Source organism: Rhodococcus sp. KBS0724 (assembly GCF_005938745.2).
GTDB lineage: Bacteria > Actinomycetota > Actinomycetes > Mycobacteriales > Mycobacteriaceae > Rhodococcus_F.
On sequence record NZ_VCBX02000001.1, the window covers coordinates 1,952,672 to 2,007,436 of the forward strand.

A 54,765-nucleotide genomic window follows, 5' to 3' on the forward strand; every position below is an offset into this window, starting at 1 on the left:
TGCCCGGCCATCACTCAATCTGACCACTGCGGTCACTGACGTCTTGATGCTCGACGGAGGCCAGTCTGACAAGCGGATGGCTAGGGTTACCGAACGAGGGCTCCCACAGATAGCCGAATCCGATGTCAACGAGGCGTTGGTTTCCGGTGTGGTTCCGGAGCACATGAAGCTTGAATCACGTTTGTCTGCACCTATTTTGATTCGTGGCGAGGCTATCGATCTTCCCGCAGCTCGGTCGGCGTGGTCGGTCAATGTTGCGTGGCGGACGGAGAACGTCGGCGGAGAATTCGATGTAGACGTGGTCGCCTTCCTTCTTGATGACACGGACAAGGTCGACTCCGATCAAGACTTCATTTTCTACAACAACGTCGCGGACGAAGATGGCGCAGTTGAGCTTTCCGTTGACGGGGACAGCGAGCAGAGTATCCGGACAGATCTCGATGCGTTACCTGCTGAATGTCGGCGTGTTGTGATCGCAGCTGCTGTCGACGGCGAACGGACTTTCGGTGACCTGGGAGCAGTCACTGTCAGTATTGACGGGTCTGACGGAACATTTGCAACGTTTGTACTTGATCTCGGGACAGTTGAACGAACGATGGTGCTCACGGAGATCTATCGGCGCGGAGATGTCTGGCGTCTCCGCGCCGTTGGTCAGGGCTACGATCACGATCTTGGTGCGATGGCAGTCGGCTACGGCGTTGAGGTAGATGAAGACTGAACGTACTCGCGTGATCGCACACTGCCAGGAGAGGCCTTGGGCCATTTCCACTCCGGCAGGATGGTAAAGGTATGGAACTACGTTTAGCGGGCCAATCGGTCACGCGCATCCTCGTAGATGTCGATATTTATATTGAATTCGAAGGTAGCGCTACTCTGGAGTTCGCAGAATTCGAACTTGTCGATGAGTCGCGGTACGGGCGTTTAGCAGTTACGCAGTCGAATCTTGGAGTGGGTGTGAACGCGGCGTTGCGGCTGCGAACCGACGGTGTTTGAGCGCGCATAGTAACGACGTTGGTTCGCTGTTCGTGGCGTTTGAGGGGGTACTCGCCTAGAGGCTCCATACGGCGAGAATGAAGCCTGGGAATTCAGTGCGGCGGAGGGCAGGCGCGTGATCTCGGGGCCTGACGGAAAAATGACGACGTGGTCGGGAAGCGGAGAAGAATTGTGAGACAGATGAAGTCGGTTTCGGCTTCGGAGATCTCGGCTGTCCGTCCGCGGCGGCACTGTCATACGCCAAGGATTCGATAGAAATGTGACGCTGTATCTGTCGGACCATGGAAGCCTGGTATTGAATACGACCTTCAGGTTGACTGCACCTGACGGCGTGTTGGTCGAAATAGCTCCCGGTGCAGAAAATGGTTACTTCTCGACTGGCATTGTTCTGGAGGTTGCTGCAGGGACTGTTAATCCTGGGTGGTGTTGGCTTCGTTGGAGCGGGCGTGGCTAAGTGACCGGCCTCGTCGCTGGCGACGGTGTAGATGCGGTCGATGTGTTATGTGGCTTGGACTTCAGAACAGCGTGGGCATTGCACGTTCGCCGTGACGAGCCTCGGTAACCCGGGCAGTCCACCGCTTTACCAGCCATATCTCGATCAGCTCGGGGTTTGTCCGGGCCTTGGTAGCCCATGAGGTGACCAACTGGTTGTAGCGGTGATAACGACGCAACGTGAAACTGCTGACGGATGGATCTTCCAGCCAACCTTCGTGTATCAGTGTTGAGACACCGAACTGGTCGATCAACTGTGCGCGGCCGCCTTCTACTGTTACGTCAGCAGCCCACATGAATGCCGATAGCAGTGAGACTCCAACGCCCGGGGTCACTGGCCACCCCGACCATGTGTCACGGTGGACATTCGGCAAGGTTCGAGACTTCATGCAGTAATCGAGGACCGACTTGATCGACTTCATCGGATCATCGCCTTCGTTGACCTGCGTGTCGAAGACATCGGGGAATCTGCGATTGAATCGGCGACTGCGCTGAGCGCTCTGCCACGCCGCGCATAGAAATAGCAGGCCGAGGCCAGCATGGTCGGCTTCGATGAGTTCGCTGCGAGGGTGAAGGTCGTTGCGCTGCACCGTTCCCACTCCGGCAGTGACAATCTTTCCGTCGTCGTCTCTTCCACGCAATCGGATCTCGTGTTTGGCCATTAGTAAATGCGAATTCCACCAGTCCAGATCTACTCGGGTTCCGTCATCGAGTACGTGCAGATCGTAAGCCCGTGCCTGACACCATTGAACGCACGCCTCTGGCGGCTCGAATCCTTCATCCTCGATTTGCATGTGCCGATCCTGGCACGGCTCACCGACATATGGCTGCGGTCGCCGGCGTGGTGCCGGGATTGAGTTAGTCGGCTCCGATAGCGTGACTACCTGTGCGTGTGCACAAAACATGTGGGGATAGGACGTTTGGGTGACTGACATTGTGAGCATCGCGCACGGCGCTGAGGATTTCGATACGCGACTGCGACGCGAAGCAATGCAGTTTCTTACGGTGCGAACCAACGACGGTCTCGACTCGATCAGTAAGCAAGAGTTGCTCGATTTCACCATTGACGGCGAAATGTTCAGACTGATGGATCCCCAACGGGGTATCCGCAAGCCACGCCAACTATCGTCAGCTCTTTCGATCAGCACGGTCTATCGCCGTGAAGGCGCTGACCGACCATACGAGGATGCGGTCGGAGCCGACGGATTTCTTCGGTACAAGTGGAGCGGTGTGGACCCGGATCACCAGGACAACCGCGGGCTGCGGGCTGCGATGGAGCAGAAAGTGCCGTTGATCTGGTTCTTCGGCGTGGGACCTGGGCAGTTTCAGCCGGTTTTTCCCGTCTACCTCGTTGGCGAAGAGGTGGGACTCCATCAGTTTGTCGTTGCCACTGAATTTGCTCGTGATCTCCACGTGACGGATTCTCCGATCGAATCTCATCTTCGCCGTTACCTGATCGCAGAAACTAAGCGCCGACTCCACCAGCCGGTATTCCGAGCGACAGTGATGAGGGCCTACGAAACGCGTTGCGCTGTCTGCTCTTTAGGTCACAGCTCATTGCTTGACGCGGCACATATTGTGCCCGATTCCGATGAGGCTGGAGTCGCTTCGGTACGAAATGGGTTGGCAATGTGCAAGATTCACCATGCTGCATTTGATGTGAATATTCTGGGTATCAGTCCAGATCTTGTCGTTGAGATCAGACAGGATCTTCTCGAAGAGATCGATGGTCCGATGTTGGAGCACGGGCTGAAGGAGCGGCACGGTCAGAAGCTGATGGTGATTCCAGCCATAAGATCTGAGCGTCCCGACCCGGAGTTGCTTGCATTGAGCTACAAGAAGTTTCAGTCCGCTGGCTGACATTGCTGACGATGTGAATTCCAGGACTTGTCGTCGAGTCCGTACAATGTGTCAGCGAACTACTCGTGTCAATCCTTGGCTGGACCGAAATATCACTGTAGGAATCGGTCGACGGCTGGCCGTTGCGCATACCAAGGATGAATGTGGGCCGCGTTTTTAATCACGGACGGCAAGTCATTTTCAAAGGTCTGAGCCGTTGGATTCTTCGGTTCAGCCCCGGCCGACGGGGATAGCGAGCCGTACGCGCGCGTGCATCGCTGTAGTTAAAGAGATGCACGCGCGCAACGCAAAACGAGGAAGCCGTCTTCGGATCTAGTGATCCGTGGGTTGTTGCCTACTTGCTGGGCGTCGACGCGACTGCTTTGATATCGATCTCGCTCTCGGCTGCGTCATCGCCGCAATCACAGTCACAATCGTCGCCGCAGCCGCCGGTGTTGCATTCGCCGGCGTAGCTGTCGTCGTCCTCATCGCAGTCGAGAGTGCCGCCGAAGGACTCAGCAAAATCGTCGTCGAGTTCGTGAGTAAAGGCGTGCACCTCGTCAACCAGGTTGAGGAGATGCTGCGGAGCGAAGGGGTCCGCATCAAGCATTGTCGAGACCAGCAGGTGGTCGCCGCTGAAGGCGAAGCGCAGGCGCGGCCATTCCTGCGCGAGTTCGATCAGCTGCGTTGCGGCATGGGCAGGATTGCCGAGGCCGGTGAGAACCGACGACCAGACGTTGATCTGCGGGCCGTCATCCGCGACCGTCACGTAGACTACAAACCCGTGAACGGGCACGACAATATCGCCGTCGTCATCGGTGTCAGGCTCGCTGCCGAGAAGTTCAGCGAGAGTCTGAGTGCACAGGCGAACCAATTCGTCGCGCTCGTCCGTCACCAGGGCAATGGCGCCGTTGATGTGGAGGGGCTGGTCGGCGGTCGTGTCGTGGTCGCTCATGGATCCTCATGTTCTGTGCCAGTCCGAGCAGGCGCTTGGCACTGTTTTCGTGCGGTGGGTGTCAGGTCTACGGTAGTCGGCGCTCACTATTGTCTGCTTAGTGGATGATCAAGAATGTTCGCGTCGGCTCGTGATGAGCGGGACCTAACTGCCGCAGAGCGATGTAGCTCGAGTCCCGGAAAATCCGACAGCGTTGTGGCAGTGAGTATCTCGGCCTGTCGGTGGGAAGATCGAGTCTCCACAATCGGCGAGGCAGTTATAAAGGTTGGGGAGTGCGTCCGATACGAGTACAACGTCCGCGCCCGGTGGAGCCACACGTTGGTCCTCGAGGAGATTGTCGAAGACCAGACGACTGAGGCGCCGTCCTGTCTCAGCGGCGAGAGCGCTTTGTTCTCATAGAGCCCGATGCGGCAGTCGCAACGACAGTAGCGCTCGATGTCGGTTCATTGCCCACCGAAAATATTTGCAGCAGTTGCCAAAGCGGAGATTTCTAGTAGATATGACAACTACTTCGAGGTGATGCGTCTGACCGAGCCGAACTTGGTTGAAACAGTGAATGGATCGCCACCATTGCCGGGAGTGATTCGCGAACACAGTGCTCTTCGACGTTGCAAAGACGCTCAAGTTGGTCCGCAACAGACGGAGCACGGCTCGACGACGACGATTGGACCTGGATTGTGCGCGACACCCTCCGGTACCTGCGAATGATCGCGAAATGGTCCTGTCGAAGTAGTGGACAGATCAGATCGAGCGTCGATTTCAATTGATGCCGAGTTGTTATATGCGCTGGAAGCGCGTGATTTTTCGGCGTCCGTCTCCTGAATCTTTTCTGGCGGGAAAATATCTGAGTTTTTGTTCGAAATTGCCGTCATGCTAGGGTCGATTCTCAGTTGTTGAATTGCGTGGTCGAGCCAAAAGCTTGCGCAGAAGATTTATTTTGTGGAGGTTGGGTTTCGGAAAAAACGAAGTGCGTGTTGCTAGTCAATTGAATATGTGACCGGTGTGGGTATGACGGTCGCTCCTAGGGCGTGCAGAATCGAAGCGCAAAGATCCTGAACAGGGGTTTTTGCGCGTTTGTTCTGCCGATTATGTGCGAAGGATGTGGCGTGTGACGGGGTCCGACATGGTCCAGTTCAGTACATTGGTAATTGTTTCACTGCTTGTTGCTTTTTATGGTGGAACTTTTCTGATTTCTCTTCGTATCGGTAAGAAGCAGGAAAATGCCGACGGTTTTATGACTGCCGGAAATAAATTAGGATTTGGTGTTTCGGCTGCGAGTATGACGGCCACCTGGATTTGGGCGTCGTCGATGTATGCGTCCGCCACTTCCGGCTACACCTACGGAATCTCCGGCCCTATCCACTACGGTTTGTGGGGCGCGTTGATGATTCTCTTCATTTATCCGTTTGGCCAGCGAATTCGCAAAGTGGCGCCGAAAGCCCACACGCTGGCCGAGGTCATGTACGCCCGGCATGGACGCTCGAGTCAGCTGATGCTCGCGGGCTCCAATATCGTCGGCAGTCTCATCAGTTTGATGTCGAACTTCCTCGCTGGTGGTCTGCTGATCGCGCTGCTTTCCCCGTTCAATTTCATTCAGGGTGTCTTCATCGTTGCGCTGGGCGTTTTGCTGTACACGCTGTGGTCGGGTTTCCGCGCTTCGGTGTTGACCGACTTTGTGCAGTTGATCGGAATGCTTGGTGCGGTAGCGGTTTTGGTGCCGTTCATCTTCTTTGCCGCAGGGTTCCCCGCGGCCTTCGAATCCGGTGCAGGCAACCTCACAGCGGAGCAGAGCAACTTCTTCTCGAGTGTTGCCTTCTTCGAACAGGGCGCGCCGTACATCGCGGCCGTTCTCGCTTACGCGATTGGCAACCAGACCATCGCTCAACGTCTGTTCGCGGTTCGCGAAGACCTGATCAAGCCCACCTTCATCACCGCCACCGTGGGATATGGCGCAACGGTCATCGGTGTCGGAATGCTGGGCGTTCTCGCGCTGTACCTCGGAATCGAGCCGATGGATGGCGACGTCAACAACCTGATTCCGCAGATGGCCGCGTCGTACCTGCCGGGGATTTTGCTGGCTGTCTTCTTCGTCATGATCGTCGGCGCGTTATCGTCGACCGCGGACTCGGATCTTGCGGCACTCTCATCGATCGTGATGACCGATGTTTACGGTCAGGCGGTCGCCGGCAAGGCTAATGCCAACCCACGGCGGATGCTGCTCATCGGCCGTGTGACGATGATCGTTGCGACGGCCGCGGCTATCTCCTTGGCAAGTCTGCAATTGAGCATTCTGGATCTGCTGGTGTTCGTCGGCGCGCTGTGGGGCGCTTTGGTGTTCCCGGTTATCGCGAGCTTCTATTGGGGGAAGGTCACCAATAAGGCGTTCACGGTGTCGGTGCTCGTTGCTCTTGCCGCGTTCCTGCCTGTCCGATTCAGTTGGGTGCCGATGGACGGGATGTTCGGGATTCTCTCCGACATCGTTTCCGTGATCGGCATCGGAGTGGTTCTGGGGCTCATGGCCTTTGGATTCTTCGGGCTCAAGGTTGCGCAGATTGTCGGCGGCCTGGCGATAGTGCTGTCCGCGCCGTTTGCGATCGGGTTCTTGCACGACTACCCAACGCTCAGTGGATCTTTGGTGGCTTATGCCGTGAGTACCGTCGTGTGCTTTGCGATGTCTGTCAATCAGCGCGAGACGTTCGACTTCGAACTGATCAAACAACGGACAGGGGACTTCGACGACGACGAGTTGCCGCACGACGACGCTTCTGCGCTGGGCGCGACCGGAAAGTAATCGTCGAGACAATTGGAAGGGGCTCGAATGAGCACAGCTCTACTGACCATTTACGTTCTGATCTGGCCGGCGTTGGTCCTGGTTGTCTTGGGAGTCATCAGCAAGGGATTCTTCAAGGATTGGGCGGAGGCTCGCCGCAGCGGTGAAGATCTGGTGTAACTGTTGACCGCCGCCACCGACGCTCTTGGTGCCGGTGGCGGCGGTCATATTGCGTCGGACACAGGGGTCGGCGTTATAGTTGCTCAGTGCAACACAACGGGGCAATGTCGCTCACCGGTCCACCAGCCGTCCATGACGAGCTGGTGCACTTGACGCGGCAGCTGATGACAGGCGATCGCCAATCCGACGATCAGCCGTCCATCGCGCAGCATTCGTTCCTCTCTTTCATCGGCCGCCACGACGGCTGCCGGGCTACGGAGATCTCCGACGTCTTCGGCGTCAACCGCTCGACTATCTCGCGCCAAGTGCGCGGATGCATCGACGCAGGCTGGGTGTATGCCGATCCGGGACCCGTTCGCCTGGGTAATCCGCTCCACCTCACTGACGAGGGTCGCAAATACCTCGACGCCGCCGACGCGCGTCGACTCGACCAAGTTGTCAGCAGGCTGCACGATTGGAGTGAGTCCGAGATCGAGGAATTCGCCCGTGCACTTCACCGCTTCAGAATCAGCACAGAATCGCAGACCGACGGAGATGACACCCTGTGAGTGAGTACAGCGCCAAAGCCCAGTTCACCATCTCCGACAACGAGTCGGTGGTGCACACCGTCTTCACTCACGCCGAGCGCACCCCGAACCTCACGGTGTTCTCGAGGCCGATGGGCGACGGGTGGGTCGACGTATCGGCGAAGGAATTTGCCGAGCAGGTCATGGGCGTGGCAAACGGGTTGATTGCCGCCGGTGTCCAGCCAGGCGATCGCGTCGCACTTCTGTCTGCCACCCGCTACGAGTGGACGCTGTTCGACTTCGCCATCTGGGCGGCCGGCGCTGCCACGGTTCCGATCTACGACTCGTCATCGAAGGGCCAGGTTGCCTGGATCCTCGAGGATTCCGAATCTGTCATGGCCATCGTGGAGACGGGGACGCACGAGCAGCTGTTCCAGGATGCGCCGCCTAGCCTCCGCGCTGTCATGCAGATTGACGCCGGCGCAGTTGCGGAGCTGACAAAGCAGGGCATCGACGTCGATGAAACCGAGCTGAAGAAGCGGCTCGACGGTATTCGCGCCGACGACCTTGCCTCCCTTGTCTACACATCCGGTACGACGGGACGGCCGAAGGGCTGCATCCTCACTCATCGGAATTTCTTGTCCGAGGTGCGGGGCATTCTCACTGCGTCGATCGGTAAGGTCGCGGTTCCGGGAAACCGGGTTCTGACCTTCCTTCCCCTCGCCCATGTACTTGCTCGTGCAGTGTCCTTGGCTACGTTCGAAGCTGGTGCTGCGCAGGCGCACTGGTCTGATTTCTCAAACATCACAACTCAATTCGAGCGCTACAAGCCCAATACGATCCTCGGCGTCCCGCGGGTCTTCGAGAAGGTTCGCGACGGAGCCGCGCGGAAGGCGGAGTCCGGCGGCAAGATTCCCGGCGCCATCTTTGCCTTCGCAGAAGCAACGGCCAAGGAGTACAGCCAGTCCCTCGACCAGGGCGGCCCGTCCCTGGTGCTCAAGGCGAAGCATGCCGTCGCCGACAAGCTTGTGTACTCGAAGCTGCGCGCAGCGCTTGGCGGAGAATGCTGGTTCGCCATTTCCGGCGGCGGAGCACTCACACCGGAACTCGGCCACTTCTTCCGTGGTCTCGGCGTTCCGATCTACGAAGGCTACGGACTCACCGAAACCACCGCAGCGCACTGCGTCAACATTCCCGGGGCTCAGAAGATCGGAACCGTCGGACAGCCAATGGGCGGCAACGGCGTTCGTATCGCGGAAGACGGCGAGATCGAACTCAACGGGGGAGTGGTCTTCAAGGGTTACTGGAAGAATGAGAAAGCCACCGAAGAGTCCTTCGACAATGGTTGGCTGCGCACCGGCGACCTTGGTGAACTCGACAGTGACGGTTACCTTTCCATCACCGGTCGCAAGAAGGACCTCTTGGTGACGGCTGGCGGCAAGAACGTTTCACCCGGCCCGATGGAAGACCGGATCCGCTCTCATTCCATCATCTCGCAGGCGGTGGTCGTTGGCGACGGAAAGTCTTACGTCACGGCGCTTCTGACAGTCGATCCCGAGGTGTTCGAGAAGTGGAAGGCAGACAACGGCAAGCCCGCCGAGGCAACCGTCGCAGAACTGCGTGACGACAAGGATCTTCGAGCAGAGGTGCAGAAGGCGATCGATGACGCTAATTCGGCTGTCTCACATGCCGAGTCGATCAAGAAGTTCGTCATTCTCGATCGGGATCTCACCGAGGAAGACGGCGAAATGACGGCGACGCTCAAGATCAAGCGAAACGTAGTCGTCGACCGTTTCTCCAAGGAGATCGAAGGCATGTACACCAAGAGCTAGGCGCGCTTGGGGAATTGCTCGCGGTAGGCCATGACGTCGTCGAGCCGGAATCGGCGGTGGGTTCCGCGTAGCTCGATCGGAAGCTTGCCGGCGTCGGCAAGCTTGCGGACATACGTGTCGGAGACGCCGAGAATTTCGGCGGCCTGCGACGTTGTGAGCAGTTCGGCCACGGCGCCGAGCGCAACGCTGTCACCGTTGGCGAGGTAAGTCAGCAGCGCCACGACGGCATCGCCCACTGAAGGTGGGACGTCTATTTTCACGCCGTCGATCACGAGCGTCGTCGTGCTGGTTGAGGTTTGAGCGAGCGCGGACAGTGCGGTCTTGATCTTTGCCGCGTCGGTGCTACCGACCGCTGAAATTACGTGGTCAATGCTCATGCCGAGCTCCGATCGAAGTAGTTGTCACATCAGTGCTGTCAGGTGATGGCGAAGTAAGCCGGTGAGAAGTGCTGATGTAGACGTCTGCATTGATAATTTCCGTCAACGTCGTGCCGCGAGGGCCGCTCATCGAGGCGACTCAACTTCGGCGATCGTGATTGGCTGCAGGCGAAGTCCGAGGGCGTCGGCAATTTCGACGATTGATGCCAACTTCACGGATCCGGTGCCATATTCGAGTGCTTGAACGCTGGATCGGGACACCCCGGCTAGGTTGGCGAGTGTTTGCTGGGTGAGTCGGAGTTGGACCCTGCGTTCGGCAAACAGGTCACCGATGCGTGCAGTTTCAGGCATAGGACTGCTGCGCGTCGGTGAACTTCGACGTGGCTGACTCATTGCCGCTCCTATGCCTTATTTTGCAAGCATAAGTCCGGGTGGCGTTGCAGAGCAATCTCAAATGCTCGTTAATGCATGTAGTTTCATGCATTAACCTTCGATCGGCGGGGGAGTCGAGGAGGGTCAACCCACCGAGAGAGTAGGCGTGCGCCGGCTTTCAGAGCAGCCTGATCGGAATTCAATTCGTTTGGAGAGAAGCGTTTTCGAGTGTCGCTCGAACCTAACTCCCAATATTGGTGTGACTCGACGTAGCATCCTGTGTGTGGCTAGACGATCGGTAACAGTGAGATTTGATTCAGAGGAACTGGAGGCTCTCGAGGCTCTCCGGGAGCTTACGGGCGCGGACATATCCAGCGTTGTGCGCGAGGCAGTCATCGAGCACGCAAAGCGATGTGTCAGGCAGGCGCCGCCGCGCGATATCGGCGACAAGCGCAAGTCTCTGACCTTGAACGATGCCTTCGCGCGATACTCGGCGATGTGTGTTGAGCAGGAGCGGGAAGCCTCCTAAACCAAGGAGCGGTGGAGACATGACGTCCCCACCGCATTTCCCAGTTGTTGAATTATGAACGAACTAGAATCTTGACCGCTGTGTCGTTGTGTTCGATCAAGGTCGTGAAGCCTTCGGTAATCAACTCTTCGAGTTGAATGCGTCCGGTGATGAACGGCGCCAGATCGACAACTCCGTCCTGAACCATTTTGATGACGGCTTCATGATCACGCACGTACGCGATTGTTCCGCGTAGATCGATTTCTTTGAGGACCAGCTTCTGCATGTCGATGGTCGCCGGCTTGCCCCAAATTGACACGTTGACAACCACTCCCGCGGGTCGAACGGTGTCGAGCATAGTGTCGAGCACCGCGTTGACCCCGGCACACTCGAATCCGAGATCCGCACCGATGCCGTCGCTGATCTCGAGAACGCGCGCCTTCACGTCTTCGGAGCTCGGATCGATGACAAAGTCGGCGACACCGCTGGACAGTGCTTTTTCCTTGCGGGCACCGCTGAGTTCCGTGACGATCGTGGTTACGCCAAGGCCCTTGAGTACTGCGGCTACAAGCAGTCCGATAGGTCCGGCACCTCCGACAATCGCGATGTCGCCACTTTGGGCGCCGCTACGAACTACGGCATGATGGGCAACGCTCAACGGTTCGATCAGCGCAGCTTCGTCCAGCGGGATGTTTCCGATTTTGTGAATCCAACGACGGTCAACCACAACCTTTTCGCTGAGCCCGCCACCGCCGCCGGCCAATCCGATGAACCCCATCTGAGTACAGAGGTGGTAGTTCCCGGCCTTACACGGCGCACATTCGTTGCAGACGAAATACGGCTCGACGACGACGTTTTCGCCTACCTCGACGTCGGTCACGCCTTCGCCGACTTCTTCGACTGTGCCCGAAAATTCGTGCCCCATCGTGACAGGCGCGTTCTCATGAGAGAGGGGGTGCGGGTGACCGGGCGCCGAGATGAAGATGGGGCCTTCGAGGTACTCATGGAGATCGGTGCCACAAATTCCGCACCACGCGACCTTCAATTTGACGGTACCGGGCCGCACCTCGGGCTCGGGAATGTCTTCGATTCGGATGTCTTTCTGACCGTGGAACCGTGCTGCCTTCATAGATCCGCACCTCACTTCGTTGTGAATCCGCTGGTAGATCAACGTTAGGACTCCAGTGAGAGGGTGTGAAGGGTTGCAATGGATTGCAATGTGTGAGAGCCGGGAGAGCTCCCGTGCGTTCAACGGTGTCGTCGCGGATCTGAGCGTGCGGAATGAAATTCGATGTGCGCACTCGCCACATAGACTGCAGTCATGTTTTCGAACGAAGTTAGCCGGCGAACTTTTGTCGTGGGAGCTGCCGCTGCGGCGGCCTCAACCCTTGTGGTGACCCAGGCGTCGGCCTCCGTTCCCGCGTCGGTGAGTCCGACTATCGCTGCGCGCCAACGGTTCTTCGGCTCCGAGAATGTTGATCCATCGACTGGCGAAGTGGACCCGTCCAAGACGATTCTCTCCTGGTTTGGTGTCACGAATTTTGCGATGGCCATCGCAGGCAACGTTCTTCTGCTGGACGCGTGGGTTCCTCGAGGAGAGTTCTCGAACTACGTGCCGACTAGCCCGGAAGAGTTGGCCGCGCTTGCGCCGAGTCACATTCTGATTGGGCACGGGCATTTCGACCACGCGGCAGACGCTGCCGAAATAGCATCGCTCTGTGGAGCAACCATCGTCGGCACCGACGAGCACTGCAGCCAGATCGTCGGGCAGGCCACAACAGAACTCCGCACGTACCCGCTGGGTTCTGATCGAACTGACTTCTCGTTGTCTAACGGTGTTGCAGTACATACCGTTCGGCACCTGCATTCCGCGCTACGGGCACCACGAGGAGAGCAGCCGCCACTCGTTCTTGTGCCCGATTTCAGTCCGGCCATCGAACACCCGCCGACACCTCACGACGCTGCGCACCTGGCGTCGCATTTCAACGACGCCGAGGGCGGATCGTTGCTGTACCAGTTTGTGGTCGGTGACTTCGTACTGACGTGGCACGACAGCACGGGTCCGCTGTTCACCGACGCACCGGAGATCCTGGACGCCTTGCGTGCCTTGCCGGCCTCCACGGTGCAGATCGGCTCTATCCAGGGCTACAACCAGTACACGAACGGGCTCAGCGATCCGCTCGACTACATCCGGGCACTGCGGCCCTCTCTCTTCGTGCCGGCGCACCACGACAATTGGCTCGCACCGCTCTCCGCACCGGCCGTCGCATACGAAGAGAGACTGCGCCTGGCGCTTGCAGGCTTGCCGACGTCCCCTGAACTGCGACTACTTGTCGATCCGGCAGACTATGTTCAGCCTTCTCGGCTCACGTTCGACATTACGGTGAAATGACCGACGTCGTCTCGGAGTCAGTGGATGTGTTGCTGCCAATCGGCTGGCACTCGGCCCTCCGGACCTGGAGTGGGCTGGCTGGTGGGATGAGAAGTGGGCGGGGCTAATTCAGGTCCGTCGTAGGCTTCCTGGGTTTCGAAGCTCCAGAACCAATCCTCGCCAGGTTCGAAACTCTGCATGAAGGGATGCTTGGTGGCAGCTGCGTGAGCGCTGGCGTGTTGTGACGGGGATGAGTCGCAACATCCGATGTGACCGCACTGAGCACATCGACGCAAATGCACCCACCAACCGCCAGTTGCGTCGCATTCCATGCACCCGGCACCACTCGGCGGCACGCTCGGATCAATTCCAGCTGGAAGTCCGTCTGTCATGGTCAGTCCCTTCGTTGAAGTGGCTCTGCTTCATTCATCGTGCGCGCCGAGTGGGGTGTGCGCTACTCGGCGTCGTCGACGTGGTTGCGTTCTGGTCCGGATATGGGCAGAAGGACGCGGAAGCGGGTGTCTCCGGGCTCGGATGTGACCCGGAGTTCACCATGGTGTTTACCGACAACGATGCGCCACGAAATATCCAAGCCCAAGCCCGTTCCTTCTCCGACAGGCTTGGTGGTGAAGAAGGGCTGGAAGATTCTGTCGATGACGTCGTCGGGGATTCCTGGTCCGGTGTCGCAGATCTCGACGCAGACTCGATCACCATCCCGGCTGGTGCGAACAGTCAAGGTTCCAGTGCCATCCATGGCGGCGACAGCGTTGTCGATCAGGTTGGTCCACACTTGATTGAGTTCGCCGGCGTAAGCATCGATGGGAGGCAGAGTCCGGTCGTATTCCTTGACGACGGTGATGTCACCGATCTTCTGTCCCAACATGATCAGAGTGCTGTCAAGCAATTCGTGAACGTCGATAGTCTGAAAGGGAGCGCGGTCCATCTGCGAATACTGTTTGGCCGCACCGACAAGCGTGGAGATTCGCGTGGTGGAATCTGCGATCTCGTTCATCAGCAACTCGGATTCGATGGTGTAGTTCAACCAACGAATTGCACCCTCGAGCACAGACTCGTCCACGGCTGCGGCAACAGTCTCGAGCCAGTCGGTATCGAGGCCTGCTTGTACGAAGGTTGGTGCTAGGTCCCAACCGTCGCGGATGGAATGGTCCTCGAACCATTCGCCCAGCGAGTCCTCCCGATCGGACGCTTCAAGTGGAGTGAGCGTGGGAGCCTTGGCAACAACTTCGGCGACTTCCTCTTGCATACGCATAAGGGCGACAAGCGCATCGCGGTCGTAGAAGCCTGTGGCAATCATCCCCAGTTTGTGGCGCATTCCGGCAACCCGTTCACGCAGAGACGCAGTGGCTCGTACTGCAGCGGCGGCAGGATTGTTCAGTTCGTGGGTCAATCCGGCAGAGAGGGATCCGAGGGCAAGGAGACGCTCACGTTGATCCATGATCTGGCGGGTGTTCTGGTTACCGAAAAACACTCCTTCGAGAAGATGAACCGCCATCGGGAACCATTCGCGCACTACCTCACCGAACTTGTCGGCATCGAGAACAAAGAACGTCGACGGCTTGGTTACCCGCAGCGACGCCGAATAGATTTGCGGTACGCGGTCACCCAAGTACGACGTCCAGCCGCCGGAGTAGACGCCTCTCTGGGAGGTGCGCACCATCTCGATGTCTTCGCCGCCCGAGAGTTTCGACATGATCAGTTCGCCCTCGATCAGGACGTAGAAGCACGAAGCCGGGTCGCCTTCGAGGTAGACCTGGCCACGGTCGATTTCAGTGATGTGGCCACTCTGGCAGAGTGTTTCGAGTTGATCATCGCTGAGCTTCTCGAACAGAAAAAGTGTGCGAAGAAGTTCTGGACTGCATTCTGGAACAGACATCAAATCTCCCTATGGTTGAGCGAGATAGCGGTGGACGAACATCACGGCCATCGCTCCTTCGCCGACAGCCGACGCGACCCGCTTGGCTGATTCGGCGTGTACGTCGCCGGCGACAAAGACTCCGGGAACGCTGGTTTCGAGGTGGTGGGGTGCTCGATCGAGGGGCCACCCTTGCGGTGTGATGCCGTCGGCGGTGAGGTCGGGTCCTGCGAGGATAAATCCATGGCGATCTCGAACGACCACGTCGCCCAGCCAATCCGTCAGCGGAGCGGCGCCGATGAAGATGAACAGCCACTGCGCGTCGACGGTCTCTTCTTCGCCAGTTGCTCTGTTCAGCAGCGTTATTCGCTCGAGATGATCGTCGCCGTCAGCCGCGATTACTTCTGTGCACGCGCGGACCGAGATCTTCGGGTTCTTCTCGATCTGCTGAATCAGGTAGTAGGACATGGATGCTTCGAGTGAAGCGCCACGGATGAGTATGGTGACGGATCGCGCTCCGCGTGAAAGATAAACGGCTGCTTGGCCTGCGGAGTTCGCCCCGCCCACAATGTAGACGTCCTGCTCGCTACAACGCGCGGCTTCGGTGACGGCAGACCCGTAGTACACGCCTCGGCCGGTGAAGGTGTCGAGACCGGGGGCCGAAAGCTGGCGGTACGAAACACCGGTAGCCAAGATGACCGAGTGCGCGTCGACGGACGTGCCGTCGTCGAAACGAACTGTGCGAGCAGACCCGTTGATCTCGAGGCCCGTCACATCGCGGGCTGTGATGACCTCGGCGCCGAACTTTGATGCCTGCCTTCGTGCGCGATCGGCCAACTGTGATCCGGAAACGCCGTCGGGGAAGCCGAGATAGTTTTCGATACGAGAGCTTTGACCCGCTTGCCCGCCGGTGGCGCGTCGTTCGATAAGGACTGTCCTCAGGCCCTCGGAGGCTCCATAGAGCGCCGCACCTAACCCCGCGGGCCCACCGCCGACGACAACCAAATCGTAGAAATCCTCCGACAGGGTGGTGCTGAGGCCGAGCTTGTCCGCGAGTTCGGTATCCGTCGGCTCAACCAGTACGTCACCGTTCGGAGCAATGACGACGGGAAGGTTAAGTTCGTCGGCTCCTGCGGCGGCAAGGAGTCGTTGTCCCTCAGGCTCGTCCGACATGTACCAGCGGTAAGCAAGTTGATTGCGCGCCAGGAACTCTCGAACATCCGAGGATCGACCAGACCAACGATGGCCGACGACTTTGGTCTCCTCCGTGGGGTGGTGGCTGGAGCCGGCCCAGGCGTCAAGGAGGGCGTCGATGACCGGGTAGAGCTTTTCTTCCGGAGGATCCCAAGGTTTGAGTAGGTAGTGATCGAGGTCGACGACGTTGATGGCGTCGATCGCGGCATCAGTATCTGCATACGCCGTCAGAAGGACGCGTCGAGCTATGGGGTAGAGATCCATTGCCTGTTCGAGGAATTCGATTCCGCTCAAACCGGGCATGCGGTAGTCGGCGACGATAACGGCGACAGCGTCCCCGCGAAGCTTCATTTCGCGCAGAGTTTCGAGCGCCTGATCGCCCGATTCGGCGCGGATGATTCGATATTTCTCGCCGTAGCGTTCACGAAGGTCACGGACCACGGCCCGGGAAACCCCGGGGTCGTCGTCGACGCTGAGGATAGCTGGTTTGGCAGGTGCTTTCGGCGTGCTCACTCGGTGCCCTCCCGGCGTTGTAGTCAACCCCTCCAGTATGCGACTGCTGCGCAAACCGTCAATCGCTACAGATGCGCTGGAAGCGAACAGCGCTATGTGAACTTGGAATTTATCGGTAACGGGAACCGATCCGGCTTCTGGCGCATCAAACAGAGTGAGTTCATACCGAAGGGGGCCGATGAGAATGTCGATGGGGGGTCGGCTTCTCATGGCAGGGATGTTGGTATGGGCTTTGGCCGGATGCGGCTCAGCCGTGGAGGGGGAGGCTGAGCCGCTATCCGGTCAAGAGGGGTTATTCGATCCGTGTACGGACATTCCGGATTCCGCGATTCGGGGCGTCGGTCTTGATCCGCTGACTAAGGAAAGAGATCTGGTTGGCGTCGAAGAACTCGGGTGGAAGATCTGTTCGTGGACGGGGCCGTGGTATTTCGTTGTCGTTATGTCGAACGTGTACTCATTGCAAGATGTTCGGTCCAACACCGATTTCACCGGATTTCGAGATGTTGAAATTGGACAAAGGCAAGGTGTTCAGTACTCCCGTGCTCAGGATCAAGTTGGTGCGTCCTGCTATGTCGCGACGCCAGTTGAGCAGGGCACGATCTGGCTTCGAGTCTCCCGGATGGGCCTACATCCGATCGAAGAGTCCACATGCACGCTCGCGACGCGATACGGAGCAGAACTTGAAACCTATTGGCCACATTGAAGATCCGATGAACGAGGGGGGTTGTTGTGACCAATCCTGATGGGTCCGCTGATGGCTCACAACTGTCACAATGGGCAACCTGGAGAGGCGAAGTTGAAGGCGGCGCGATCGCAGTGGACTTTGAAGTGGCCCGCAAACTCCGTGACATTTGTAGGGCGTACCGGGCAGAGTTGGATGTTGCGCTTCGGAAGGTTGAGTCGGCGTCAAATGTGAGGGGAATGGGCACACTTCAATCGGGAATCGACCTGGCGCGTAAATTCTCGCTGAAAGCGTCTGGGGGCGAGGACTCGCTTGAGAAGTCACTCCTTAGCCACATCGATGTGCTAAACGAGATGGAAGCATACTTTCAGGCATGCGTGACACGCTATTTCGCTGCGGAAGCGGAGAACGCGGATCGTCTGGCCCGGCATGAAGTATCGGGATCTTAGAATGGCGCAAATTCGACTTATGTTGGCGGCGGTGACCATTGGGTTGCTTACAGTGAGTTGTGGTTCAACCGTTGTGGGTGAGCCTGAGCGCGCATCTGGACAAGAGGGATTGTTCAACCCGTGTACGGACATTCCGGACTCGGTGATTGAGGGAGTGGGTTTGGATCCGGCGACGGAGAGCGTTGATATTTTTGGCGTCGAACAGCCAGGGTGGAAGATTTGTAAATGGTCAAGTGACTGGTACTTCTTCACAATATTCTCGAACGAATACACAGTTGAACAGCTTCAGGCCAATGCGCGGTATGTCGATGTCGAGTCGATACCTATCGGGAACCGGATGGGCGTCCAATTTCACGAAGCAGATGACCCTACGCTTGCTCGCTGTTTCGTAGCGCTTGCAGTGGACCAAGGAGCGGTGTGGCTAAGCGTGAGTACGAAGGCAACATACGTGCAAACCGAACCGACTTGTTCGCTGACGCGAAGATATGCGGATGCACTTGAACGCAACCTACCTCGGTGACTTTTTGGGCGATTGAACATCGGAAATGGAGGGGCAATGCCACCGCTGGTTGAAGGTTCAGAATCTCAAGACGCTCGTTCGATGTGGTCAGCCTGGACCGCTGACCTTCAGGATGGGGGATTGAGTGTTGACCGTGACGTTGCCAACAAATTGGTGGCTGCGTGTAAACAACTTCGCGACGAGCTCATTGCGATGAAGGAGGGGTTTCGAGACCTCGCCCAGGTGAAGGGAATGGGGACCTTGCAATCGGGCCTCGACTTGGCTGAGAAGTTCTCGAAGAAAGCCGTGGGTGGCGAGGACTCGTTGGAAAAATCTCTCGACAGCCACATCGCCGTGGTGAAGGAGATGCGAGCCTACTTCCAAGCCTGCATCGACCGCTATGAATCCGTGGACGGTGAGAACGCCGCCACCCACGCGAAGTTCGAGATCCCTGGATAGGCACAAAAAATCTCGCTGAGCCGGAGGGCATCCGACTCAGCGAGACTGTGGAATGACTAGGCGGTCGGCAGAGCCTTCAGCGAGGTGACTGTGGCGTCCACAGCGCGAGCGGCTTCGGCACCTTTCTTCACGAAATGGGTGCTGAAGTAGTCGACATGCTCAGCATGCTCATGGAAGTTGTGCGGCGTCAGGACGACGGAGAAGACCGGCACATCGGTATCAAGCTGCACTCGCATCAAACCGTCGATGACGGCTGTCGCCACAAAATCGTGGCGGTAGATGCCGCCGTCGACGACGAGACCAGCAGCAACAATTGCCTGGTAACGGCCCGTCTGCGCCAAACGGCGAGCGTGCAGCGGGATCTCGAAAGCGCCCGGCACCTCGAAGAAATCGACTGAGTCGCGGGCGTAGCCCAAGCCGACGATTTCGTCTGTGAATCCGTCACGTGCACGGTCCACGATGTTGCGATGCCACGTCGCCTGAATGAACGCGATGCGCTGTCCCTGGATGTCACTCATAACGACAAAACTACTGCACCAGGAAGCGTCGTCGCGAATGCGCGTCTCAATCCTGCTGTCGCGGGAAGGCTGTGGAGCGCCCCCAGCCCGCATCGTTGGTGAGGTGCTCGAGCAGTGGCTGGATTCGATAGGGAAGTGGATTGGTCAACGCGATCGTGGTGGTGGAATGCGTGACACCCGGAAGGCTGACGATCTGCTCGGCCAACTTCTGCAACGCAGCGTGGGTGGAGGTGGCGACGCGCACCAGTAGATCCTCGCGTCCGGTGGTGGCGTGAATTTCGATTACCTCGGGCAACTCGGCCAGGCTCCTCGCGATGGCGCTGATCTTTCCCTGCTCCAATTCGAGGCCCACAAAGGCCTGAATGGGAATACCGACTTCGGGGAGATCGAGATTGGGGCGGAAGCCGGTCAGAATTCCACCTGATTCCATCCGCTTCATCCTGGCCTGGACAGTGTTGCGGGCTACCCCCAACGAGTTGGCGAGTTCGGCGACACTCATGCGCGAATCCTTGCTGAGCAATCCGAGTAGCTGGACGTCGAGCTTGTCGATGCTGAGCATTTTGTGAACCTTTCTTCAGTGATCGAGGTCACTGGATGATCGTATTGCTTAGTTCAATAGATTTGTATTGACCAAATCGTAGCTCAGGAAGAGCATTGGTTCTACGAATTGCTCAGCGGGACAGTTTGCGTAGATCACTGTACCCATTGACGGTTCGTCTCGATCTCACGCCTGTGTCGTACACGTCCTTTGGAAAGGTCTATCTCACAATGACTCTCACCGCCGAGCCTGTGAACTCCACCCATATCTCCGACGACACTGCCGGCGTATTCGATCGCGCAGACTATCTTCGCGATTACCCGCACGAGCAGGTGAGCTTCTTCCAGGATCCGGCGAGCGGACTCAAGGCGATTGTTGCAATCCACTCCACGACGCTCGGGCCGGCGCTCGGTGGAACCCGCTTCTACCCGTACGCAGACGAATCTTCCGCTGTCACAGACGTTTTGCGGCTCTCTCGCGGAATGACCTACAAGGCCGCAATCGCAGGTGTTGATCTGGGTGGCGGAAAGGCCGTCATCATCGGCGACCCGGCAACAGCGAAGTCCACCGAATTACTCGGTGCCTACGCAAAATTCGTTCAGACACTTGGCGGCCGCTACATCACGGCCGGAGATGTGGGAACCAACTCGGACGATCTCGACGTGATCGGGCTCGGAACCGACTTCGTGGTGGGGCGCAATGCGAAAGCCGGCGGCTCGGGGGACAGCGCGCCGATGACAGCTCTCGGCGTTTTCCAGTCCCTGCTGGCCGCGGCCCAGGCGCACTGGGGCTCGCGTGACCTGACCGGCAAGACGGTGGGAGTCGAGGGCACCGGCAAGGTCGGGTACGAACTCATCAAGCTGCTCCTGGCCGACGGCGGGACCGTGCTGGCAACCGATGTCAACGCGGCAGCACTTGCCCGCGTGAAGGCGGATTTCCCGCAGGTGCAGATCGTGGACAGTGTCATCGACGCCGACCTCGATGTTTACGCACCATGCGCGATGGGGGCAACACTCTCGCACGCCTCGGCCGAGGCGATCACTGCCGCGGTGATTTGCGGCGCAGCCAACAATCAGCTGACAGAACCCGAGGTCGAGTCCGTTCTGAGCGAGCGCGGCATCACGTGGGTGCCCGACTATGTCGCCAACGGTGGTGGCCTCATCCAGGTGGCGGGTGAGCTGAAAGAGCATACGGCTGAGCAGGTCAAGGCTCAGGTGGAGAAGATTTTCGACACGGTCACCGAGATTCTTGCGAAGTCGAAGGCTGAAGCAATCCTCGCGGGCGAGGCAGCGGACGCCGTCGCTGAGGCTCGCATTGCACAGGCGGTTCGTTCGCGCACGTAGAGCTGAGGCGCCCCGCGCAAGGTCATTAATCCGGCCGGTCCCGGCTAGTGTGGAACCAGACAAGCAGATGTGCAGAACTGGAACACGCGAGCCGGGACCGGCCGCAGTGCGTCGAACGCCCTATCCGCTCCATGTCCGACGCCGGAAGGGCCTTTGATGACCGAACAGTACGTTGTGTGGACCGAGAACGATACCGAGCGCCGCGCGCTCTGGGGTTCCACGAGTGGGGCACCGGCCCCTAAACGAATACTGGTCGCGGACGACACGATGAAGGCTGACGAAGCCTACCGATTGGCGTGCGAGGGAACAGCCCTTCTGTGGCGCGGTGACTTCCAGAATGCGCGCCAACTATCCAGGGCCGTGGCAGCGCGGATGGACCGCAAACCACGCCGAGACTCGGATGATCCGGCACAGGCCTTCCATCTTCACCGCCAAACGCAGGGCCGGCGCGCACAGATACTCGGGATGCTCCTGATTCCTCTCGATGCGGATCTCTCGATTCCATTGCGTCGAGCACCCGACGCACACGCGGCATTCACCGAGGCATTCGGCGTCACGGATCAGCCTTCGGTTCGTTCACTGCGTGATTTGTTGGGTGCAATCGGCGCACACGAGTGGAATCGCAAAGGAGTGTTGATTCCCGCGCTGAACGCTCGGATCCATCCGGCGTTCGGAGTGTTCTCACCCGTGCGCGGCGAGTACATCGATCTGGTGGCAGCAGCGCCATTGCCGTCGACCGAGAGCGCATTCGACATCGGTACCGGCACCGGGGTGCTGGCCGCTGTTCTCGCTCAGCGCGGTGTCGCAGAAGTGACGGCGACGGATCAAGATCCCCGGGCCCTGCAGTGCGCGCGGTCCAACCTCGACAGGTTGGGTTACAGCGATCAGGTGACGGTAGTCGAGGCCGATCTGTTCCCCGAAGGTGTTGCACCACTGGTGGTTTGCAACCCGCCGTGGATTCCGGCCAAGGCAACCTCGCCGATCGAGTACGCGATCTACGACCCGGCCGGAGCTATGTTGAATGGCTTCTTGACGGGAGTTGGCGCCCATCTCGCCGAGGGCGGCGAGGCCTGGTTGATTCTCTCCGATATCGCAGAGCACCTGGGCTTGCGCACGCGCTCGGAACTGCACGCGATGATCGCGGCCGGCGGATTGACCGTAATAGATCGCATCGACGTCAAACCAACACACGCCAAGGTAAGTGACCGAACGGACGCTCTGCATGCCGCGCGTGCGCGTGAAACCACCTCGTTGTGGCGGCTTCGTCGACGCTGAACCTTCCCAGGTCAGGACGGGTCGTCGAACAGCGTTTCCTGACTGGGATCGGCAAACAACCCCATCTGCTCCGGCTGCGGTTTTGCCGGCGGATCAGTCTTGGCATCTGGCAGCACAACAAGACGAAGTGCTCCGCGCAGTCGATCGACCATGCGCTCCCACGTCCCGACCTGATCGTTGAAGCCGGCAGCTTCGTCGGCGTCGTCACGGCTGTGTGCGTCGACGGCTTGGCTTCGCAACTGGATCTGCCACTCGTTGCTGATGTGGAGCAACTGCAGGATCAGGTCGCGATCGCGGCCACACACGTCGGCGACGGCCTCGAGGTCATCGGCCACATCGAGATCGAGATGAAGCAGTGTCTCGAGTTCCGGCGGCAAATCCTCCATGGTGAGCTCGGGCTGCAGTGTGCCCGCCTCGCCGCCCTTGTTCGCGAAGAAGAGATCGCCGCCCAACCGTGACGCGAATTCGTCGTCGACGGTACGTAGGAACGACGTCAACGAGGCGCACGTATCGGTGAGATGTTTGGGCACAAACGGTGAGCCTGCGACTTCGAGGAAGACCGACAACCTGTCGTCGATCAGAACGAACTTGATCCGGGACCATTTGCGGTTGAGGTCCGCGATGACCTCGCTGGCGCGTGTGCGATCGCTGATGTCCTGTACGAGCGGTGAGAACAGTTGAACGTCAAGAGAATCCGAGAGCGGTCCGACGAACATGACGGTGGAGCCGACACGAATGGGGATGTCTCCGTCGCTGTCGCGTTCGGGGAGGCTGCCGAGCATGGGGACCAGGGCAAGGGTGACAAGTTCTTTGAGATGGTCGACGTCGTTGGGCATGTACGCCGCAGCTGGATCGAGGAGGGGTAACTCGTCGACGGTGGTGACGGAGGGATCGAAGTCCGGTGTCAGCTGATTGCCGGTGAGATCACTGGACAGAAAGGCCGGGTGCTGCACGCCGAAAACGGTGCGAAATGCCGAAACGGTCATCGACGCCAGTTGGTCCGACCAGTTCTGCCGCTTGTCCACGCAGAAAGCGGGGGAGCTGTTGTCGGTATCGGGACCGTCCGACGGGGGAGCCCAGCCGAGCGCGACGAGCGTCTCGAGGCCGGACTCGTCGAGGGCGAACCGCGGGTGCAGGAAATTGTTGGAGGGAACCTCGCATCGCACCATGTCGGTGTCCCAGATCAGGAACTGGACACAGGGAGCTCCGCCTTCAGCGGTGTCGACATCGGAGGTCGCGGCCTCGACAGCAAGGACGTCGCCGTCCACCATGATCGAAATGTGGTCGGCCAGGCGTGCCTGAAATTCCGCCCACGCTCGGTCGACACTGATATCGAGGTCGAATCCGTGCACGGCCATCAGTCACCTCCTAACACAACGCTGAGACCTATACGGTAACGCGAGGTGCCGACAAAGCAGCTGTTTGCAGGCAGAGGATGTAACGGCGGTCACGTGGTCGCTGACGCCAAATCGGTCAGTCTCCGCTGGACGGGCGTTCGGAATCGATGGTGACGACCGGGATTCCCGTGCTGGTCGGGACTGTCGTCGACGTCGCCGTTCCGGACGGGCGAGTACTCGACGGCGTTGCCGACGCAGGTGTGGACGAGGCCGGCGTCGATGACACGGGAGTGGTGGAACTCGAGCTTGATTCGGTGGTGGTGGACGTTGTCGTCGATTCCACGACGGAGGTAAGCGGTACGTTGCGCGGGGCCGTGAGCTCGGGTGCAACCTTCCACGTCGGCGTCGGCGGAATCACGACGGTAGGTACGACTATCGAGGTGTAGAAGGAGGCAGGCTCGATATCCGCGAGTGAATCAACGGTGACCGTGGAAACCAAGGCGGGTGGGGTGACGATCGGTCCGCCGCCGCCGAATGCTCCAGCCGCTCCGCCGAAGAGGAAGCCCGAAGCGACAGAAATGCCGGCAACGGTGAGCGCGCCGACCATGACAGTTCTGTCTCTCATGCACAACCTGTTCTCCGGGAGCAGTACGCAAAGCACTGTAGGCGAAATCGAACAGTAGTGGCACATCGAAAGCTATTGGGTGGGACGCGAATAAGTGTGTTATAGAACACAAAAGCCGTTTAATGCACGAAACCCCAGGCATGGACGCCTGGGGTTTCGTGGCAAAAAGAGGCTACGCCGGGATGGTCAGAACCTGGCCCGCGTTGATGAGATCCGGGTTGGCGATACCGTTGGCATCGGCGATGCGCTGGTACTGGTTGCCGTCCCCGTAGAAGCGCTCGGCGATCGCCCAGAGGGTGTCGCCGCCCGCGACCGTGTAGGTCTGAGCTGCCGGAGCAGCGGGAGCCGGTTCGGGCTCCGGTGCTGCCGGGGCAGGCTCCGGGGTGGACTCCGGCGCGGGAGCTGCGACGGCGGTGTCAGTGGACCACAGGGCGCGCTCGCCCGCGTACAGAACGACATTGCGATCGTCTTGAACCGAAAGCGAGACGCCTTCGTTGCCGGAGGTCTGCGATGCCCAGACTGCGTCCCCGTCCTTGTAGAGGACGAAGTTGCCGTCGGCCTGCAGGTCCGCACGGTTGGCGCCCGATCCGTTGGTGCCGGCTGCCCAAACTGCGCGGCCGTTCTCGGAGAGAACCAGGTTGCCGTCGGCTTGCAGGGTGAGGGCGTAGGAACCGTTGTCGGACTTGAGTTCCTGGCCGATTGCGAGACTCTGGCCTGACTGCAGTGTGCTCACACTGTCCCTTTCCAAATCTGTTGCGATGGGGTCTTGCCACGCAAACATCACTCGCCAGTTACCTCGCGGTGAGTGGCTGCGTAGGCGGTCCACACTACGTTACTGGAGAGTTTTGTGGAACGCCCGACACACATACTTAAATTTCGTTAATCGTTATCTCTCTGGTAGTGAGCAGATTTGGTCGCAGTGAGACTTTCTCGGAGCGTCGACCTGGGCCTTGGTTGATCAGCGCCTCTGAACTGCCGGTGAACTGCGCGTGACTCTCAGCTTATTTTCAGTAATCGACAGGTGGGGACTGGTCGGACAATGCGGCCAGAGTCTCGCTGTGCAGCACCTGGAGCAACTCGCGCTCCACTGCGGCAAATTCCGGCGAAGTGATCATGTCCAGCTCGCGAGGGCGAGGAAGTGGCACGTCGACGACGCGTTTGACCGTGGCGGGTCTCGCCGAGAGAACTACAACGCGATCGGACAGGTAGATGGCCTCACGAATGTCGTGCGTGATCATCAGAACTGTCCACCGATACTGCTGCCACACATCCTGGAGCCAGGACTGCATTTCGGTGCGGGTCAGCGAGTCGAGGGCGCCGAACGGTTCGTCGAGCAGCAGCACGGGCTTGCCCTGAACTACAGTGCGCAGCAATGCCGCCCGTTGGCGCATGCCGCCCGAAAGCTGCGACGGAGTGGCATTCTCGAAACCCGACAGTCCGAAGGCTTCAAACAACTCACGGGCCTTGTTGCGTGCGGTTTTCCGGGGCACGCCCTGCACTTCGAGTCCCAACGCCGTGTTGTCGAGTACCGAACGCCAGGGAAACAGGAGATCTTTCTGGGGCATGTAGGCGGTCGGGATGTCGCGTCCCGAGTCCGGCAGACCAACGGTGACGGTTCCAGTCGTCGGGGATTCGAGTCCGGCCAGGACGTTGAAGATGGTGCTCTTGCCGCACCCGCTCGGGCCGATGAGCGAGACGAATTCGCCTGGCGCAGCGTGGAACGACACGTCATCGAGAACCTGTCGTGTGTCTGCGCGTGCGCCGAACTCCTTGCTCAGCGAGGCCACGTCGACAATGCGTTCGGTGCTCATCGCGGTGTCCTTTCGCGCAGCGCCCACGGCGCAACGACGCGTTCCACGGCAAAGGTCAGGAGGTACAGGGTGACACTGATCAGGGCGGTCACGAGAACTGCGGCAAGCACGAGGTCGGTGCGGAAGGAGTTCTTCTGGGTGCTCATGTAGATGCCCAAACCGGAGGTCGCGCCGACGTATTCGGAGAAGACCGCGCCCACGACGGCGTAGGTGATGCCGATACGTAGAGCGGTGAAGAACCGTGGAATGGCCGACGGGAGCCGGACGTACCGGAACTCCTGCCAGCGGGATGCGCCCATGCTGCGCAGGAGTGCACCGGCTTCACGATCGGCCGCAGCAAACCCTTCGATCAAACCGATGGTCATCGGGAAGAACGTTGCCAATGCGATCACCAGAACTTTGGGCAACAGCCCGAATCCGAACCAGATGATCATGAGTGGGGCGATCGCAATGATCGGCAACGTCTGCGAGACGACAAAAAGTGGCACCAACGCGCGCGACAACCACGGTGAAAAGTCCACGACCACAGCAAGAATCCACGCGAGGGCCAGTGAGACGGTGAACCCGATCAGCGTCACCTGAAGCGTCGACAACGCATGACCGGCGATCACCTCGCGGTTGGTCCAGCCCTGCGTCAGTACGCGACCGGGTGACGGCAGAACTTGTGGACGAATGTCGCTGACGTCCACGTAGATCTGCCAGGCCACCACGAGCAGGATCACCACGGCGAGCGCAGGCAGCGCTCGCCGGGTGACGGATCCCCATCGAGTTTCCACTTCAGGGCGCGGCGAGGTACTCATTGGTGAAGTATTCCGACCAATTCGGTTGCTGGGTCAGCGTCTTGCCGTCCGGACCGGCCAGCAGGCCGTTGTCGAAAAGGAAACCCGAGTAACCGGACCATGTTTCGAGATTCTGAGTTCCGACAACACCGTTTGCGTCCTTCATGAAGTCAGCGGCAAGCATGCGCTGACTGTCCCGAACGAGGTCTTCGTCGGTGAAGGCGCCGGGGTTGGCGTCGATGAGATCCTGTGCGGCGCGGTCGGGGTCTTCGGCGGCCGTCTGGTATCCGCGTTGCACGGCCTTGACGAACTTGGCGGCTTTCTCGGGGTGATCCTCGAGCCACTTCTGATTGCCGTTGATCACAATGGAATACGCGTCGGGGAATCCGTAGTCGGTGTACTGGAAGTACCGCATCGGGGTTCCGTTGCGCTCCGCTTCGAGACCTTCCCAGGCGAAATAGGACACCGTGAAATCGGCTTGGCCCGAGTACACGGCTTCGTAGGCCGACGTACCTAACGTGACGGTAGTGAAGTCGCCGGTGCCGCCGTCGTTACGAATGACCTGCTGCAGCGTTTCGACCTCGCCGGGATCGCCGAAGCCTGCGTAGACCTTGCCGTCGAGATCACGCGGACGAGTGATGTCCGATCGGTCGGCCTTGACACCGATTCCCGTGGCGCGGTGCTGAAGTGGCGCGATGACGGAGACGGTGTCCGCACCCGCAGCGTGGGCGAACGTCGCCTGACTCTGGGTGCTGATCCCGAACTCTGCGTTGCCGGCATCGACCAGGGTGTCGGGGGAGGTGTTGTTGTAGGGAAGGATCGACACGTCCAGTCCGGCGTCGTCGAAGTAGCCCTCCTGCATCGCGACGTAGAGTCCGGTGTGGTTGGTGTTGGGAGTCCAGTCGAGTGCAAATCGGATGGAATCCGAAGATTCTGTGCCGCTGGAGCATCCGCTGATCACGGTCAGGGTTGCCGCCAGCGCTGCGGTTGTGGCGAGAACCCGCCGAACCGAGATCATGACGCGGGCCAAGGCTGCGGGTGCAATGCCGAATCCCAGAACATCAGCTCGAATCGACTTGCGATTCGGAACGCCTCGCTCATCGCTTCTCGATCTGCTTCGGTAGCGGCGTCGGCTGCGGCGTCGACGAGCTCCCGAGCCTTCGCGACGGACTCGTGAAATTCCGGAGCATCGTAGGTGCTGACCCACTGCGCGTAGGGATGCGTCGGATCTGCGTCCAGGACTTCCCGCGCTGATGCGGCCAGGTCACGGCCGACTTCGGCGTAAATCCAGAAGCAGGGGAGTACCGCGGCCGCGGAGACGGCGTACGGCGCGGTAGCGGCCGTCGCGATCAGGTAGGACACGTATCCCAAGCATGCTTGGGAATGCTCGAGGCGGCTGGACTCGGCCGGCAGGATCCCGCCGGTGAGAAGGCCGTCGTGCAGTGACGACTCAACCGTTGCCGCGGTGGACGCGGAGTTGGACCAGAATCCCGCTGCCTGCGGATTCGGTGCATGAGCGGCAACAAGAGACAGCGCTTGGGAGTATCCCTCGAGGTAGAGCTTGTCCTGCTCGATATAGGTGCGGAACGCGTCGAGCGGCAAGGTGCCATCGCCCAGTCGGCGCAGGAATTCGAGTGAGTCGATCGACTCACGCAGAGCTTGTGTCTCCGCCCAGAGTCGGTCGGTGAAACGGTCGGAACTCGATTCGGTGAGCACCGAACTCGATACCGCCGTGTTTTCGGCAGACGTGTTTACGGCAGAACTGTATGCAGGCTGTGTGGTAGCCATGACATCCCTTCGTCAGCATTACCTGATCAGGTTCCCGGGTTTGATCTCAGCCCCGCCCATGCGGAGCACCCCGTGTCAGAACAAGGCGACCTTAACACCGCCGCTTTCCGTTGCTCGTCCCCACCTGCCGGAAATTGGTAGGTTTGGAACAGATTCTCTCAAAGTCGAGGTCGTGAGGAGATTCAGGCATGGACACCGAAATTCGACCGGAAGAGACAGACGAGAGCACTCTTGTCGTCCGCACCCCAGTTGGTGAGGTCCGGGGATATGCCGATGGTTCAGTCTTCAGCTGGAAGGGTATTCCGTACGCTGCCGCCCCGACTGGCGAGCGCAGGTTCCGGGCTCCACTACAGCCGGACCCGTGGGACGGCGTGCGCGATTGCCGCACGTTCGGTCCCATCGCGCCGCAGGGGCAAAGCCCGGCAGTGCCGATAGATCGGGCATTTGTGGTCGACGAGGATTGTCTATCCGTCAATGTGTGGGCTCCACGACCGGACGGTACGCCGCGGCCGGTCATGGTGTGGATTCACGGCGGCGCCTACTGCCTTGGTTCGGCTGCCCAGTCCATTTACGACGGCCGGCACCTCGCGGAGACCGGTGACGTTGTTCTGGTGTCGTTCAACTACCGCGTCGGCGCGATGGGGTTCCTGGACTTGTCTTCCTTCTCGACGCCGGACGTGGTGTTCGAGTCGAATTGCGGCTTGCGTGACCAGATTGCTGCGCTCGAGTGGGTGCGTGACAATGTCGCTGCGTTTGGCGGTGATCCGGGCGAGGTGACGGTCTTCGGGGAGTCTTCGGGTGCCGGGTCCATCACGACGCTGATGACGTGCCCCACGGCGGAGGGTCTCTTTCATCGTGCGATCGCACAAAGCCCACCGGCGACGTCGGTATACGGCCGCGAACGCGCTCGCTCGGTGGCAAGCCGTTTCCTCGAGCTTATTTCGATTGCTCCGGACGACGCCGGCGAATTGATCGGTACCGATCTCGAGCTGATCATCAAGGCCGGTGACGAACTGGTCAACGAAATCCCGACCCGCATTCCCGGAACTCTTGCCATGGCGCCGGTGGTGGATCGAGATCTGGTGCCGCACTACCCGGTTGCCGCTTTCCAGAAGGGGTATGCCCACCGGATTCCACTGATCATCGGCTCGAACAAGGACGAGGCGTCGATTTTCAAGTTCATGAAATCACCGCTGATGCCGGTGAGTGCGCAGTCGGTGGAGGCGATGCTGCAGGCACTGGCCGATGACCACCCGGACATCTCGCCGACGAGGCTGGCCGAGATCATGTCCGCCTATCCTGATCATGCCAAACCCAGTGGTGCGCTGGCACTCTCGCGTGACGCTGCATTTCGGATGCCGACACTGTGGATCGCCGACGCGCATGCGCGGCACTCACCGACCTGGCTCTATCGATTCGACCATGCCACCCCCATGCTCAAGGCGGCGCGCATCGGCGCCGGGCACGCAACCGAATTACCCTATGTCTTCGGCAATTTCGGAACACTGAACGTCGATCCGACCTTCTGGTTGGGTGGGCGCAAGGCTGCGATGGAGGTGGCGGGTCGGATGCAACGGCGGTGGCTCGCGTTTGCCCGGCATGCCGTGCCGGCAGCGCTCGACGGGTCCAAACACTGGCCGCCGTACGACGAGGAGTCTCGATCCACTCTGCTGATTGATTCGCCGGACTCGTTGGTTCATGACGCTGACGAGGTATTACGTATCGCCTGGGGCAACGAGGTGATGGGATTCAAATAGCGTCAGGGGTGATCGAGTTCGCGTAGTACCGGAAGCGCCGCGCAGACGATCGCGATCACGACAATCGGAATCGACAGTGCCACAAAGGTGGATGCAATACCGAGTTGATCGAGAAGCGGACCGACAACAAGGTATCCGAGTGGACCGGCGGCGTAGGCCGTCGACGTCATCACGCCGACCACCCGGCCGCGCATGTGCTCGGGGCTACGGGTCTGCATGGCGTAGTTGGCTATCGGGCCGACCGGGCCGTACACGAGACCTTGCAGGCCCGCCAGGACCAGAATCACCCACAACGGCGGGAGCAGGGACATCGCCAGCATGGCAACGCCGAGCACGCCGACTGCACAGATCATGATCAGTCGCCGGGACATCAGCGGAGCGAGCGGGGCGTAGGCCAAGGCGCCCACAATTCCTCCGATTGCCAACGCCATCAACACCGACCCGAGCTGTGCGGGTTGATCGAGTTCGGTGAAATACACCGGAAACACAACACTTTCCACCGGCATGTACAGAGCGACGACGGCCATGTCGACCAGTGCCAGAGTCCGCAGGAGTTTGTTGTTCCACACGAACTTCAAGCCCTCGAGAGTGCCGTGCCAGATGGATGCCGGACGCCGGTCGGGGTCGGGTGTTCCGGCATCGGCCAGGCGGATGAAGGCAACGACGACTATCGAAAGCACAAATCCCGCCGCCGTCACCCAGAGCGTGCTGACCGCGCCGATCGTGGCGATCAGGACGCCGCCGACCCCGGGACCGATCAAATACGCGACGTTGTAGTTTGCCTCGTACAGGCTGTTGGTTCTATCGAGTTTCCATCCCGCTGCCCGCGTTGCCGCAGGAAGCATCGATTCCCGCGCAGCCATACCGGCCGGGTCGAATGTTGCACCGAGTGCAGCCAGAGCGGCGATCACCGGAATACTCAGGCCTGACGTGACTGCGAAAATCGGAATTGCCGAGGCTGACACTGCGGACAACGCGTCGGACACCATCGACGTGCGTCGTCGGCCGAATCGATCAACGAGGGTGCCGGAGAACAAACTCGCGATCAGTAGTGGCACGGCAGCAGCGCCGGCAACAATTGCCGCGTCGGCGGCGCGCCCCGTGCGCTCGAGAACGAGCCAGGGGATGACCACAATGGCGATGCCGTTGCCGGTTGCAGAGAACAGCGTCGCGAGGTTGATCAGAGCCAAAGGAAGGTAGCGGATCTGCTTGGACGTGCCCGCGCGTCGCAGTCGGGGTGTGACGGTCACGGACGTTCCTTCCTGGCGACGGGGCAACATACTGGTGTTTTCACCAACACTGCCCGACACGCGCCAGGTCCGCGACTGATTTTTGACGGCTCACTCGGCCCCGGGGTCAGTTATCCCCGAGGCAACAAGCGAGTTACACCAGGATCTGAAACTCCGGATTCTGCGCGACGAACTTTTCGACGTACGAGCAGGACGGGACAATCTTCTTACCGTCGGACTGCGTCTGCACAAGTGCTTCGCGCACGACAACGGCGGCGAGTCCGCGGCCACGGAACTGCGGGTAGGTGACGGTGTGGTGGAAGTCGCGCACCCCGTTCGATTCGGAATACTCCGCAAAACCTGCGAGTTCGTTATCCGAGTAGATCTCGAAGCGGTTCTCGTCGACGTTGTGTACGACTGTGTCGGTCATTGTGGGTGGGCTCCGTATCGGTGAGGGGATGTTCCCTCGACGGTACCGGGGCGATTGGTGGCTTCAGGAACATTGGACGCGATCTCTCTGCGATTGCTGCCCGCGAAATTGGACGGCTGTTCAAAGCGGATCGTGTACGGCGATTGAGTGGCAAAAATATGCTGTGTACTAGGCATTCTCGGTGGGAAGATGTGTTCGAAAACGGCGATACACATGATTTGCTACCGTAACTATCCCATCTGTTGGGATAGTTGAAAAAGATTTTTTCTCAGCCGGGTGTGTTGCTTCTGTGGCGCTTGAAAAACGGGCAAATGGCAGGTCAGGCCGAGTTGCCCCCGATGTGGACCAATGTCGCCGATGCGATAGCCCTAGGTCTCGAATAGGCATTAACACGGCATCGTTTTCCTGAGCGCAACCCAAACGAAGCTTCGGGGGGTTAGCGTGTGCATCGTCGGGGATAAACGAAGCGTTACAGGTTCACCGGAAAACCTTCTCGGGTGCACCTAGGCAACGGATAGTCGTCACATCGTCGTCGAACACTTCGAGGAAGGAACGCACATGATTTTCGGGCAGCGTGAGTCGAACAGTTACCTGGCTGCAATATTCTCGTACGACTTCCTCGATGAGCACATCGGATACGAGACGATTGCCCGCATCCACCGCGGCGAGATCGACGATTGGATCCGCGACCTTGCCGCGTCCGGACTCTTTTCCGCTGCCGAGGTGCGCGCAGCAGAACTCGCGTGGCGCAAGAACCCGCGGCTCCTTCTCGACGCTCTGCTCGAAGATGCGGACGAAGTGTCCGTCAAGCGGTGGGAAATCGCGTGGGCGCGACTCGATCGCCAGTCACAAAGCGTTCACCCGGCACCTGTTGCAGAGCACGGTTGAAGGGCAACTGACGACCGAGGTGGTCAGATGACGGACGGTTCGCCGCCGCCGTCGACAACGACAACCTGCTGATCGCTCAGAACCCGAAACGGAATCTTTTCCGCCGTAAGTACGGCAACAGTCTTTGCGGTGGCCGCAGGATCCTCGAGAACCGAACCGCCGCCGTGCGGAACAATCGCGAAATCGACGAGTCCGAGGCCCGTCCACACCGGCTCGATTCCGCACGTAGGCAGCACATCCGACGGGTCATCGGTGACATCCAACCCGATCAGGGTCGGGGTGGCCACCGCGGCGCCGGCGCTGTATCCCGCATAGACAAGTTCCCCATCGCGGACAAGGTGTTCGAGCACGTCATCTGCTCCTGTCCGCGCTAACTGCGCGCGCAGGACAAACGTGTTGCCGCCGCGGACCCAAACGCCGTCGAACGTCCGCAGTGTCTGCTCCAGCGTGCGGGGCGAGCGTGCAAAATCCCGAACGTCGAGTTCCTCGGCGTCATATCCCGCTCGGCGCAGTGGTGCCAGTTCACTGGTGACTGCAGAGGCTCGGGCGGCGGGAGGCCACGCGTCGGCGGCCGCCGCGATGACGGCGATTCGAGCGCCAGGGCCGACCAGTTCCGCGAACCGGGTGTGGTGGTCGCCGAACCGGTACGACGCCAGGAACAGCCTCATCGGACGACGCGGCTCAGATCGTGAACGCAAGGTTGTCGAGGATTCGTTTACCGAGCGCGTGGTCGCCCTCGATCGTGATCTCGTCAAGATGATCAGCCGCGTGGACCCGTCCGCACGCAAGTCGCGTGAAGAGTGGGGAGCTCATTCGGGCTGTCACGGTGGGCGGCCCATCCAGGGTGGGAACCAGCGCCGCACGACCGTCGACGGCGATGTGTAGTTCGCGGGCCAGCGGGCCGCTCAGATCGAAGGTGATGCGAGAACCGTCCGGCGCCTTGCCGCGTTTGCCGACAACAAATCCGAGAGAACTCGAAATTTCCTTGAACGCCATCTCGGCGCGCGGACCACCTTCGTCGCCGGGAGCACCGACGGCGTCGCGGATGTCGAGCTCGTGCAGCCAGCAGTCGAACAACCGGATACGCATGAAGCGGCCGTACGGTGCCGGGCCGACGGGAGTGGAAGACTCTGCATTCCAATCGGATTCGCTCAAATTGCGAAGTATGGAGGTGCGAGCAGACGTGATCTCGCGGTACCGCTCGAGTAGTTTCGGCGCCGGGACCCGTCGAAGTCCCTCGACCCACTGCTCGTTGAAAGCGCCGATCTCGTTGTGAACGTGGGGGAGCCCGTGAACGTTGACGCCGGTGGTCGGTGGCTCGATTCCGGAGAGTAGTGATTCGGTTCCGATCAGGTGCGCGGTGACGTCGTGCACTGTCCACCCGGGCAGATTGGTGGGGGAGAACCAGCCGTCGCCGTCGAGGGAGGAGAGAAGCGAGTCGATGACCTGCCATTGCTCGATCAACAAATCGGTGACGGATTCCTGGGGCCAGTCGCTCATATGACTTTTCTCCGTTGTTCGCAGGGGTTCGCAGAAGCACTGTCCTTCCACTGTAGGGCGAGAAAGTTTGGTCGCCGAGGCAATGAAGCCGTTCCGTCGAAATCGAATCGGACCGCGCCGCCTTGTGATAAACCGGGGTGGACGGACGAGAAGCTGATTGAGGAGTGCACGTGTTTCCTGGAAATTTTGTTGCTTCCACCCCGGACAAGCCCGCGATCATCCGGCCGTCGACCGGCGAGTCGATCACGTACCAGGAACTCGACGAGCGGTCGATCGCACTCGCCCGGCACTTGCGCGGGCTGGGGTTGCGCCCTGGCGATCACGTTGCGCTCATATCGAACAACGACTTGCGCGCATTCGAAGTGTATTGGGCCGCACTGCGGTCCGGTTTCTACATCACCGCAGTGAACTGCCACCTGACGGCGCCGGAGTCGGCGTACATCGTCGATGATTGTGAGGCGAAAGTGCTGATCGCCTCCGCTTCGGTGGCACACGCTGTACCGACGGATCCGGCGCTGACTCCCGGAGTTCTCCACAAATTGGTGTACGGGGGCGAGCTCGCGGGATTCGGGGATTACGACGCGGCCCTTGCGGCACAATCGACCGCGCCGCTGGATTCGCAACCTCGCGGTACGGACATGCTGTACTCCTCGGGAACAACGGGCCGCCCCAAAGGGATCAAGGGAGATCTCCCGGAAGGTGAAGTCGACGTCACGATGGATCCGTTCACCGCCGTGTTCGCGCCGATGTACGGATTCGATTCCAGCACAGTCTATTTGTGCCCGGCACCGATCTATCATGCTGCGCCGCTGCGGTTTTGCGGAGTCATCAACTCGGTAGGCGGCACAGTGATCTTGATGGACAGCTTCGATGCCGAGAAGGCACTGTCTCTGATCGGCGAGTACGGCGTCACCCACAGTCAGTGGGTCCCGACGATGTTCGTGCGGATGCTCAAACTTCCCGAGGAGACACGACTCGGATACGACGTGTCAAGCATGAAGGTAGCCATTCATGCCGCGGCACCGTGCCCGCCGGAGGTCAAGGCGTCGATGATCGACTGGTGGGGCCCGGTGATCAACGAGTACTACGCGTCGACGGAAGGCGCGGGCGCAACATTCATCAACAGTGAGCAGTCCTTGTCGCACCCGGGTTCGGTCGGTCGTGACGGAGTAATGGGGATTGTCCATATCTGTGACGATTCCGGCGCGGACCTTCCCGTCGGTGAGATCGGCACAGTCTTCTGGGAACGTGAGACGCTGCCGTTCCGCTATCACAACGATCCGGAGAAAACTGCGTCCGCGCAGCACCCCGATCATCCGACCTGGACCACGAGTGGCGACCTCGGGTACATCGACCACGATCGGTTCCTCTATCTCACCGATCGCGCCGCATTCACCATTATCTCTGGCGGCGTCAATATCTACCCGCAGGAGTCGGAGAATGTTCTGACTCTGCATCCGAAAGTTTTCGACGTCGCGGTAATCGGAGTTCCCGACGAAGAGATGGGTGAACAGGTCAAGGCCGTCGTTCAGTTAGTTGACGGAATCGAACCTTCGCCGGATGTCGCCGAAGAATTGCTGAAGTACGTGCGCGATCGCGTTTCGCATTTCAAGGCGCCTCGGTCCATCGACTTCGCCGACGAATTACCTCGAACTGCGACGGGAAAACTCGTCAAGCATAAATTGCGATCCCAATATGTGAATAGTTGAGGAATCGTTACACGATCGCGCGGAGATAGTCGGCCAGCACTGACGCGTGGCTGTGGGCGAGGTCCTTGCTCGCAGTCAGCAGCACGATGGGGCGCGCGTCCGCTGTGGGTGTGACGCGCTCGATGTACTCGCGAACTGGAACGGCGTCGAGTTCTGCGCGATACTGCGCGGCAAACGCGTCGAAGCGAGTCGTGTCGTGGCCGTACCACTTTCGTAGTTCGGTAGACGGAGCCAGTTCCTTCGCCCAATCGTCGAACCGTAACTCGTCGCGTCGCACTCCACGCGGCCAGAGTCGGTCCACTAACAGCCGCACCGTGTTTTCCGCGTCGGAGTTTTCGTAGACCCGCGCTACGGCGATTTTTCGACGCTTCACGATCGAGACCTCATGCCTCGATTGTTGTTCACATCGTGGAATGAGTCGACCCCAAGCTGTGATCGGGCTCACATTATAATGAGTCGCATATCGCCAAAGATACTGTTCGGACTCGATTCAGATGAAGAAAGTGGTTATTCGTGTTCACTTTCCGCGGAGAAGTCTGGCTAGTATCAGTCACCATTCACCCAAAAGCGGGTCATCTTCCGCTCACCCCAAGTTGGCCGCCGCTCATCGCAGCAGGCGAACCACCAACCGCAGAAGGTAATGGAACAAATGGAAACATCGAAGAGCGCACAAGTGCGTCCGTCGGTCGGCGTCCCTCGGGAGTCGAGTGACGGTGAGCGTCGGGTCGCGTTGGTGCCGAAGATCGTGGCGGCTCTGATCGGTAAGGGCGTCGACGTCGTAGTCGAGTCCGGTGCCGGTCTGGGCGCGTTGATCCCGGACGAGCTGTACACCGCTGCCGGCGCGAAGATCGGCGATCCGTGGACCGCCGACGTTGTCGTCAAGGTCGCGCCGCCGTCGTCGGACGAGATCGGCAAGATCAGTACGGGAGCCAAGTTGATCGGGTTCCTGAACCCGCGCAACGCGGACAATCGCATCGCGGAGCTCAAAGCTGCCGGGATCGAGGGATATGCGGTGGAAGCAATTCCGCGTATTTCCCGCGCGCAGGTGATGGACGCGCTGTCCTCGCAGGCAAACGTGTCCGGCTACAAGGCTGTGTTGCTGGCGGCGTCGGAGTCGACGCGATTCTTCCCGATGCTCACCACGGCCGCCGGTACGGTCAAGCCCGCGACGGTGCTTGTTCTCGGTGTCGGTGTTGCCGGGTTGCAGGCGCTGGCCACGGCCAAGCGTCTCGGTGGCCGCGCCACCGGCTACGACGTGCGACCGGAGGTAGCCGATCAGGTGCGCTCGGTGGGCGCTCAGTGGCTTGATCTCGGTATCGACGCAGCCGGTGAGGGCGGATACGCCCGTGAGCTCACCGACGGCGAGCGCGCGAAGCAGCAGCAGGCACTCGAAGACGCCATCAAGGGATTCGACGTCGTGATCACCACGGCGCTGGTTCCGGGTCGTCCCGCTCCGCGTTTGGTGACCGCAGCTGCTGTGGAGGGCATGAAGCCCGGCAGCGTTGTCGTGGACCTCGCCGGTGAGACGGGCGGCAACTGTGAGTTGACCGAGCCCGGCCAGACCGTCGTCAAGCATGGCGTCACGATTTGCTCGCCGCTGAATTTGCCGGCGTCGATGCCCGAGCATGCCTCGGAGTTGTACTCGAAGAATATTTCCGCGCTGATCGAACTGATGTTGGTCGATGGGGCTTTGGCACCCGATTTCTCCGACGAGGTTCTGGCCGGTGCGTGCGTCACCCGTGAAGAGAAGGGCGCCTGATGTACACATCGTTGTTGTCGAATATCGCGATCCTGGTGTTGTCCGGGTTCGTCGGTTTCGCGGTGATCTCGAAGGTCCCGAACACTCTGCACACCCCGCTGATGTCGGGTACCAACGCCATCCACGGCATCGTCGTCCTCGGCGCGCTCGTGGTTCTGGGCAAGGTGCACGACCCGTCCATCGGATTGCAGATCATCTTGTTTGTCGCACTTGTCTTCGGAACGGTCAACGTTGTCGGTGGCTTTGTGGTCACGGACCGCATGCTGGCGATGTTCAAGGCCAAGCCCGCAGCCAAGGCTGTTTCGAAGGATGGTGACCAGTAATGGAATACCTGGTCAATGGTTTGTACATTCTCGCGTTCTCGATGTTCATCTACGGTCTCATGGGTCTTACCGGCCCGAAGACCGCGGTGCGCGGCAACCAGATCGCCGCAGTCGGCATGCTCATCGCCGTCATCGCAACCCTGATCTCCATCCGCGACGCGGAGATGGGGAACTGGATCCTCATCGCAGCCGGTCTGATCATCGGTGTCGTGCTCGGTGTTCCGCCGGCGCTGCGCACGAAGATGACGGCCATGCCGCAGTTGGTGGCACTGTTCAACGGTGTCGGCGGCGGTACCGTCGCGTTGATCGCGTACGCGGAATTCCTCGACTCGGACGGTTTCACCGCGTTCAAGCACGGTGAGTCCCCGACGGTGCACATCGTCATCGCATCCCTCTGCGCTGCGGTGATCGGTTCGATCTCCTTCTGGGGCAGCGTGATCGCGTTCCTCAAGTTGCAGGAAACCCTGCCGGGTCGCCCGATCGGCATCGGCAAGCTGCAGCAGCCGCTGAACGCGCTGCTGCTGATCGCGGCTGTTGCGTTCTCGGTGATCATCGGTATCAAGGCGATCTCCCCGGAAGGCCCCACCAGCTCGCTCTGGATCGTCGGTGTCCTCGTGCTCTCGGGCATCCTCGGGCTGATGGTGGTGCTGCCGATCGGCGGCGCCGACATGCCCGTCGTGATCTCACTGCTCAACGCACTGACCGGTCTCTCTGCTGCCGCAGCAGGTTTGGCGCTCGACAACCAGGCCATGATCGTGGCCGGCATGATCGTCGGCGCCTCGGGCACCATCTTGACCAACCTCATGGCGAAGGCCATGAACCGGTCCATCCCGGCGATCGTTGCCGGCGGCTTCGGTGGCGGCGGCGGAGAAGCCGCATCCTCCGACGGTGTCGTGCGCACCGCGAAGGCCACCTCGGCAGCCGATGCCGCTATCCAGATGGCGTACGCCAATCAGGTGATCGTGGTTCCCGGTTACGGTTTGGCTGTGGCGCAGGCTCAGCACGCTGTCAAGGACATGGCGAAGTTGCTCGAGTCGAAGGGCGTCGAGGTCAAGTACGCGATCCATCCCGTTGCCGGTCGCATGCCCGGTCACATGAATGTTCTTCTCGCCGAGGCGGATGTCTCGTACGACGCGATGAAGGAAATGGACGACATCAACGACGAGTTCTCCCGCACCGACGTCACACTGGTGATCGGCGCGAACGATGTCACCAACCCGTCGGCACGCAACGATCCGAACTCGCCGATTCACGGGATGCCGATCCTGAACGTCGATCAGTCGAAGTCCGTGATCGTGCTCAAGCGTTCGATGAACTCCGGCTTCGCCGGCATCGACAACCCGCTGTTCTTCGCCGAGGGCACCTCGATGCTCTTCGGTGACGCGAAGAAGTCCGTCGCCGAGGTCACGGAAGAGCTCAAGGCTCTGTAACCTGGAAGACCCTGCACGAAAAAGGCACCTACTCGCAATCGCGAGTAGGTGCCTTTTGGCGTCAGAGCTGAATGCTCCGATCCCGGGAGAATGCAATGGCTGCCGTATCCGGGCGTGCCGCTTCACGTTTCGCGGCGACGGGCGAGTGCTCCATCAGAATGGCTGCTACACAACCCCAGGCCGCCGCGACCAGAAGACCCGCAACCACGCCGAAAATTCCGCTCATTTCGGTGGCGACCACACTGACCGCGACCACGGCAACTCCGGAGATGCCCAGTCCGACAATGACGGGTCGCCACCGCGGCGCCGAGATCAGAACTGCCGAGCCGTACAGGGCTGCCGCCGCAACGACATGTCCACTGGGAAGCAACGCCGTCGGCGCATCCGTGAGCCATGAACCCAGTGCGGCACTGGTCAGGTTTGCGCCCACTCCGAGCATGAGTATGGCGCCGATACCGTAAGGCAAGGTGCGGATCATCGAAACCGCGGCGAGAGCCGCGGTGACCGTCAATACCGCAGTGACGTCGACGAAGACGACGATCTGCTCGGCAATGGATCTCAAGGAATCCGGAACAGTGACCGTCGGCGAATCAGGTCGGAGAAAGTACAGAACACCGAGCGCCGCGGCACACAGTGCGGCAAGGGCGAGGAAGCGGGTTGTAGCGGACGGGGAGTGCGGGGCGGAGGTCGAGACGGTCACATGTCCAGCATCCCTGCTTTGTCTGTGACAAGCGTGAGGATCAGCTGTGATCTCGGTGGGTGGTCGAAGAATCGCGACGAACGACACCGGCGAACAGTGCTGCGACCAGCACGCAGACAAGTGGGATGAGCATTGCTGTGGTGAGTGGCACAATCTGCGTCGCCCAGCCGATCGTGGCGGGGCCGGCAAGAAACCCGATATAGCCCAATCCCACGACGCGAGACATGTTGGTACCAGCCGATCCTGAGCCCAGGTTGCCTGCGGTCGTGAAGATCTGTGGGATGCAACCGGAAAGTCCGGCGCCGAAGAGCGCCCAGCCGAAGAGGGTGAGCGGAAGCCACCCAGACAACACCACCGTCAACATTCCTACCGAGGAGATCATGGCGCCGTAGCGAACGACCGCGACGGGGCCGAGTGCGGCACTGATTCGATCTGCCGTGAATCGGCCGATCGTCATCATCGCGGAGAAAGCTCCGAAGGACAGGGCTGCAACGGCATCCGAGACACCAAGGCCTTCCTTGACTTGCAGTGCACTCCAATCGTTTGCCACACCTTCGGCGAGCATCAGGACAAACGCGAGTGCGCCCAACGCCAGCACCTTGGCCGAGAAGTGGCCGTGTGGTTGTTCCGCTGCGGTGGGGTCGGAGTGGTGTTCGATGCGTGGCAGCAGTGGCCGGGAACAGATCGCGACGGCCACGAAGCCGACCAACGACGCGGCGGTCAGGGTAACCGATGGTGCGACGTCGAGTTTCAGTGTGGCGGCGCCGACAACCGAACCCACCACTCCACCAACGGAGAACATGCCGTGGAACGCGGACATGATCGGCCGCCGGTACAGCTGTTCTGCCTCGACGGCTTGGGAATTCATCGAGACGTCCAAAGCGCCGTTGGCAAAACCGAAGGCCACCAGTGCGGCGCCCAATTGCCACGCGTTGGTGGCAAACCCCGGACCGAGCACGGCCGCGGACAAAGCCGTTCCCGCCAGGAGGACCATCTTTCGGCTCCCGAAGCGGTCGGCGAGCGGGCCACTGAGTTGCATGCCGGCAATGGCGCCGACGGCGAGCAGGAGAAGCAGCGAACTGAGTGTGGAGTGGCTGATGCCGACGCGATGCTCGATCGACGGGATGTGCACCACCCACATGGCGAGCAAGAAGCCGTTGATACCGAAGATGCCAAAAATGCCGGCGCGTGCGCGAATCAGAGTGGGGTCGGGGGCGATGCTCACCGTGACAGTCTGCCAGGGCGACGGGTGCATCACAGATGGGCGAGAAGGACGGCCGGGTCGGCGAGCATCGACGCCACGAGCGTGAGAAACTGCGACGCCTGTTGCCCGTCCAGCGCGCGATGGTCGAATGTCAGTGAGAGTGTCACAACCTGCCGAATGGTGATCTGTCCGCAGCGAACCCACGGTCGTTCGTTCACGCTGCCCAGAGCAAGGATGGCGGCCTCGCCGGGATTGAGCAGCGCAACACCGCCGTCGACGCCGACCACCCCGACATTGGTGATCGTGATCGTGCCACCGGTGAGATGCGCGATGTCGGTACGGCCGGCGCGGGCCGTCGACGTCAGTTCGGTGATGCGGAGTGCAACCTCTCGCAGGGTCAGGCTGCCTGCGTCTTTGATGTTGGGAACCACGAGGCCGCTATCCGATGCCACCGCAATCCCCAGATTCACGTGTGGATGGACAACACTGCATTCGGCCGTGTCGTCCCACGTCGCATTGACGCCGGGGTAAGACGCGATGGCGGTCACCAGGGATTTGGCGGCAAGCGTCAACGGTGTGACCGAACAGTTCTCGAAGTCTGCGCAATTGCGCAGTGTGTCGAGTAGTTCCATCGACGCGGTGACGTCGATCGTGACGAACACCGTTGCCTGGGGTGCGCGGGCACTGGCGGTCATCGCCCGTGCCATCTGCTTGTGCTGGGCCGATTCCGGAGAACCTTTTCTGCGTCGGCGACTTGCATGCGCCGTTTGCGGTCCATAGCCGACCAGGACGGGCGGAGCAGACGCATCAGCACCAACAGGGTCCGTACTTTCGATGCGGATGATCGGTGCCCCCACTGGCACGGTGGCACCGGGTTCGGCAAGGAGTTCGGCGACCACTCCGGTGTAGGGCGACGGAAGTTCGACTTGCGCCTTGGCCGTTTCGACGTCGGCAATCACCTGATCGATGCTCACGTGCTCGCCGACATCAACATGCCACGACACCAGTTCGGCGCTCGTAAGGCCCTCACCGAGGTCGGGAAGCCGGAACTCTGCGGTGGTCATGATGCCAACACGTCATCGAGTGCATCGAGGATTCGATCAGCGTCGGGTAGGTGGAACGATTCGAGTTTGGCTGGGGGATAGGGAATGTCGAAACCGGTCACGCGGCGGACGGGAGCCTTGAGGTCGTAAAAGCACTCGTGGGCGGCATGCGCGGCGATTTCGGCTCCCATCCCGAGAAACATCGGTGCCTCGTGGACGATGACAAGTCGTCCGGTCCGCCGCAGCGACGAGTCCACCGTGTCGAAGTCGACCGGGGAGAGCGACCGAAGGTCGATCACTTCGAGGTGATTGCCTTCGTTCTCGGCGATGTCCGCAGCTTCCAGGGCTGTCGCGACCATCGATCCGTAGGCGACAACAGTGGCATCGCTGCCCGGGCGGACAACCCGCGCACTGTGCAGTGGCAGTGACGGTTCCGCGTCGAAATCGACCTCCGCGGAGTCCCAGTAGCGCCGCTTCGGCTCGAGGAATATCACCGGATCGTCACACTCGACGGCCTGGCGGATCATGTGGAAACCGTCGGCCGGATTGCTCGGGTACACAACCCGCAGTCCCGCAGTGTGGGCGAAGTAGGCCTCCGGTGATTCCGAATGATGTTCCACGGCACCGATTCCGCCGCCGCTGGGAATGCGAATCGTGATGGGTGCGCGTACTCGTCCCTGGGTGCGGTAATGGATTTTCGCGACCTGAGAGACGATCTGGTCGAAGGCCGGGTAGACAAAGCCGTCGAACTGGATTTCGCACACGGGCCGATAGCCGCGCAGCGCCAGGCCGAAAGCTGTTCCGACGATTCCGGATTCGGCCAGTGGCATGTCCATGACCCGGTTCTCGCCAAAATCTTTCTGCAGTGCATCGGTGACCCGGAAAACGCCGCCGAGACGGCCGACATCTTCGCCGAGGATTACGACGTGGGGGTCTTGCTCGAGTGAGCGTCGAAGTCCGGTGTTGAGCGCGGTCACGAGATTGACGATCGTCATGACATGGCCTCCTGATCGTCGAAACTTGCGAGATACTCCTGGTGCTGCGCACGTTCGTGTTCGATCAACGGGTGGGGGCCGGTGTAGACGTGATCGAACAGTGCCGAGGACGGTGGATCTGTGAAACCGATTGTGGCGCGGCGTACTCCATTCGCGACGTCGTCGGCAGCGGCAGCAGTCTCGGCGGCACCCTCGTCGTCGAGGAATCCGCGGGAGGTGAGAAACAACCTCATGCGCTCGAGCGGATCGCGGGCCCGCCACTGCGCCATATCGGTGTCGGAGCGGTACCTCGAGGGGTCGTCGGAGGTGGTGTGCGGGCCCATGCGGCACGTAATTGCCTCGATGAATGATGGCCCGCTGCCCTCACGGGCGTGGGCGAGAGCCTTCCGAGTGACTGCCAGGACTGCGAGTACGTCATTTCCGTCGACGCGATACGACGGCATGCCGTAGCCTTCGGCGCGGTGCGAGATCGGCGTGCGGGACTGTAGTGAGACCGGTTCACTGATCGCCCACTGATTGTTCTGGCAGAAGAAGACAACTCCGGCGCGGAAGCTGGCGGCAAATCCCAGTGCTTCGGCGATATCGCCCTGGCTGGTGGCGCCGTCGCCAAAATAGGCGATGGTCGCGATTTCTGCGCCGTCGAGGTGGGCGCCCAGTGCGTAGCCCGTTGCGTGAAGTCCCTGGGAGCCGACAACAATCGCCGGGTTGGTCACGTTGAATTGTTCTGGGTCCCAGGCCGAATGGGCGCACCCGCGCCACAGGACGGTCAGGGCGTGGGGCGGAACCCCGCGGCAGTAGGCAACGGCGTGCTCGCGGTACGAGATGAAGGCAAAATCGTCAGGCTCCAGCGCACGGGCTGATCCGACCTGCGCGGCTTCCTGGCCTGAAAGTGGTGCCCATAAACCGACTTCGCCTTGGCGTTGAAGTGTGACCGCGGTGGTGTCGATTCGGCGACTGATCACGAGATCGCGATACAGCGAGAGATAATCGTCTCGCTCCAGATCTGCGATCAGACGGTCGTATTCCGGTCGGCACACCCGCGCGCCGTCTGGCTGAATGAGTTGGACTGGATAATCGAGGTTGCCGATCATCGTGAGTTCACCTCGGTTTCTGCTCATGCCCGACGCGCCTTGTGGGCGATGTCGAGCAATCCCGATGTGATATTGAGTTTTTGTGATGCTGTACTTCCCAGCATCCCCTTCGGCGCAGAATCCGCAAGTAGCAGAATCCGCAAGTGCTGGTGGGTTTCGATGAGGGAGAGACGGTCACCGTTTCCGAACCGGTGGGTAACAATGGTGTCGGAACCACCCGCCTTCGCGATTTCTACGGCTAGCATCGGTGCGGTGAACGCAGTCGGACTGAACGAAGATGCTGTTTCAGGGTGGATCGCCGAGCTGGGCGTCGGCGCCACCACACCACTGACTTTCGAGAGGATCGGCAACGGTCAATCCAACCTCACGTATGCCGTGACCGATGCCGGAGGTGCGCGGTGGGTACTGCGCAGGCCCCCGCTCGGCACCTTGTTGGCATCGGCACATGACGTAGTGCGGGAGCATCGCATCCTGTCGTCGCTGCAGGGTACGGCCGTCCCGGTGCCCAAAATCATCGGTATCACCGAGGATCCGGCTGTGACGGACGCCCCGCTGGTTCTCATGAGTTACGTCGACGGGGTTGTCATCGACGGTGTGCCGGTCGCGCAGAAGTTGACGGTAGAGCAGCGACGAAACGTCGGGTTGGCGTTGCCCAAGGCGCTCGCCACCATCCACGGCGTCGACCTCGAGGAAACCGGCCTCGAGGACCTTGCCAGTCGTAAACCGTTTGCCGAGCGGCAGCTCAAGAGATGGTCAGCGCAGTGGGAGAAGTCGAAGACCCGAGACATCCCCGACGTGGAACGGCTCGCGGACATTCTGCAGCGGAACATTCCCGAACAGACCGAAGTCAGCCTCGTCCACGGCGATTTCCATCTCAACAACATCATCACCGATCCGGCCGAGGGCCGGGTGCTGGCGGTGGTGGACTGGGAACTGTGTACGTTGGGCGATCCGCTTGCGGATCTTGGCGCGCTACTGGCGTATTGGCCCGAAGCCGGCGACAAGGTGGCAGGGCCGTTCATGGCGTCGACGCTCGAGGGCTTCCCGAGTCGGGACGAACTGGTCGACGCATACGTTGCCGCCACCGGCCGTGACGTGTCGGCCGTCGGCTACTGGCACGTTCTGGCGTTGTGGAAGCTGTCGATCATCGCCGAAGGGGTACTGCGACGCATCCTCGACGACCCCCGTAACAAGGCTGAGCACGGAGGCCCGACCGTGACAATGATCGATGGCATCGTTGAGCGCGCAGTATCGACCGCCGAGAAACTGGGGCTGAACTAAGCGCTCAGGAGCGAGCCGGCTGCGTCTTTGATCGCGGCCGGTATCGCCACCGATGTGCGGCTGACGGCGTCGACGTAGACGTGGACAAACCGTCCCGTCGCGGCGGCGACCCAGGTTCCGTCGGCGTTCTCGTGGAAGATCGCGAGCGAGTACACGATGCTCTTGGTACCCAACTTCTCGACCGAGATGCCGACCTGCAACTGTTCGGGGAACGTGAGTTCACTCAGGTATCGGCACGACGTCTCCGCCACAACCCCGATGGCCGGCAGCGTGCGGATGTCGACGCCGGTGGCGGACATGAGCCACGCGTTCACCGCCGTGTCGAAGTACGAGTAGTAGGTCACGTTGTTGACGTGGCCGTAGTGGTCGTTGTCGTCCCAGCGGGTGGGTACCGGCCAGCGGACGGGAAACTCTTCGATCGAGATGACGGTATCTGCTGCGCTCACGATCTTGACCTTAGCGAGGTCAGTGGACCACTCGTGAGCGCGGTCCGCACGATCAAGCCGACGAGCAATGCCCAGAATGCCGATCCGATTCCGAGAACACTGACGCCGGACGCGGCGATGAGAAAGGTGACCACAGCACCTTCACGTTCGGTGGCGTCGCTGAGCGCAGCGGTCAACGATGCTGCCAGTGTTGCCAAGAGTGCAAGCCCGGCAACGGTTTCCACTACACCGGCCGGCGCCGAGACAACCAGCGCCGCGACGGCGGCAGAACCTGCGGCCAATACCAGATAGGCCCAACCGGCGGTGCTCGCCGCGATCCACCGCCGCTTCGGATCTGGGTGCGCCGTTGGCGCTGCCGCGAGGGCCGCGCTGATCGCGGCGAGGTTGATTGCATGCCCGCCGGCGGGGGCTCCCAGAACGGTGCCGAGGCCGGTCACGATCATGGACGGTCGCCACGGAACGGTGTATCCGAACGAATTCATCACCGCCACACCGGGAATGTTCTGCGACGCCATCGTGACGATGTACAGCGGAATCGCAATTCCGACCATTGCCTGCCACGACCACGACGGCATGGTGAGATCGACGCGAGGAATCATCGCACCGACGTCGAGAGTGTTGTTGTCGGTGGTCGTCAGGCTGATGCAGATCACCACGGCTGCGGTCAGAAATGCCAGCGGAACGGCCCACCGCTTGGAGAACCGTTGTGCCGCAAGCCAGACCACGATGACCGGCGCTACCGCCAGCGGTGCGTCGCGGACCGCGAATATCGGCGCCAGGCACAGGGGGAGGAGAACTCCGGCCAGCATCGCCTGCGCCAGCGGATTCGGGATCGCCGCGATGATCTTGCCCAGCGTCGGCCACAGCCCCGTCAGAACGATAGCAATTCCGACCACGACAAACGCGCCGACCGCGGCCGGCCAACCACCGTGCACCGCGCCGGCGCCGGCCAGCAGTGCCGCGCCCGGAGTCGACCAGGCCAGGGTGATCGGAATCTTGTACCGGCAGGAAAGCCACAGCATGCCCAGCGCTTGAGTCACACAGAGAACCAACAGACCCGACGCGGCCTCGGTGGCGTCGGCGCCCACGGCACTCAGGCCGGTGAGGACTACCGCAAATGAACTGGTGAATCCCACGAGCGCTGTCACGATTCCCGCGCTGATGGGCTGTGCGTTGCTTTCGGTGGCTTCCGGTTCGGTGGTAGGTGGGGAGTCCGACATGGTCAGTGATTCTGCCCGACGCAGGAGCAGTTGTTCTCAGTGATCCGGTCGGATGGGCGCTGTGACCGCCTTGCCGTAGATGAGGTGAGTCTGCGCATGCCACACCTCCGGATGGGCTGCCAGGTGGTCGATCAATACCTTCTGCAGATGGGCGCTGTCCCGCACGGCGACGTGGAGAAAGAAGTCTTCCGGCCCCGAGACATTGAACAGCGCAAGCGTTTCCGGAAGGGCGAGCACATCGGCGGTGAAGCGGTCGACAAGGTCACGGCGGTGCGGACGCAGTTGCACGGCGATGATCGCCTGCATCGACCGGCCGACGGCAGCCGGGTCGACAACAGCGTGGATTCCGCTGATCGTCCCGTTTGTCCGCAACCGGCGCACACGTTCGTGGCACGACGACGTCGCCAGGCCCACCCGGTCGGCCAGAACCTTGTTGGTGATCGACGCATCTTTCTGTAATTCGGTCAGAATCTTCCAGTCCACCGAATCCAGAGAATCATTCTTCATCATCTTCCGGATTCTATCCGGAGTGGTTTTGAACTTCCCGGATCCAGTTGCACACTCCATCTATGAAGCGCATGAGGCAAATCCAATGAGCCCATTACGATGAGTACCACTCAGTGGCTTGCTTTTGGCTCCCTACTTTCTATCGTCCTGTTCACACCTGGACCGGATTTTGTCCTGATCTTGCGCCATTCGTTGGCAGATCGTCGGACCGGTGCCGTGGTCGCAGCGGGCGTGATCACAGGATTGGTTGTCCATACCGCTGCCGCGTCGCTCGGTTTGTCGGCTCTCGTCGCGACTCGTCCGCAGCTGCTCTCGGCCCTCACCTATGCCGGAGCGGCGTACCTGACCTGGTTGGGTATTTCCGCGATTCGTAGTGCGTTCAAAGCCCGAAGTGCCGGCGACACGATCACGGCCGTGTCGGAACCGACCCCGCCACTGCGGGCATTCCGCTACGGGTTCCTGTCCAACCTCCTGAACCCCAAGGCTCTGCTGTTCTTTCTCGGCTTGCTTCCGCAGTTCGTCGAACCAGGTCAGGGCGCCGGCCTGCGTACTCTGACGTTGGCCGGCGCCACAGTGGTTGCCGCTGCACTGTGGTGGGCAGTGGTGGTGGTGCTCGCGGCCGGCGCCGGACGTAAGCTGCGGCGGCCTGGTGTCGGAAAGCGCATCGACGTGGTGAGCGGAGTCCTACTTGTCGGGCTCGGGGCTTTCTTCGGTATTGCCTGAGTCGATCGTGCAAGTATGAGAGACATGACTGCACCCGTACTTGTCGACGCCGCTGAACTGGTTTCCCTCATCGAGGCGGGCACCCCGCCGGTCCTGCTCGACGTTCGGTGGGCGCTGGGTGATCCCCACGGAGCCGAGCACTTCCAGTCGGGTCACATCGCCGGAGCAGTATTCGTCGACCTCGATGGCGAGCTGGCCGCTCCGGCGTCGAAGGAAGCGGGACGCCACCCGTTGCCCACCATCGAAAATCTCCAGGTAGCAGCACGTCGATGGGGAATCGACGACGGAGATTCGGTGGTCTTGTACGACGCCACGGGCAACACTGCCGCGGCGCGCGGGTGGTGGTTGTTACGTTGGGCCGGGCTCACTGATGTCCGTCTACTCGACGGTGGGTTGCAAGCCTGGGAAGCAGCCGATTTTCCGGTTGCGGTGGGTGCCGGTGCGGGAGTCGCCGAGGGAAACGTGACGCTAGAGGCCGGACATATGCCGGTTGTCGACATCGACGAGGCGGCGGGATGGTCGGCGAGCGGTGGTGTACTTCTCGACGCGCGAGCCGGTGAGCGGTACCGCGGTGAGGTCGAACCGATTGACCCAGTGGCCGGGCACATTCCGGGTGCGGTGAGTGCGCCTACCGGTGAGAACATCGATGGACAAGGAAAGTTTGCGGGCACCGTCACCCTGCGCGAGCGGTTCTCCGCAGCGGGCGACGGGGATCGCTTTGCCGTGTATTGCGGATCGGGAGTGACTGCGGCGCATCAGATTGCGGCTTTGGCGATAGCGGGCTACGACGCGGCCCTTTTCCCCGGTTCGTGGTCGCAGTGGTCCAACGACGGCTCGCGTCCGGTGGCCACCGGAGAGTAGTTCTCAGCTGTCGTCGCGTTTGATCAGTGCGGGGACGGCGAACCAGAGCGTGGTGAACATGACGGCGGCGCAGGCGGCCAGAATCTTTGCGCCGATGCCGCCCATCGCGATCTCGGCGATCAGGAGCACGGTGCCGGTCATGGACGCCGCGAGAAAACCGGTGCCGCACAAGGCGAATCGATTGGAGATCGCCAAGATGCGCTCCCGGTATCCGCGGCGAAACAGGACTCGATGCCACACTGCCGGTGCCATGAGGAGACCGAAGGAAATGGCAACCAGCATGACCGTCACCAGGTGAATGGTCTTGATGTAGACCGAAGACTCCTCGTAGCGCTCGGTGAAGGCCACGGCGAGCAGAAACGCGAACAAGATCTGAACACCGGAGAGAGCAACCCGTAGTTCTTGCAGTAACTCGTTGAAGTTCCGAGCGAGTTGCACAGGAGGGCTCTCCCCGGTGTCGTTCATACTGTCGAGTTTGTCACGCTCGCGAGTATTCCGAGGCGCGTTGGATCTGTTCGGCGCTGGGACGCACCCCGGTGTACAGGGCAAACTGCTCGGCAGCTTGGAGCGCGATAACCGAGGCGCCCGTGATCACCGTCTTGCCGAGTTCTTCGGCCAAGGCGATCAGTGGAGTGTGCGCCGGCATCGCCACTACGTCGAAAACGACCTCCGCGCCGCGCACCACGACGTCCGGGAACGACAGTGCATCGGATTCGGGGCCGCCTGCCATCCCGATCGGCGTGGCATTGATCAGAACGCCGGGGCGCAGATCGTCGAGGTCTTCCCGCCACGAGAATCCGTACTGCGTGGCCAGTGCGTCGCCGGCCGCTTTGTTGCGTGCCACCACCGTGACGTCGGTGAAACCGGTGTCACGCACCGCTGCGACGACGGCTTTGGCCATGCCGCCGCTACCGGCGACCGCCACCGAGAGTGACGTGTCTACGTTGTTCTCGCGCAACAGGTTTGCCACCGCCTGGTAGTCGGTGTTGTAGGCGTGCAGGACGCCGTCCTCGTTGACGATGGTGTTGACGGAGTCGATTGCGGACGCGCTGTCGTGCATGACGTCGACATGAGCGATCACCTGCTCCTTGAACGGCATCGACACCCCGCAGCCGCGGATGCCGAGCGCGCGGATACCTGCGACCGCTGCGGGAACATCAGTGGTGGTGAACGCCTTGTAGACGAAGTTGAGGCCCAATTCCTCGTACAGATAGTTGTGGAATCTGGTGCCGATGTTGCTCGGTCGTCCGGATAGCGACATGCACAGCAGCGTGTCCTTGTTGAGGTCGACAGTCATGGCGTCAACTCTAATCCGGGCTACCGTGAACTTCAGGGCAGTGATCAGACCCATCCACGCAGGGATCGGTTCCGAATACGAGGTAACCGATCCCCAGAACCACTCGCACCGAGCAGAACCGAGACGCACATGGTCACTCACAGCATCGAGGAACACCCGGCAGCTCAGTCGCGGCCGCGTCGCAGGTTGGTGGCCCGTGCCATCTCCGGCGTACTTGCCGCAGCGGTGGTTCTGGGGGTAGGACAGCTGGTTGCCCTGCTGATCAACCCGGACTCCTCGCCGTTCTATGCCGTCGGTTCCACCACGGTGGACCGGACTCCCGCGTGGGCACGCGAGTTCGCGATCGACACCTTCGGGACCAACGACAAACCCGCGCTCTTCATCGGAATGTCGATCCTGATCGCCTTGCTCGGCGCACTCGCGGGTCTCCTCGAGCGCCGTAGACGCCCCTTCGGCAGTGCCATCCTGGTTGCCCTCGGACTAGTGGGTGTCTACGCCGCGTTGAACCGGCCGACGGCTGATGCGATGTACGCGTTCCCCACGATCATCGGTGTTGTTGCCGGCGTCGTCACGCTGCGACTGCTGATCGGGCAACTCGATGTGGCGCCCGCTCCCGGAGTCCCCGACACATGGCTGCCGCGTCGGCAGTTCCTGATGCTGGCCGGGGTTGCGTTTGCCGTCGCCGCCGCTGCCGGTGCTGCCGGAAAGTTCGTGGGGCAGCGCATCGCCGGGGCGTCTGCGAACCGCGCGGACTTCGTGGTTCCGACTGCTGCCTCAGCGGCGCCACCGATTCCGGCCGCCGCGAACATCGGTGTTGCCGGTGCGTCGACGTACATCACTCCCAATGACGATTTCTATCGGATCGACACGGCGCTTCTTGTCCCGCAGCTCACGACGGACTCGTGGGAGCTGCGTATTCACGGCATGGTGGACCGCGAGATGACCTTGTCGTTCGACGATTTGGTTGCCCGGACACCGATCGAACGGGTTGTCACCTTGACGTGCGTGTCCAACGAGGTGGGTGGCAATCTCGCGGGCAACGCCACCTGGATCGGGTACCCGATGAAGGACATCCTCGAGGAGGTGGGTGTGCACCCGGACGCCGACATGCTGCTCTCGACCAGCGTTGACGGATTCACCGTCGGAACCCCGGTTGCCGTGGTGACCGACGGCCGCGACGCGATGCTGGCCGTCGCGATGAACGGGGAGCCGCTGCCGTTCGAACACGGCTATCCGGTCCGTCAGGTTGTGCCAGGGCTGTACGGATTCGTCTCCGCGACAAAGTGGGTCACCGAGTGGGAACTGACCAGGTTCGACCAGGTGGACGCCTATTGGACGCAACGAGGATGGGGCGCGCAGGCGCCGATCAAGACTGCGTCGCGGATCGAAGTGCCGGCGTCGTTGGCACCCGTCAATGCCGGTCAGGTTCAGATGGCGGGAACAGCGTGGGCCCAGCACCGCGGCATCAAGACGGTGGAGCTTCGGGTCGACAACGGGCCGTGGCAACCGGCAACGCTCGCCCAGGAGTATTCGATCGACACGTGGCGTCAGTGGTCGTGGATGTGGGACGCGACGCCGGGGTTGCACACCGTGCAGGTCCGGGCCACCGATCTGGACGGGAACGTTCAGGTCGAGGAACGGACTCCGCCCATTCCCGGTGGTGCAACGGGTTGGCACACACGATCGTTCACGGTGAAGTAGGTCAGCAGCGTGCTGCTTCGAGTTCGGTGAGTGCTGCGAAGTCGGCTCGGCTGATCGGCAGCCCGTACGAGACGGCTACGTTCAGGTACTTCCAGGCGTAAAAGCAGTGGTAGGCAGGATTGGGCGGGAGCCACTGCCCGGGTGTGCTGTCACCTTTCGACTGATTCTCGCTGCCCTTGACCGCCATCAGATTCAGCTCGGTGTCGTTGGCGAACCGCATGCGCACACTCAGTGGCCACGTATTCGCGCCGAAATCCCAAGCCGCGGCAAGGGGATAGACGTGATCGATCTGGACTGCATTGGCCTGGCCGCGATCGAACTCGATTCGATCACCGGAGTACGGGTCCGTCATCATGCCGGACAGTACGACGCAGTCCTGGGTTCCAGGTTTGAACGTTGTTTCCGAAAGGTCTTGGGCCAGAACATTGTTACGGGTGTCGCAACCGTCGTGACCCATCGGGGCGTCCTGATCGTCGGACCACGCCGGACCGAAAACGCACGCCTGCCCGCTCTTGCAGCCACGCTCGTATCCGCCGGGATGGGGGCGTTGATCGACCACGGCGACTTGGCTGAGCAACTGCTCGAGTTCGGTCGTGGTGGGGCTACCAGGTACAGAACTCCCGGTGCCGATCGCGCCGCACGACGAGAGAACGAACATGACGATCGTGGCGGCCGCTATCGCCCACGAGCCCCTGCGTCCCACCGCCACCCCTCTCGCTATTGATCGAACTCGATCACCACTTTGCCCGCGCTGTGCCCACTCTCCACACCGGCAAGGGCGGAGCCGGCCTGCTCGAAGGAAAAACACTGCCCGACGGCCGGGTCGAGGGAACCGTCTGCCACCAACTCGGCGACCGCGGAGAACACTGCGGTGGTGCGTCGACGCTCGACTCCGCTGCCGCCGAGTGCGGTGGCAGCAACGGGATCGGCGACGCTGATGAGCGGGGCGCCCGGTCGCCGCAGCGCAGCACCTTGTTGCAGAGTCTCGCCGCCGACCAGGTCGAAGACGCCGTCAACGCCGCTGGGCGCTAGGGCGGCAACGGCGTTTGCCCACAGATCACCCGAGTCCACCCACAGCGATCCGGTTGCCTCGACGGCCGCCTGCTTGGATTCGCTGGCGACGCCGAGCACGGTGATACCGCGCGCCCGGGCCAAGGCGAGAGTGCTCGTTCCGACTCCGCCGCCCGCGCCGAGCACCAGCAGGGTGGCTCCGGCTGCTAGGCCCAGATCATGCAGCGCGTCGTACGCGGTTCCGCACGCGACGGGTATCACGGCGGCGTCGGCCCAGGAGACGCTGCTCGGTTTGTGTGCGGCCTGTGATGCATTGAGCACGGTCGCTTCGGTGTAGCCGCCGAATCCTGTTGCCGTGGAGCCGAACACCTCGTCGCCGACCTCGAACTCCGTGACCCGTGGTCCGACGGCCGTGACCACGCCCGACACTTCGCGGCCGAGTACCGCCGGCAGTGTCACCGGCACAGTGTCCTTTCGTGTTCCCGCGCGGACCTTCCAATCGGCCGGATTGACTCCGGCGGCGCGGACGGACACCACTATCTGCCCGGCGCCCGGTGGCGGTAGGGACACGTCGAAGAACGATTGGGTCGCCGGACCGCCGTACTCGGTGAAACCGTATGCCAAGACCATGACAACAGCCTATGTCGGTAGCACCTGATTGGATGGTCGGATGCTACATGGACTCTGGTCACCGGGATCGGGGCTCAAACTCTGGGTAGACGGACACGAGGGCGCCGGGGTCGACGATCCCCGCGACCCGGTCAGTGCTGTCCTACACCGAA

The 54,765-nt window shown here is 60.8% G+C and carries 60 protein-coding genes and 1 riboswitch (2 of these 61 only partly in view); of the genes, 25 read left to right on the forward strand and 35 right to left on the reverse strand.

Annotated features, from left to right (window positions below):
* Positions 1-718 carry the 3' portion of a TerD family protein gene (locus FFI94_RS08985; protein WP_138872659.1) on the forward strand. The gene continues 1,133 nt to the left of window position 1, outside the view, so 718 of the gene's 1,851 nt are visible here — the last part of the coding sequence; its start codon lies beyond the left edge, outside the window; the stop codon is at positions 716-718.
* 790 nt (positions 719-1,508) lie between these two features.
* Here the strand turns inward: FFI94_RS08985 and FFI94_RS08990 are convergent.
* A complete protein-coding gene (locus tag FFI94_RS08990; RefSeq protein ID WP_138872660.1) occupies positions 1,509-2,279 on the reverse strand; it encodes a hypothetical protein in 771 nt (256 codons plus the stop codon).
* 130 nt (positions 2,280-2,409) lie between these two features.
* Here FFI94_RS08990 and FFI94_RS08995 point away from each other — a divergent pair, with 130 nt between their 5' ends.
* Positions 2,410-3,345: an HNH endonuclease gene (locus FFI94_RS08995; RefSeq protein ID WP_260683963.1), complete on the forward strand. Its 936-nt coding sequence runs from the start codon at positions 2,410-2,412 to the stop codon at positions 3,343-3,345.
* Positions 3,346-3,679: 334 nt separating this feature from the next.
* Here the strand turns inward: FFI94_RS08995 and FFI94_RS09000 are convergent, their stop codons facing one another.
* Positions 3,680-4,279 (reverse strand): T3SS (YopN, CesT) and YbjN peptide-binding chaperone 1, encoded by a 600-nt coding sequence (locus FFI94_RS09000; RefSeq protein WP_138872661.1) that lies wholly within the window; start codon positions 4,277-4,279, stop codon positions 3,680-3,682.
* A 114-nt stretch (positions 4,280-4,393) separates the two neighbouring features.
* Between FFI94_RS09000 and FFI94_RS34155 the strand changes: the two genes are divergently transcribed.
* The 5 genes from FFI94_RS34155 (at position 4,394) to FFI94_RS09020 (ending at position 9,567) form a co-directional block, all read left to right on the forward strand.
* Positions 4,394-4,678, forward strand: coding sequence for a plasmid pRiA4b ORF-3 family protein (locus FFI94_RS34155; protein ID WP_260683964.1), 285 nt, complete (start codon positions 4,394-4,396; stop codon positions 4,676-4,678).
* A 724-nt stretch (positions 4,679-5,402) separates the two neighbouring features.
* Positions 5,403-7,070: a sodium:solute symporter family protein gene (locus FFI94_RS09010; RefSeq protein WP_260684466.1), complete on the forward strand. Its 1,668-nt coding sequence runs from the start codon at positions 5,403-5,405 to the stop codon at positions 7,068-7,070.
* A 27-nt stretch (positions 7,071-7,097) separates the two neighbouring features.
* Positions 7,098-7,229, forward strand: a complete 132-nt coding sequence (locus FFI94_RS34015; protein WP_221937744.1) for a putative transporter small subunit — start codon at positions 7,098-7,100, stop codon at positions 7,227-7,229.
* 104 nt (positions 7,230-7,333) lie between these two features.
* Positions 7,334-7,777 (forward strand): MarR family winged helix-turn-helix transcriptional regulator, encoded by a 444-nt coding sequence (locus tag FFI94_RS09015; RefSeq protein WP_172936855.1) that lies wholly within the window; start codon positions 7,334-7,336, stop codon positions 7,775-7,777.
* On the forward strand, positions 7,774-9,567 hold the full coding sequence (locus FFI94_RS09020; protein ID WP_138872664.1) for a long-chain fatty acid--CoA ligase: 1,794 nt from the start codon (positions 7,774-7,776) through the stop codon (positions 9,565-9,567). The genes FFI94_RS09015 and FFI94_RS09020 overlap by 4 nt, the downstream gene beginning before the upstream one ends.
* Here FFI94_RS09020 and FFI94_RS09025 read toward each other — a convergent pair.
* Both FFI94_RS09025 and FFI94_RS09030 read right to left on the reverse strand, forming a co-directional pair.
* Positions 9,564-9,944 (reverse strand): helix-turn-helix domain-containing protein, encoded by a 381-nt coding sequence (locus tag FFI94_RS09025; RefSeq protein ID WP_138872665.1) that lies wholly within the window; start codon positions 9,942-9,944, stop codon positions 9,564-9,566. The genes FFI94_RS09020 and FFI94_RS09025 overlap by 4 nt on opposite strands.
* A 126-nt stretch (positions 9,945-10,070) precedes the next feature.
* On the reverse strand, positions 10,071-10,337 hold the full coding sequence (locus FFI94_RS09030; RefSeq protein ID WP_260683965.1) for a helix-turn-helix domain-containing protein: 267 nt from the start codon (positions 10,335-10,337) through the stop codon (positions 10,071-10,073).
* A 283-nt stretch (positions 10,338-10,620) separates the two neighbouring features.
* On the opposite strand from FFI94_RS09030, the gene FFI94_RS09035 reads away from it, so the two are divergent.
* Positions 10,621-10,845: a hypothetical protein gene (locus FFI94_RS09035; RefSeq protein ID WP_138872666.1), complete on the forward strand. Its 225-nt coding sequence runs from the start codon at positions 10,621-10,623 to the stop codon at positions 10,843-10,845.
* 52 nt (positions 10,846-10,897) lie between these two features.
* Here the strand turns inward: FFI94_RS09035 and FFI94_RS09040 are convergent, their stop codons facing one another.
* Complete coding sequence (locus FFI94_RS09040) at positions 10,898-11,953, reverse strand: 2,3-butanediol dehydrogenase (RefSeq protein WP_138872667.1); 1,056 nt, start codon at positions 11,951-11,953, stop codon at positions 10,898-10,900.
* A 192-nt stretch (positions 11,954-12,145) separates the two neighbouring features.
* Here FFI94_RS09040 and FFI94_RS09045 point away from each other — a divergent pair, with 192 nt between their 5' ends.
* A complete protein-coding gene (locus FFI94_RS09045; protein ID WP_138872668.1) occupies positions 12,146-13,216 on the forward strand; it encodes an MBL fold metallo-hydrolase in 1,071 nt (356 codons plus the stop codon).
* Between the two features lie 17 nt (positions 13,217-13,233).
* Here FFI94_RS09045 and FFI94_RS09050 read toward each other — a convergent pair whose 3' ends face one another.
* The 3 genes from FFI94_RS09050 to FFI94_RS09060 all read right to left on the reverse strand — a co-directional run bounded on the left by FFI94_RS09050 (position 13,234) and on the right by FFI94_RS09060 (position 16,775).
* Complete coding sequence (locus tag FFI94_RS09050) at positions 13,234-13,587, reverse strand: UBP-type zinc finger domain-containing protein (RefSeq protein WP_138872669.1); 354 nt, start codon at positions 13,585-13,587, stop codon at positions 13,234-13,236.
* A 62-nt stretch (positions 13,588-13,649) separates the two neighbouring features.
* On the reverse strand, positions 13,650-15,089 hold the full coding sequence (locus FFI94_RS09055) for an ATP-binding protein (protein ID WP_138872670.1): 1,440 nt from the start codon (positions 15,087-15,089) through the stop codon (positions 13,650-13,652).
* 9 nt (positions 15,090-15,098) lie between these two features.
* Positions 15,099-16,775: an FAD-dependent oxidoreductase gene (locus FFI94_RS09060; protein WP_138872671.1), complete on the reverse strand. Its 1,677-nt coding sequence runs from the start codon at positions 16,773-16,775 to the stop codon at positions 15,099-15,101.
* A gap of 217 nt (positions 16,776-16,992) precedes the next feature.
* Between FFI94_RS09060 and FFI94_RS34695 the strand changes: the two genes are divergently transcribed.
* The 3 genes from FFI94_RS34695 (at position 16,993) to FFI94_RS09080 (ending at position 18,864) form a co-directional block, all read left to right on the forward strand.
* A complete protein-coding gene (locus FFI94_RS34695) occupies positions 16,993-17,478 on the forward strand; it encodes a DUF3558 domain-containing protein (RefSeq protein WP_397495555.1) in 486 nt (161 codons plus the stop codon).
* A 447-nt stretch (positions 17,479-17,925) separates the two neighbouring features.
* Complete coding sequence (locus tag FFI94_RS34700) at positions 17,926-18,426, forward strand: DUF3558 domain-containing protein (protein WP_397495556.1); 501 nt, start codon at positions 17,926-17,928, stop codon at positions 18,424-18,426.
* A 120-nt stretch (positions 18,427-18,546) separates the two neighbouring features.
* On the forward strand, positions 18,547-18,864 hold the full coding sequence (locus FFI94_RS09080; RefSeq protein ID WP_138873690.1) for a hypothetical protein: 318 nt from the start codon (positions 18,547-18,549) through the stop codon (positions 18,862-18,864).
* Between the two features lie 56 nt (positions 18,865-18,920).
* Here the strand turns inward: FFI94_RS09080 and FFI94_RS09085 are convergent, their stop codons facing one another.
* The gene (locus tag FFI94_RS09085) at positions 18,921-19,382 is read right to left on the reverse strand and encodes a 6,7-dimethyl-8-ribityllumazine synthase (RefSeq protein WP_138872674.1); all 462 of its coding nucleotides are present in this window, start codon (positions 19,380-19,382) and stop codon (positions 18,921-18,923) included.
* 46 nt (positions 19,383-19,428) lie between these two features.
* Positions 19,429-19,941 carry an Lrp/AsnC family transcriptional regulator gene (locus FFI94_RS09090; RefSeq protein ID WP_033236034.1) on the reverse strand — a complete coding sequence of 171 codons (513 nt, stop codon included), beginning with the start codon at positions 19,939-19,941 and terminating at the stop codon, positions 19,429-19,431.
* Between the two features lie 209 nt (positions 19,942-20,150).
* Between FFI94_RS09090 and FFI94_RS09095 the strand changes: the two genes are divergently transcribed.
* Positions 20,151-21,263: a Glu/Leu/Phe/Val dehydrogenase gene (locus FFI94_RS09095; protein WP_138872675.1), complete on the forward strand. Its 1,113-nt coding sequence runs from the start codon at positions 20,151-20,153 to the stop codon at positions 21,261-21,263.
* A gap of 156 nt (positions 21,264-21,419) precedes the next feature.
* Positions 21,420-22,538 carry a class I SAM-dependent methyltransferase gene (locus FFI94_RS09100; protein ID WP_138872676.1) on the forward strand — a complete coding sequence of 373 codons (1,119 nt, stop codon included), beginning with the start codon at positions 21,420-21,422 and terminating at the stop codon, positions 22,536-22,538.
* Between the two features lie 11 nt (positions 22,539-22,549).
* Here FFI94_RS09100 and FFI94_RS09105 read toward each other — a convergent pair whose 3' ends face one another.
* The 7 genes from FFI94_RS09105 to FFI94_RS09135 form a co-directional block, all read right to left on the reverse strand.
* Positions 22,550-23,896: a T3SS (YopN, CesT) and YbjN peptide-binding chaperone 1 gene (locus tag FFI94_RS09105; protein WP_138872677.1), complete on the reverse strand. Its 1,347-nt coding sequence runs from the start codon at positions 23,894-23,896 to the stop codon at positions 22,550-22,552.
* Positions 23,897-24,011: 115 nt separating this feature from the next.
* Positions 24,012-24,500 (reverse strand): hypothetical protein, encoded by a 489-nt coding sequence (locus tag FFI94_RS09110; RefSeq protein WP_138872678.1) that lies wholly within the window; start codon positions 24,498-24,500, stop codon positions 24,012-24,014.
* 172 nt (positions 24,501-24,672) lie between these two features.
* The gene (locus FFI94_RS09115; RefSeq protein ID WP_185993165.1) at positions 24,673-25,281 is read right to left on the reverse strand and encodes a LysM peptidoglycan-binding domain-containing protein; all 609 of its coding nucleotides are present in this window, start codon (positions 25,279-25,281) and stop codon (positions 24,673-24,675) included.
* Positions 25,282-25,507: 226 nt separating this feature from the next.
* Positions 25,508-26,311, reverse strand: coding sequence for an ABC transporter ATP-binding protein (locus tag FFI94_RS09120; RefSeq protein ID WP_138872680.1), 804 nt, complete (start codon positions 26,309-26,311; stop codon positions 25,508-25,510).
* Complete coding sequence (locus FFI94_RS09125) at positions 26,308-27,111, reverse strand: ABC transporter permease (RefSeq protein ID WP_138872681.1); 804 nt, start codon at positions 27,109-27,111, stop codon at positions 26,308-26,310. The genes FFI94_RS09120 and FFI94_RS09125 overlap by 4 nt, the downstream gene beginning before the upstream one ends.
* Positions 27,089-28,108 carry an ABC transporter substrate-binding protein gene (locus FFI94_RS09130; RefSeq protein WP_138872682.1) on the reverse strand — a complete coding sequence of 340 codons (1,020 nt, stop codon included), beginning with the start codon at positions 28,106-28,108 and terminating at the stop codon, positions 27,089-27,091. Before FFI94_RS09130 ends, FFI94_RS09125 begins: the two co-directional genes overlap by 23 nt.
* Positions 28,105-28,878 (reverse strand): TenA family protein, encoded by a 774-nt coding sequence (locus FFI94_RS09135; protein WP_138872683.1) that lies wholly within the window; start codon positions 28,876-28,878, stop codon positions 28,105-28,107. The genes FFI94_RS09130 and FFI94_RS09135 overlap by 4 nt, the downstream gene beginning before the upstream one ends.
* A riboswitch (TPP riboswitch) is annotated at positions 28,866-28,961 on the reverse strand. Its footprint overlaps the gene before it by 13 nt.
* Positions 28,962-29,066: 105 nt before the next feature.
* Between FFI94_RS09135 and FFI94_RS09140 the strand changes: the two genes are divergently transcribed.
* A complete protein-coding gene (locus FFI94_RS09140; protein WP_138872684.1) occupies positions 29,067-30,635 on the forward strand; it encodes a carboxylesterase/lipase family protein in 1,569 nt (522 codons plus the stop codon).
* 2 nt (positions 30,636-30,637) lie between these two features.
* Here FFI94_RS09140 and FFI94_RS09145 read toward each other — a convergent pair whose 3' ends face one another.
* Both FFI94_RS09145 and FFI94_RS09150 read right to left on the reverse strand, forming a co-directional pair.
* Positions 30,638-31,885, reverse strand: coding sequence for an MFS transporter (locus FFI94_RS09145; protein WP_397495436.1), 1,248 nt, complete (start codon positions 31,883-31,885; stop codon positions 30,638-30,640).
* Between the two features lie 133 nt (positions 31,886-32,018).
* Entirely contained in the window at positions 32,019-32,294 is a 276-nt protein-coding gene (locus FFI94_RS09150) for a GNAT family N-acetyltransferase (RefSeq protein WP_138872685.1), read from the reverse strand.
* A 558-nt stretch (positions 32,295-32,852) separates the two neighbouring features.
* Between FFI94_RS09150 and FFI94_RS09155 the strand changes: the two genes are divergently transcribed.
* The gene (locus tag FFI94_RS09155; protein ID WP_138872686.1) at positions 32,853-33,182 is read left to right on the forward strand and encodes a hypothetical protein; all 330 of its coding nucleotides are present in this window, start codon (positions 32,853-32,855) and stop codon (positions 33,180-33,182) included.
* Between the two features lie 23 nt (positions 33,183-33,205).
* Here FFI94_RS09155 and FFI94_RS09160 read toward each other — a convergent pair whose 3' ends face one another.
* Both FFI94_RS09160 and FFI94_RS09165 read right to left on the reverse strand, forming a co-directional pair.
* Positions 33,206-33,850 (reverse strand): Type 1 glutamine amidotransferase-like domain-containing protein, encoded by a 645-nt coding sequence (locus FFI94_RS09160; protein WP_138872687.1) that lies wholly within the window; start codon positions 33,848-33,850, stop codon positions 33,206-33,208.
* A 13-nt stretch (positions 33,851-33,863) separates the two neighbouring features.
* Positions 33,864-34,682, reverse strand: a complete 819-nt coding sequence (locus FFI94_RS09165; protein ID WP_138872688.1) for a maleylpyruvate isomerase family mycothiol-dependent enzyme — start codon at positions 34,680-34,682, stop codon at positions 33,864-33,866.
* 170 nt (positions 34,683-34,852) lie between these two features.
* On the opposite strand from FFI94_RS09165, the gene FFI94_RS09170 reads away from it, so the two are divergent.
* The gene (locus tag FFI94_RS09170; protein ID WP_138872689.1) at positions 34,853-36,391 is read left to right on the forward strand and encodes an AMP-binding protein; all 1,539 of its coding nucleotides are present in this window, start codon (positions 34,853-34,855) and stop codon (positions 36,389-36,391) included.
* 7 nt (positions 36,392-36,398) lie between these two features.
* Here the strand turns inward: FFI94_RS09170 and FFI94_RS09175 are convergent, their stop codons facing one another.
* Positions 36,399-36,764 carry a DUF488 domain-containing protein gene (locus FFI94_RS09175; protein ID WP_138872690.1) on the reverse strand — a complete coding sequence of 122 codons (366 nt, stop codon included), beginning with the start codon at positions 36,762-36,764 and terminating at the stop codon, positions 36,399-36,401.
* 276 nt (positions 36,765-37,040) lie between these two features.
* On the opposite strand from FFI94_RS09175, the gene FFI94_RS09180 reads away from it, so the two are divergent.
* The 3 genes from FFI94_RS09180 to FFI94_RS09190 are packed head-to-tail and all read left to right on the forward strand — an operon-like array spanning position 37,041 to position 39,903.
* Entirely contained in the window at positions 37,041-38,150 is a 1,110-nt protein-coding gene (locus FFI94_RS09180; RefSeq protein ID WP_138872691.1) for a Re/Si-specific NAD(P)(+) transhydrogenase subunit alpha, read from the forward strand.
* Positions 38,150-38,473 carry an NAD(P) transhydrogenase subunit alpha gene (locus tag FFI94_RS09185; RefSeq protein ID WP_138872692.1) on the forward strand — a complete coding sequence of 108 codons (324 nt, stop codon included), beginning with the start codon at positions 38,150-38,152 and terminating at the stop codon, positions 38,471-38,473. The genes FFI94_RS09180 and FFI94_RS09185 overlap by 1 nt, the downstream gene beginning before the upstream one ends.
* On the forward strand, positions 38,473-39,903 hold the full coding sequence (locus FFI94_RS09190; protein ID WP_138872693.1) for an NAD(P)(+) transhydrogenase (Re/Si-specific) subunit beta: 1,431 nt from the start codon (positions 38,473-38,475) through the stop codon (positions 39,901-39,903). The genes FFI94_RS09185 and FFI94_RS09190 overlap by 1 nt, the downstream gene beginning before the upstream one ends.
* A gap of 61 nt (positions 39,904-39,964) precedes the next feature.
* On the opposite strand, the gene FFI94_RS09195 is transcribed toward FFI94_RS09190, so the two are convergent.
* Genes FFI94_RS09195 through FFI94_RS09220 form a run of 6 tightly spaced genes read right to left on the reverse strand, consistent with a single transcriptional unit; the run spans position 39,965 to position 45,181 of the window.
* Positions 39,965-40,603, reverse strand: coding sequence for a hypothetical protein (locus FFI94_RS09195; RefSeq protein WP_138872694.1), 639 nt, complete (start codon positions 40,601-40,603; stop codon positions 39,965-39,967).
* Between the two features lie 40 nt (positions 40,604-40,643).
* Entirely contained in the window at positions 40,644-41,858 is a 1,215-nt protein-coding gene (locus tag FFI94_RS09200) for an MFS transporter (protein WP_138872695.1), read from the reverse strand.
* Positions 41,858-42,871 (reverse strand): dihydrolipoamide acetyltransferase family protein, encoded by a 1,014-nt coding sequence (locus FFI94_RS09205; protein ID WP_138872696.1) that lies wholly within the window; start codon positions 42,869-42,871, stop codon positions 41,858-41,860. The genes FFI94_RS09200 and FFI94_RS09205 overlap by 1 nt, the downstream gene beginning before the upstream one ends.
* Entirely contained in the window at positions 42,868-43,845 is a 978-nt protein-coding gene (locus FFI94_RS09210) for an alpha-ketoacid dehydrogenase subunit beta (protein ID WP_138872697.1), read from the reverse strand. Before FFI94_RS09210 ends, FFI94_RS09205 begins: the two co-directional genes overlap by 4 nt.
* Positions 43,842-44,936: a thiamine pyrophosphate-dependent dehydrogenase E1 component subunit alpha gene (locus FFI94_RS09215; RefSeq protein ID WP_138873692.1), complete on the reverse strand. Its 1,095-nt coding sequence runs from the start codon at positions 44,934-44,936 to the stop codon at positions 43,842-43,844. The genes FFI94_RS09210 and FFI94_RS09215 overlap by 4 nt, the downstream gene beginning before the upstream one ends.
* Positions 44,937-44,959: 23 nt before the next feature.
* Positions 44,960-45,181 (reverse strand): hypothetical protein, encoded by a 222-nt coding sequence (locus FFI94_RS09220; RefSeq protein WP_138872698.1) that lies wholly within the window; start codon positions 45,179-45,181, stop codon positions 44,960-44,962.
* Between the two features lie 7 nt (positions 45,182-45,188).
* On the opposite strand from FFI94_RS09220, the gene FFI94_RS09225 reads away from it, so the two are divergent.
* Positions 45,189-46,217, forward strand: coding sequence for a phosphotransferase family protein (locus tag FFI94_RS09225; protein WP_138872699.1), 1,029 nt, complete (start codon positions 45,189-45,191; stop codon positions 46,215-46,217).
* Here FFI94_RS09225 and FFI94_RS09230 read toward each other — a convergent pair.
* From FFI94_RS09230 to FFI94_RS09240, 3 genes are read right to left on the reverse strand one after another with little or no spacing between them, the layout of a single operon-like run.
* Positions 46,214-46,663, reverse strand: coding sequence for a thioesterase family protein (locus FFI94_RS09230; RefSeq protein WP_138872700.1), 450 nt, complete (start codon positions 46,661-46,663; stop codon positions 46,214-46,216). The genes FFI94_RS09225 and FFI94_RS09230 overlap by 4 nt on opposite strands.
* Positions 46,660-47,883 carry a benzoate/H(+) symporter BenE family transporter gene (locus FFI94_RS09235; RefSeq protein WP_138872701.1) on the reverse strand — a complete coding sequence of 408 codons (1,224 nt, stop codon included), beginning with the start codon at positions 47,881-47,883 and terminating at the stop codon, positions 46,660-46,662. Before FFI94_RS09235 ends, FFI94_RS09230 begins: the two co-directional genes overlap by 4 nt.
* Positions 47,884-47,919: 36 nt before the next feature.
* On the reverse strand, positions 47,920-48,393 hold the full coding sequence (locus FFI94_RS09240; protein WP_138872702.1) for an Lrp/AsnC family transcriptional regulator: 474 nt from the start codon (positions 48,391-48,393) through the stop codon (positions 47,920-47,922).
* A 96-nt stretch (positions 48,394-48,489) separates the two neighbouring features.
* Here FFI94_RS09240 and FFI94_RS09245 point away from each other — a divergent pair, with 96 nt between their 5' ends.
* Complete coding sequence (locus tag FFI94_RS09245; protein ID WP_138872703.1) at positions 48,490-49,113, forward strand: LysE family translocator; 624 nt, start codon at positions 48,490-48,492, stop codon at positions 49,111-49,113.
* A 24-nt stretch (positions 49,114-49,137) separates the two neighbouring features.
* Positions 49,138-49,974, forward strand: a complete 837-nt coding sequence (locus tag FFI94_RS09250) for a sulfurtransferase (RefSeq protein ID WP_138872704.1) — start codon at positions 49,138-49,140, stop codon at positions 49,972-49,974.
* A gap of 3 nt (positions 49,975-49,977) precedes the next feature.
* Here the strand turns inward: FFI94_RS09250 and FFI94_RS09255 are convergent, their stop codons facing one another.
* Both FFI94_RS09255 and FFI94_RS09260 read right to left on the reverse strand, forming a co-directional pair.
* Positions 49,978-50,439, reverse strand: coding sequence for a DUF6328 family protein (locus tag FFI94_RS09255; RefSeq protein ID WP_138872705.1), 462 nt, complete (start codon positions 50,437-50,439; stop codon positions 49,978-49,980).
* 13 nt (positions 50,440-50,452) lie between these two features.
* On the reverse strand, positions 50,453-51,271 hold the full coding sequence (locus FFI94_RS09260; RefSeq protein ID WP_138872706.1) for a shikimate 5-dehydrogenase: 819 nt from the start codon (positions 51,269-51,271) through the stop codon (positions 50,453-50,455).
* Positions 51,272-51,400: 129 nt separating this feature from the next.
* On the opposite strand from FFI94_RS09260, the gene FFI94_RS09265 reads away from it, so the two are divergent.
* On the forward strand, positions 51,401-52,972 hold the full coding sequence (locus tag FFI94_RS09265) for a molybdopterin-dependent oxidoreductase (RefSeq protein ID WP_138872707.1): 1,572 nt from the start codon (positions 51,401-51,403) through the stop codon (positions 52,970-52,972).
* Between the two features lies 1 nt (position 52,973).
* On the opposite strand, the gene FFI94_RS09270 is transcribed toward FFI94_RS09265, so the two are convergent.
* Both FFI94_RS09270 and FFI94_RS09275 read right to left on the reverse strand, forming a co-directional pair.
* Positions 52,974-53,630 (reverse strand): HNH endonuclease family protein, encoded by a 657-nt coding sequence (locus tag FFI94_RS09270; protein ID WP_138873693.1) that lies wholly within the window; start codon positions 53,628-53,630, stop codon positions 52,974-52,976.
* A gap of 59 nt (positions 53,631-53,689) precedes the next feature.
* On the reverse strand, positions 53,690-54,613 hold the full coding sequence (locus FFI94_RS09275; RefSeq protein ID WP_138872708.1) for an NADP-dependent oxidoreductase: 924 nt from the start codon (positions 54,611-54,613) through the stop codon (positions 53,690-53,692).
* Positions 54,614-54,653: 40 nt separating this feature from the next.
* On the opposite strand from FFI94_RS09275, the gene FFI94_RS09280 reads away from it, so the two are divergent.
* On the forward strand, positions 54,654-54,765 hold the beginning of the coding sequence (locus FFI94_RS09280) for a DEAD/DEAH box helicase (protein ID WP_138872709.1). The gene runs 2,705 nt beyond the window's last position; 112 of the gene's 2,817 nt are visible here — the first part of the coding sequence; the start codon lies at positions 54,654-54,656; its stop codon lies off the right edge, out of view.

Bases quoted from the DNA above. Each gene is read 5' to 3' on its own strand.
- FFI94_RS09180 (WP_138872691.1), top strand. From the start codon at position 37,041: ATGGAAACATCGAAGAGCGCACAAGTGCGTCCGTCGGTCGGCGTCCCT.
- FFI94_RS09030 (WP_260683965.1), bottom strand. From the start codon at position 10,337: ATGAGTCAGCCACGTCGAAGTTCACCGACGCGCAGCAGTCCTATGCCT.
- FFI94_RS09010 (WP_260684466.1), top strand. From the start codon at position 5,403: ATGGTCCAGTTCAGTACATTGGTAATTGTTTCACTGCTTGTTGCTTTT.
- FFI94_RS09090 (WP_033236034.1), bottom strand. From the start codon at position 19,941: ATGCTCAGCATCGACAAGCTCGACGTCCAGCTACTCGGATTGCTCAGC.
- FFI94_RS09260 (WP_138872706.1), bottom strand. From the start codon at position 51,271: ATGACTGTCGACCTCAACAAGGACACGCTGCTGTGCATGTCGCTATCC.
- FFI94_RS09265 (WP_138872707.1), top strand. From the start codon at position 51,401: ATGGTCACTCACAGCATCGAGGAACACCCGGCAGCTCAGTCGCGGCCG.
- FFI94_RS09130 (WP_138872682.1), bottom strand. From the start codon at position 28,108: ATGATCTCGGTTCGGCGGGTTCTCGCCACAACCGCAGCGCTGGCGGCA.
- FFI94_RS09220 (WP_138872698.1), bottom strand. From the start codon at position 45,181: ATGCTAGCCGTAGAAATCGCGAAGGCGGGTGGTTCCGACACCATTGTT.
- FFI94_RS09255 (WP_138872705.1), bottom strand. From the start codon at position 50,439: ATGAACGACACCGGGGAGAGCCCTCCTGTGCAACTCGCTCGGAACTTC.
- FFI94_RS08990 (WP_138872660.1), bottom strand. From the start codon at position 2,279: ATGCAAATCGAGGATGAAGGATTCGAGCCGCCAGAGGCGTGCGTTCAA.
- FFI94_RS34695 (WP_397495555.1), top strand. From the start codon at position 16,993: ATGTTGGTATGGGCTTTGGCCGGATGCGGCTCAGCCGTGGAGGGGGAG.
- FFI94_RS09190 (WP_138872693.1), top strand. From the start codon at position 38,473: ATGGAATACCTGGTCAATGGTTTGTACATTCTCGCGTTCTCGATGTTC.
- FFI94_RS09115 (WP_185993165.1), bottom strand. From the start codon at position 25,281: ATGTTTGCGTGGCAAGACCCCATCGCAACAGATTTGGAAAGGGACAGT.
- FFI94_RS09050 (WP_138872669.1), bottom strand. From the start codon at position 13,587: ATGACAGACGGACTTCCAGCTGGAATTGATCCGAGCGTGCCGCCGAGT.
- FFI94_RS09015 (WP_172936855.1), top strand. From the start codon at position 7,334: ATGTCGCTCACCGGTCCACCAGCCGTCCATGACGAGCTGGTGCACTTG.
- FFI94_RS09240 (WP_138872702.1), bottom strand. From the start codon at position 48,393: ATGATGAAGAATGATTCTCTGGATTCGGTGGACTGGAAGATTCTGACC.
- FFI94_RS09040 (WP_138872667.1), bottom strand. From the start codon at position 11,953: ATGAAGGCAGCACGGTTCCACGGTCAGAAAGACATCCGAATCGAAGAC.
- FFI94_RS34015 (WP_221937744.1), top strand. From the start codon at position 7,098: ATGAGCACAGCTCTACTGACCATTTACGTTCTGATCTGGCCGGCGTTG.
- FFI94_RS09205 (WP_138872696.1), bottom strand. From the start codon at position 42,871: ATGACCACCGCAGAGTTCCGGCTTCCCGACCTCGGTGAGGGCCTTACG.
- FFI94_RS09215 (WP_138873692.1), bottom strand. From the start codon at position 44,936: ATGATCGGCAACCTCGATTATCCAGTCCAACTCATTCAGCCAGACGGC.
- FFI94_RS34155 (WP_260683964.1), top strand. From the start codon at position 4,394: ATGTTCGCGTCGGCTCGTGATGAGCGGGACCTAACTGCCGCAGAGCGA.
- FFI94_RS09135 (WP_138872683.1), bottom strand. From the start codon at position 28,878: ATGGCTACCACACAGCCTGCATACAGTTCTGCCGTAAACACGTCTGCC.
- FFI94_RS09160 (WP_138872687.1), bottom strand. From the start codon at position 33,850: ATGAGGCTGTTCCTGGCGTCGTACCGGTTCGGCGACCACCACACCCGG.
- FFI94_RS09095 (WP_138872675.1), top strand. From the start codon at position 20,151: ATGACTCTCACCGCCGAGCCTGTGAACTCCACCCATATCTCCGACGAC.
- FFI94_RS09275 (WP_138872708.1), bottom strand. From the start codon at position 54,613: ATGGTCTTGGCATACGGTTTCACCGAGTACGGCGGTCCGGCGACCCAA.
- FFI94_RS09140 (WP_138872684.1), top strand. From the start codon at position 29,067: ATGGACACCGAAATTCGACCGGAAGAGACAGACGAGAGCACTCTTGTC.
- FFI94_RS09185 (WP_138872692.1), top strand. From the start codon at position 38,150: ATGTACACATCGTTGTTGTCGAATATCGCGATCCTGGTGTTGTCCGGG.
- FFI94_RS09235 (WP_138872701.1), bottom strand. From the start codon at position 47,883: ATGTCGGACTCCCCACCTACCACCGAACCGGAAGCCACCGAAAGCAAC.
- FFI94_RS09110 (WP_138872678.1), bottom strand. From the start codon at position 24,500: ATGAGAGACAGAACTGTCATGGTCGGCGCGCTCACCGTTGCCGGCATT.
- FFI94_RS09125 (WP_138872681.1), bottom strand. From the start codon at position 27,111: ATGAGTACCTCGCCGCGCCCTGAAGTGGAAACTCGATGGGGATCCGTC.
- FFI94_RS34700 (WP_397495556.1), top strand. From the start codon at position 17,926: ATGTTGGCGGCGGTGACCATTGGGTTGCTTACAGTGAGTTGTGGTTCA.
- FFI94_RS09150 (WP_138872685.1), bottom strand. From the start codon at position 32,294: ATGACCGACACAGTCGTACACAACGTCGACGAGAACCGCTTCGAGATC.
- FFI94_RS09245 (WP_138872703.1), top strand. From the start codon at position 48,490: ATGAGTACCACTCAGTGGCTTGCTTTTGGCTCCCTACTTTCTATCGTC.
- FFI94_RS09105 (WP_138872677.1), bottom strand. From the start codon at position 23,896: ATGGCCGTGCACGGATTCGACCTCGATATCAGTGTCGACCGAGCGTGG.
- FFI94_RS09155 (WP_138872686.1), top strand. From the start codon at position 32,853: ATGATTTTCGGGCAGCGTGAGTCGAACAGTTACCTGGCTGCAATATTC.
- FFI94_RS09055 (WP_138872670.1), bottom strand. From the start codon at position 15,089: ATGTCTGTTCCAGAATGCAGTCCAGAACTTCTTCGCACACTTTTTCTG.
- FFI94_RS09210 (WP_138872697.1), bottom strand. From the start codon at position 43,845: ATGACGATCGTCAATCTCGTGACCGCGCTCAACACCGGACTTCGACGC.
- FFI94_RS09270 (WP_138873693.1), bottom strand. From the start codon at position 53,630: ATGTTCGTTCTCTCGTCGTGCGGCGCGATCGGCACCGGGAGTTCTGTA.
- FFI94_RS09045 (WP_138872668.1), top strand. From the start codon at position 12,146: ATGTTTTCGAACGAAGTTAGCCGGCGAACTTTTGTCGTGGGAGCTGCC.
- FFI94_RS09120 (WP_138872680.1), bottom strand. From the start codon at position 26,311: ATGAGCACCGAACGCATTGTCGACGTGGCCTCGCTGAGCAAGGAGTTC.
- FFI94_RS09085 (WP_138872674.1), bottom strand. From the start codon at position 19,382: ATGAGTGACATCCAGGGACAGCGCATCGCGTTCATTCAGGCGACGTGG.
- FFI94_RS09165 (WP_138872688.1), bottom strand. From the start codon at position 34,682: ATGAGCGACTGGCCCCAGGAATCCGTCACCGATTTGTTGATCGAGCAA.
- FFI94_RS09000 (WP_138872661.1), bottom strand. From the start codon at position 4,279: ATGAGCGACCACGACACGACCGCCGACCAGCCCCTCCACATCAACGGC.
- FFI94_RS09250 (WP_138872704.1), top strand. From the start codon at position 49,138: ATGACTGCACCCGTACTTGTCGACGCCGCTGAACTGGTTTCCCTCATC.
- FFI94_RS09025 (WP_138872665.1), bottom strand. From the start codon at position 9,944: ATGAGCATTGACCACGTAATTTCAGCGGTCGGTAGCACCGACGCGGCA.
- FFI94_RS09200 (WP_138872695.1), bottom strand. From the start codon at position 41,858: ATGCACCCGTCGCCCTGGCAGACTGTCACGGTGAGCATCGCCCCCGAC.
- FFI94_RS09100 (WP_138872676.1), top strand. From the start codon at position 21,420: ATGACCGAACAGTACGTTGTGTGGACCGAGAACGATACCGAGCGCCGC.